This is a genomic window from Aeromonas sp. JL9 (genome assembly GCF_024436075.1).
Taxonomy (GTDB): domain Bacteria; phylum Pseudomonadota; class Gammaproteobacteria; order Enterobacterales; family Aeromonadaceae; genus Aeromonas; species Aeromonas veronii.
Genome location: NZ_JANFNV010000034.1, coordinates 1 through 46,645, shown reverse-complemented (window position 1 = coordinate 46,645; position 46,645 = coordinate 1). Strand labels below are relative to the sequence as shown.

Below are 46,645 nucleotides of genomic sequence, written 5' to 3'. Positions count from 1 at the left end.
CCGTCAGCGTCCTTGGCCACATAGTCAAAGCTGATGTCGCCGTTGAAGTTCTCGCTCGGCTTGAAGGTCATGCTGCCATCGGCGGCAATCTCCACGCTGCCGTTGGTCACGGCAATGCTCTGCGCACCGCCCGTCAGGACCACGCCATTGATGGAGACGAGCGCCAGCCCGCCATCCGGCGCCTTGTCGTTGGCCAGCAGGGTCAGGCTCACCGAGCCATCTTCGTTGACCTGGTACTCGTCATTGACCGCATCGACCGAGTCATCAATCTCCACACTGCCATCATCGGTCGCAGTGCCGGTGTTGCCGACCGGATCGGTGACGCTGGCCGTTACTTGATAGCTGCCTTCCGCCAACGGGGTGGTGACATCCACGCTGTAACCCCCCCCCGGTTGCACGGTGGCGGTCAGGGTCTGCGGGTTGCCGTTGGCATCGGTCACGACCAGGGTAACGCTACTGCCCGCCGGGGCATCCGTCGTACCGGTAATGGTTGGGGTGGTGTCGTTGGTGTTGTCCGGCGCATCAACAGTGATCACTGGAGCCGTTACATCGACACTACCATTGTCGGCCGCACTGCCGGTGTTGCCCGCTGGATCGGTGACGCTGGCCGTCACCTGATAGCTGCCTTCCGCCAGCGGGGTAGTCACATCCACGCTGTAACCACCACCCGGTTGCACGGTGGCGGTCAGGGTTTGCTGAGTGCCATTGGCATCGGTCACCACCAGAGTGACCGTGCTGCCTGGAACCGCATTGGTAGTACCAGTGATGGTCGGGGTGGTGTCATTGGTATTGTCAGGCGCATCAACGGTGATCGCTGGAGCTGTTACATCCACACTCCCTGAATCAGTCGCACTGCCGGTATTACCCGCAGGATCGGTCACTGTGGCTGTGACGGTATAAGAGCCTTCAGCCAAAGGGGTCACCACATCCACGGTGAAGGTACCGCTGGGTGTGACAATCGCGGTCAGGGTTTGTTGATTACCGTTTGCATCGGTGACCAGCAAGGTCACAGTGCTGCCAGCAGGAGCATCCGTGGTTCCGATCAGGGTCGGAGTGGTGTCATTGGTGTTATCTGGCGCAACGACGGAAATGGTGGGCGGAGTCAGGTCAAATGCTTCATCCTCGCCAGCAGCACCCAACGGTGGCTCACCGTTGGCGTTATAGGTGGTATCGAAGGTGGCTTCAGCAATGGTTGCGGAACCGGTACGATCGATGGTGACAAAACCGCCGTTGCCACTGGCACCGGCGACGCCCCCAATACCGCCACCACCGGCGGCAGGAGCACCACCTGCTGCAGAAGCTTCAAAGGCCTGGGTCGGGTCAGCGCCACCCAAAATGGCCTGTTGCAGGGCATTGATATCATCAGGAGTGCCAGCGGCACCATTTTGCGCCAGCTGGGGAGCATCCCCCTCTTCGGCAGGTTCACTCTGCTCGCTGGCTGGTTGCACATTGAACGACTGTCCGCCGCCCATGAAACTGGCGCCATCCGGCGACATGATCACCGCCCCTTTCGGCAGCACATCCCCTTCCGCCAACAGCTTCCGGCTGCCATCTGCGGCAACCAGATAAATTTGTCCTTTGAGTTGGGTTACGGTTACGCCCTGTTCCAAGGTAACGGCATTGGTGATCATGTTCTCTCCTGAATCCTGATTTGAATGCAATAAGCCACAGCCTACTTTGCAGACTGAGGGGAAAAATAACCAGCTCGAAAATTCGAAAGGATAGACCGATTTGAGGCTGAACTGTTCAGCCAGACAGAAGTGTGTAAAACGAGGTTGCGAGAATGGTAAAAACCAAAATTATCAATAAATTACAGAGTAATGACAGGAGCATGACAAAACATGCTCCCGTCAAGATTAACCCTATACACCCGCCCAGAGGATGATAGCCAACAGCTGTGGCGAGATGATCCGCAGGAACATCACCAGCGGGTAGACAGTGGCGTATGAGAGCGCACTGGCGCCACTGGTCGGGTGCATGGCGTTGGCAAAGGCCAGCGCGGGAGGGTCTGTCATGGAGCCGGCCAGCAAGCCGCACAGGGTGAGGTAGTTCATCTTGCCGTAGAGCCGCGCCAGCACACCGACCACCAGCAGCGGGATCAGGGTAATCGCCATACCGTAGAGCATCCAGGCCGGGCCATCACCGTTGATCAGGGTATCGACGAAACCGGCACCGGACTTGAAGCCGACCACCGCCAGAAACAGCACAATCCCGATCTCCCGCAGCGCCAGGTTGGCACTGGGGGGCATGAACCAGTAAAGCTTGCCGATGCTGCCGATCCGCGACAGGATCAGCGCCACCACCAACGGCCCGCCCGCCAGACCCAGCTTGAGGGCGGCCGGGAAACCGGGCAGGTAGAAGGGGATGGAACCGAGCAATACGCCAAGGCCAATCCCGATAAATACCGGCAACATCTGCACCTGCTGCAGTTTTTGCTGCACGTTGCCGACCACATTGGTCACCGCTTCGATGGCATCGAGGCGCCCCACCAGGTTGAGGATGTCACCAAACTGCAGGCTGGTCTGACTGGTCGGCACCAGTTCGATACCAGCCCGGTTGAGACGGGAGATCACCACGTCATAGCGCTGTTTGATGTCAAGATCGCGGATCTTCTTGCCAAGAACCTGCTCGTTGGTCACCACCACCCGCTCGACGCGCAGGTCGGTACCCCGGGTCGAGAGCGAGGTCTCCACCTCCTCCCCCAACACCAGCAGCACCTTGTGCAGCGCATGGCGCTCACCCACCAGATGCAGCAAGTCACCCAGTTCGATACGGGATTCCGGCCGTGGCACCATCAGCTCGTCGCCCCGCTTGAGCCGTGAACAGATCACATCGGACTCGTCGAGACTCGGGATCTCGCTCAGCATCAGGCCGTGCATGTTGGGGTTGCGTACCGCGATGTTGATGGTCTGCAAGCTCTCCTTGGTTTTACCGGTTTGCAGCTCGAACTGGGCGGCTTCATCGTCGATCTTGATGCGAAAGAAGACCCGAACCAGCCACATGGTGAGCAAAATACCACAGATGCCGAACGGATAAGCAACCGCATAGCCCATCCCCATCAGGCCAGTCGAACCGGGCGCGGCGCCCAGCTCGGCCAGGATCTGCTGGCCCGCACCGAGGGATGGCGTATTGGTGACGGCTCCGGAGAAGACCCCCAGAATGACCGGCAACGGCACATCGAAAAATTGATGCAAGCCAGCGGCCACTACACAACCAAGGATGACCAGCAGAGCGGCAAAGGCGTTGAGTTTGAGACCCGAACTGCGCAATGACGAGAAGAAACCGGGCCCAACCTGAATACCGATGGTATAGACAAACAGGATCAGGCCAAATTCTTGAATAAAATGGAGTGTTTGCTCATCAAGCGCCAGATTTGACACTCCGGCAAAGTGACCCACTATGATGCCGCCGAACAGCACCCCACCGATCCCTAACCCAACGCCATAGACTCGCCAGTTTCCCAGCCAGAGCCCTAGCACTGCCACCAGCGACAACATGCTGATGGAAAGCGCGATTTCACTCATTTCGTGCATCCTTTGCGAATTGAACTGGCCCTAGCTTGTCAGCAAACGCTGATGTCAACTGTGTGATACCGCACGAATTTATCCTTTTACGCGCTAAAAATACCAATTAAGGGCTAGTTGCAAGACGTTAGGCGACGTAGCCGTAAATGGCCATAAAGTGACAAACGCTGCCACCCAGCACAAAGAGATGCCAGATGGCGTGGTTATAGGGGATCTGCTTGGCCACATAGAAGATGACCCCGAGGCTGTAGATAAGGCCGCCGAGACCGAGCAGCAGCAGCCCCTCACCGGCCAGATGGATGTTGAGCTGATAGATGACCACCAGCGACAGCCAACCCAGCATCAGGTAGGTAAAGAGCGACAACTTCTTGAAGCGGTTGATAAATACCAGCTTGAACACCACGCCAGCCAGCGCCAGGGCCCAGATCACCACCATCAACCCCTTCGCCAGCGGCGTGTCGAGTGCAACCAGCAGGAACGGAGTATAAGTACCGGCGATCAGCAGATAGATGGCACAGTGATCAAACACCTTGCACCAGCGTCTGGCCCGCCCTTCAGCCATGCTGTGGTAGAGGGTCGAGGCGAGATAGAGCAGCACCAGACTGCCTCCATAAAGGCTGTAGCTCACCAGCACCTGCGTACCCTGCCCCCATCCCTTGATGAGCAACAGCACCAGCCCGACAATCCCCAGCAACAATCCCGCACCGTGACTCAGCCGGTTTGCCAGCTCCTCCCGGGGGGAGTAATCCATCACACCACTCATAATATCGACTCCACAATAACTGTGGCTCACTCTACCCAGCACCATTTCGGAGTACAAGTGTTCGCTTAAAAAATGGAGTGGCTGTCACCTGCCAACCTTTGGTGTATGCTCTGCCGCCGATGCCCGAGACAAGCGGCATAGACACCTACCCCGGTGACCTGGTCTGGAGAACCTGATGAAGTTGACTGAGTTGTTTGCACAAGCGGATCCCGCCTTTGGCGAGGCGATGAACACCTTGCTGGAGAGCTTCCACCACTCCGACGACAGTCAGGCCCCCTATCAGCGCGACCTGTTCACCCACCAGCTCGATCAATCCCGCATGCCTGCAGTCGGCCAATCTATCGAGGAGTATCTGGCGCGGCTGGCTACTCTGGTGCCCGGTGCCTCGCACCTCACCTCGCCACGCTACATGGGCCATATGACCGCGCCACTGCCGGCCTATACCGCCGAGCTGTCGCGCCTGCTGGTGATGCTGAACCAGAATCCGATGAAGATGGAGTCCTCCCGCCTGCTCAGCTTTCTGGAGCGGGAGGTGCTGGGCAAGCTGCACCGCCTCATCTATGGCAGGGACGATGCCTTCTACGGCGAGCAGATGCATGCCAAGGATGCCGCCCTCGGCGTCATGACCAGCGGCGGCACCATCGCCAACGTCACGGCACTGTGGCTGGCCCGCAACCGCGCCTGTGGCGACAACCTGTTCGCCCTCTATGAGCAGGGCTATCGGGGCGCCGTCATTCTGGGCTCCCGCCTGATGCACTACTCCTTCGACAAGGGGATGGATCTGCTGGGGCTGGGCGCCCGCAGCGTCTGGCGCCTCGAGACCGACGAGCAGAACCGGCTCAGTCTGGCTGCGTTGGAGCGGGCGCTGCTCCAGTGCAAGGAACAGAAATTGAAAGTGCTGGCATTGGTCGGCGTGGCAGGCAGTACCGACTTTGGCTCCATCGACCCCCTGCCGGAGCTGGCCGCCATCGCCGAGCGCGAGCAGATCCACTTCCACGTGGATGCCGCCTGGGGAGGCCCGACCCTCTTCTCCCCCCGCTATCAAGGTCTGCTGGCCGGAATAGAGCAGGCCGACACCGTCACCCTCGATGGCCACAAGCAACTGCTGGTGCCGCTTGGTACCGGCATGCTGCTCTGCCGCCAGCCCGACCTGATGATGGCGGTCAAGCGAGAGGCGCCCTACGCCATTCGTGCCACCTCGTTCGATCAGGGCCGCTTTACGCTGGAGGGCACCCGCCCGGCCAATGCCCTCTATCTGGATGCCGCTTTCCAACTCTTCGGCCAGCAAGGCTACGCCGAGCTTATCGAAGCCAACTACGACCGCGCCCGGCTGATGGCAGATCTCATCGAAAGTGACTCCGCCTTCGAGCTGATGTCGGCACCGGTGATGAACCTGCTCTCCTACCGCTGCATTCCACCCCACCTGCAGGGCAAGGTGCTGGATGAAGCGGCCAACGAGCAGGTCAACACCTTCAACGTGGCGCTGCAAAAAGCCCAGCGCGCCGAGGGGCACAGCTTTGTCTCCCGTACCCAGCGCGCCGTGGTGCGCTACGGCGCGCAGCCTCTCACCCTGCTACGCGCCGTACTGCTCAATCCCCTGATTGAAGAGCGCCATATCCGCGACCTGCTGGCCGATCAGCAACGACTGGGGCTCACCATTGCTCGCCAACTGTTTGGCGACAGCGTGAAACCGGCGTGAAAATGAGCGGTCTTATTCATTTGCCGTTGTCTGCTGTACAGGTAGACTGGGCGAAATTTGCAGGCCATTTTTGAGGACTAGGCGCCAACAATGAAGCAATTTATTGAATTTATTCCACTTATCGTTTTCTTCGCGGTCTACAAGTTCTACGACATCTACATGGCTACCGGCGCACTGGTGGTGGTCACCGGTCTGCAGCTCGCCTATAGCTGGATCCGCTATCGCAAAGTCGAGAAGATGCAGCTCTTTACCTTCCTGCTGGTCGGCTTCTTCGGCGGCCTCACTGTCTTCTTCCACGATGACACCTTCATCAAGTGGAAAGTGACTGTCATCAACGTGCTGTTCGCACTGGGTCTGCTCATCAGCCGCTACGGCTTTGGCAAGAATCTGATCAAACAGATGCTGGCCAAGGAGCTGCAAGCACCCGATAAGGTCTGGGACACAGTCAATCTCGGCTGGGTCGGCTTCTTTACCGTCTGTGGCCTGCTCAACCTCTATGTGGCCTTCAACCTGCCGCAGGAGATGTGGGTCAACTTCAAGGTGTTCGGCCTGCTGGGGATGACGCTGGTCTTTACCCTGCTGAGCGGCGTCTATCTCTACCGCCACATCCCTGCCGAGCAGTTGTCCCAGCAAAAAGACGAACCCAAAAAGTAACCCTCATCAGAAAAGGATTGTCTCATGTGGTATCTCATCTACTCCGAAGATGTCCCCGATAGCCTGCCACTGCGCAAGCAAGTTCGCCCTGCCCATCTGGCTCGCCTGCAAGCCCTGCAGGATGAGGGTCGCCTGCTGACCGCCGGCCCCAACCCGGCTATCGATGCCGAGGATCCGGCTGATGCAGGCTTTACCGGCAGCACCGTCATAGCAGAGTTTGCCTCGCTGGCTGACGCCAAAGCCTGGGCCGATGCCGATCCTTATGTGACCGCCGGTGTTTACGCCAAGGTCACCATCAAGCCGTTCAAGAAAGTCTTTTAAAACTGCGTCAGATGCAAAGAGGCCGGAACGGGTGTACAACCCGATCCGGCCTCTTTTTATTGCGCGTTGCTCAGCGCACCAACAAGGTCACGCTCTGGCGACAAACCAGGGATTGAGGATATCGGGCTTGTTGTAGGCAAGGGGTGAGCCATCGAGCTGGGTGACGCTGCCACCCGCCCCCTCCAGCACCGCCTGCGCAGCGCCGGTATCCCACTCGCAGGTGGGGGCGAGGCGTGGATAGAGCTCGGCGCCCCCCTCGGCAATGATGCAGAACTTGAGCGAACTGCCCATGGAAACCAGCTCGATCTCGCCAAAAGGAGCCAAGAAATCGAGGGTCTCCTGCGACAGGTGGTTGCGACTGCCCACCACTCGCCACGCCTCACCTTCGCGATGAGGCCGGGTCTGAATGGACTCGCGCTTGCCATCGGCGATGCGCCAGGCCCCCGCGCCCTTGCCGCCATACCAGAGCTTGTCCAGCACCGGCGCATAGACCAGCCCCCAGCGCGGCGCCCGCTCTTCAATCAGCGCGATATTGACGGTGAACTCGCCGTTGCGGGAGACAAACTCCTTAGTGCCGTCGAGGGGATCCACCAGCCAGTAACGTGACCAGCCGTGACGCGCCGCCATTACCTCGGGCCCCGACTCCTCGGACAATACAGGGATGTCGGGAGTCAGCCGCGCCAACCCCTGAACGATCACCTCATGAGCCCCCTTGTCGGCCGCGGTCAGCGGACTCTCGTCGCTCTTGTACTCCACCGCGAAGGGCTGGCTGTAGATGGCCATGATGGCCGCTCCCGCCTCACGAGCGACAGGTTCAAGGTCGGTGATATCGGGGTGGTACAAGGGATGATCCATAACAATCTCGTCCAGCTTACAGGGTCAACCAGTGTAACCCTTTTGACATCAACTGCTTATAGCCGATTGTGCTGGGTTATTACTGCGCGGGTGCCGCCAACTCATTAGCCCCGCATTAATAGACCTAAAAACAACAAAGGACGCCGTGGCGTCCCTTGTTATTTCTAGCGGCCGGTCTCAGGCCGCTGACCTATCCAGCGGATCAGATCCCCTGACGGGCTTCCTGCATCAGCAGGCGCATATCGCTCACGGCTTTGGCCAGACCATCGAAGGCGGCACGGCCGATGATGGCGTGGCCTATATTGAGTTCATAGAGCTCGGGAATAGCAGCGATAGCCTTGACGTTGTGGTAGTGCAGACCGTGGCCGGCATTGACCTTGAGCCCCTTGCCAGCGGCATAGGAGGCGCCGGCGGCGATACGCTTGAACTCGGCGTTGCGCTCGGCATCTGTGGTGGCATCGGCATAGCGACCGGTGTGGATCTCGATAAAAGGGGCGCCACTCTCGGCAGCCGCATCAATCTGGATGGGATCGGCATCGATAAAGAGAGAAACCTGGGCCCCCACCGCGGAGAGACGGGCAACTGCGTCAGTCACCTTGTCCAGCTGACCGGCCACGTCCAGACCACCTTCGGTGGTCACTTCGGTGCGCTTCTCCGGCACCAGACAGACGAAGTGGGGCTTGATGCGGCAGGCGATGCCGATCATCTCTTCGGTCACTGCCATCTCCAGGTTCATTCTGGTCTGGATAGTCTGGCGCAGGATCTCCACATCGCGGTCGGTGATGTGGCGGCGATCTTCACGCAGATGCACGGTAATGCCATCGGCCCCGGCCTGCTCGGCCACGAAGGCGGCCTGTACCGGATCAGGATACTGGGTGCCACGAGCGTTGCGCAGGGTGGCGATATGGTCGATGTTCACACCCAGATAGATTTCACTCATTGAGAACTCCTTGAAACTCTTCATCTGTTGACTGCGCGGTCAGCGAATCACACCGCGCCAATATCCGTATGTCTGTAATCTGTGTCAGCCTTGCATACTGGCTTTGCGTTTTAAAAACAGCTCCCGGCTCTTTAGCTGGCGCTTGCCCAGATAGGGTTGCAGTGCCAGTCGGCTGAAACGTTTGGCCGCCTGCAGTAAGGGAGGGGTATCGAAACGTCCCTCGGCAAAGGCGAGCAGGTGGGCACCGAGAAACAGGGTACGGGGATCCGGCGCCCGCTCGCAAGCAACAAAGCCCAATTCACGCTCGAAGTCATAGAGCAGGGTCGGCTCGATGGGCGACTCGTCATCCGCCGTGTATTCGAAATCCACCGCATAGCCGAGCGCCTGCAACAGCAGGAACTCGAAGCGGCGCAGCGGCAGCTCCGGCGTCTCGCCGTCGGCCAGCGCCATGATGGCACGGGCATAGGCATCGAACACTTCGGGGAACGGGGTGTGCGCTTCCAGCAGGTAGTAGACCAGCTCGTTGAGATAGAGGCCGTAGAAGAGGCGATCACCGCCGAGACGCAGGGAGTGATCCGGGCATTCGACCTGGGTGAGATTCTTGAGATCCCCCTTGCCGCGCCAGGCGATGGTGAGCAGGGTAAAGGGTTGCAGCAGCCCCTTGAGAGGGGAGCGTGGCCCGCGAGAACCGCGAGCCACCAGAGTAAATCGGCCACTATCCTGGGTGAAGACCTCGACCAGCTGGCTGGTCTCCCGATAGGGCCGACTGTGGATGACGAAAGCCGGGGTCAGCAATCAGTCGTCGCCATACCCGAGGCTGCGCAGGGCGCGCTCGTCATCAGCCCAACCCGACTTGACCTTGACCCACAGCTCCAGGTGCACCTTGTTCTGGAACAGACGTTCCATATCGAGGCGCGCTTCGGTGCCGATGGTCTTGATCTTCTCGCCCTTGTTGCCAATGACCATCTTCTTCTGGCCATCGCGCTCGACCAGGATCAGGCCGTGGATGTGGTAGAGGCCGTTCTCTTCCACCTTAAAGCGCTCGATCTCCACCGTCACCGAGTAGGGCAGCTCCTCACCGGTGAAGCGCATCAGCTTCTCGCGGATGATTTCGGAGGCCATAAAGCGGGAGGAGCGGTCGGTCACGTAATCTTCCGGGAAGAAATGGACGTTTTCCGGCAGCAGATCCTTGGCCCACTCGCGGATCTTCTCCACGTTGGTACCCTTTTCGGCACTGATGGGCAGAATATGGGCGAAGTTCATCTGTTGGCCCAGCCACTCGAGGTGGGGCAGCAGATCTTCTTTCTCTTTGACGTTGTCGATCTTGTTGACCGCCAGCACCACCGGGCACTTGAGATTGCGCAGCTTGCCCAGCACCATCTCGTCGTCTTTGGTCCAGTGGGTACCGTCGACCATGAACACCACCATGGCCACATCACCCAGCGAACTGGTGGCGGCACGGTTCATCAGACGGTTGATAGCCCGTTTCTCTTCAATGTGCAGACCCGGGGTGTCGACATAGATGGTCTGGTAGTTATCCTCGGTATCGATCCCCAAAATCCGGTGACGGGTGGTCTGGGGCTTCTTCGAGGTGATGCTGACCTTCTGGCCAAGCAGCTTGTTGAGCAGGGTGGACTTGCCCACATTCGGGCGGCCCACGATGGCAACAAAGCCGCAGTAGGTGGTATCTGTCATGACAGTTTTTCCAATGCTTGCTGCGCCGCGGCCTGTTCGGCCTTGCGACGGCTGGTGCCGACCCCGACGAGGGGACCATCCAGACCTTCCACGTCACACTGGACGGTGAACTCCTGGTTGTGGGCCTCGCCCTTGACGTTGGTCACAGTGTAGGTCGGCAGGGATTTGCGGCTTCCCTGCAAAATTTCTTGCAGACGGGTCTTGGGATCTTTCTGCTCGATGCCCGGCTTGATCTCTTCCAGGCGGCTGGCATACCAGCTCAGCAGCAGTGTCCGCACCGTCTCAAGATTGGTATCCAGATAGACGGCACCGATCACCGCCTCGACCGTGTCGGCCAGAATGGATTCGCGGCGAAAACCGCCGCTCTTGAGTTCGCCGGGACCGAGGATCAGGTGATCCCCGAGGTCAAACTCCCGGCCCAGTTCGGCCAGGGTCTTCTCGCGCACCAGGGTGGCGCGCATCCGGCTGAGATCCCCTTCCGCCGCTTGCGGGAAGCGGTGGAACAGATCGTCGGCAATCACTAGACTCAAAATCGAGTCGCCCAGAAATTCCAGTCGTTCATTGTGACGGGAACCGGCGCTACGGTGAGTCAGCGCCCGGGTCAGCAGTTCCAGATCCGCAAAGACATGCCCGAGACGGGACTGCAGTCTGTTCATCTTGATATTCATTTACTTGATTCCGCCAATGCGGTTGAAGCGCACACCTGTCGGTACCCAACTTGGCAGCAGGGAGCCTTCTTCGCGCTCGAATTCAAAACTTATCCAGATAGCGACCGCCTTGCCGACCAGATTCTGCTCGGGCACAAAGCCCCAGAAGCGGCTGTCGGTGCTGTTGTCGCGGTTGTCACCCATCACGAAATACTGGCCTTCCGGTACCACCCACTCGTCGGGGTAGGTGCCGGGCTGGCGATAGTAACGGCCAACCATGTCGGGCATCAGCGGATTACGCAGGGTCTCGTGGGAGACATCACCCAACTGCTCGGTATAGCGGTCAAGGGGGATCCCCATCTGGGTAAATTCGCCTCTTTGTTCAAACTTGACGTCGAGCTTCTTGAAGCCCGGGCACGTTTTCCCTTCCTGCTCCTCGCACTTGGGCCGGATCATCAGCTCCTTGTTGCGATAGATAACCCGATCACCCGGCATGCCGACCACCCGCTTGATGTAGTCAACACGCGGTTCAAGGGGATACTTGAACACCACCACGTCGCCACGCTTGGGCTCGCCAGTCTCGAGGAACTTGGTGTTGGTCACCGGATCCCGCAGACCATAGGCAAATTTTTCCACCAGGATGAAGTCGCCCACCAGCAGGGTGGGCATCATGGAACCTGACGGGATCTGGAACGGTTCAAAAATGAACGAACGCAGGATCAGCACAAAGGTGATGACCGGGAAGACCCCGGCGGTCTGCTCAATCCAGACCGGCACGGGGGCGACCTTGGCCAGGGTCTTCTCATCCAGGTGGGCACCGCCATGGGCACGAGCCACGGCAATCTTGGCGGCGCGCTGCTTGGACCAAATCATCTTGTCCAGACACCAGATAACACCGGTGATCGCGCAGACCACCACCAGGATCAGGGAAAACGTGCTTGCCATCTATTAATCCTTTCCGACGTGGAGAATCGCGAGGAAGGCTTCCTGCGGCACGTCGACACGGCCGAGGGACTTCATCCGCTTCTTACCTTCTTTCTGCTTGTTCAGCAGTTTCTTCTTACGACTCACGTCACCACCATAGCACTTGGCGGTTACGTCTTTACGCAGAGCCTTGACGGTGCTGCGAGCGATGATCTGGTTGCCGATGGCCGCCTGAATGGCGATATCGAACATCTGGCGCGGGATCAGCTCGCGCATCTTCTCCACCACCTGACGACCGCGATACTGGGCGTTGTCCTTGTGGGTGATGATGGCCAGGGCATCGACGCGCTCACCATTGATCATGATGTCCAGACGGACCATGTCGGAAGTTTCAAAACGCTTGAAGCCGTAATCCAGCGAGGCGTAACCGCGACTGGTGGATTTCAGACGGTCGAAGAAGTCGAGCACCACTTCCGCCATCGGGATTTCATAGGTCAGCGCCACCTGCTTGCCGTGGTAGACCATGTTGGTCTGCACGCCACGCTTCTCGATACAGAGGGTGATGACGTTGCCCATGTACTCCTGCGGCAGCAGGATATGACACTCGGCAATCGGCTCGCGCATCTCCTTGATGCTGGTGATGGCGGGCATCTGGGCCGGGCTGTCGATATGGATGGTGGAGCCGTCGGTCAGCTCGATCTCGTACACTACGGTCGGCGCCGTGGTGATCAGATCCAGATCGTATTCACGCTCCAGACGCTCCTGAATGATCTCCATGTGCAGCATGCCGAGGAAGCCGCAACGGAAGCCGAAGCCCAGCGCAGTGGAGCTCTCCGGTTCGAAGAACAGGGAGGCATCGTTCAGGGAGAGCTTGTCGAGGGCGTCACGGAACGACTCGTAGTCATCGCTGGAGATGGGGAACAGACCCGCATAAACCTGCGGCTTCACCTTCTTGAAGCCAGCCAGCGCCTTGTCGGCACCGTTCTTGGCCTGAGTCAGGGTATCGCCCACCGGCGCGCCGTGGATGTCCTTGATACCGCAGACAACCCAACCTACCTCGCCGCAACCCAGACCCTGGGTATCCACCTGCTTTGGCGTGAAGATACCGATACGATCGACACCCCACACCTGACCGGTGCTCATCACCTTGATTTTGTCGTTCTTCTTCAGGGAACCGTTCTTGATCCGCACCAAAGAGACAACGCCCAGATAGGAGTCGAACCAGGAGTCGATGATCAGCGCCTGCAGCGGGGCATCTGGGTCACCTTCCGGTGCCGGGATCTTGGCGACGATCTCTTCCAGCACCAGATCAACACCCAGGCCGGTCTTGGCGGAGCAGCGCACCGCATCGACCGCATCGATACCGACGATGTCTTCGATCTCCTCGGCAACCCGCTCGGGTTCTGCGGCCGGCAGGTCAATCTTGTTCAGCACCGGCACCACTTCCAAATCCATTTCCATGGCGGTATAGCAGTTTGCCAGAGTCTGTGCCTCAACCCCCTGGCCGGCATCCACCACCAGCAGCGCCCCTTCACAGGCCGCCAAAGAGCGGGAGACCTCGTAGGAGAAATCCACGTGGCCCGGGGTGTCGATAAAGTTCAGCTGGTAGGTGTTACCGTCTTGTGCCTGGTAGTTCAGGGTCACACTCTGTGCTTTGATGGTAATGCCGCGCTCGCGCTCCAGATCCATGGAGTCAAGCACCTGAGCCTGCATCTCGCGGTCGGACAAGCCACCGCAAGTCTGGATCAGACGGTCCGACAGGGTCGATTTACCGTGGTCGATGTGCGCAATAATCGAAAAGTTACGAATGTGTTTCATCGAGCAAGAGTCACTCAAAATTGGTTTAAGGTCGGTTATGGAGGCGCGATTTTACTGGATAACCCGGCTGACGGCCATTCTTTAGTCGCCAGCGCCAGTGAAATAGCGCCTGTTCGGTCAGGGGAGGATGCGGACAGGGACGACAACGCCGAGCATCTGCGGGCCGTAGCGCCCCTGATCCAGGCGGTTGGAAAAGTAACGAACCAGTAAAAAGCCCAGCACGCCCCCCAGCAGGCAGCAGAGAATGGTAATCCCCTCCCCGCCCGAGAGCAGCGGCGCCAGCCAGAGCTGCCCCAGCAAGGCGCCGGCCAACAGACAGAAAAGCGGCAGCACATAGACCAGCGCCGCCCCGCGCAGCAGACTCTCCTGCGGGATACCGAGCCTCACTTGCTGGCCAACCCGCACCTCGGCGGTCAGCCTGACCCGCAAGCGGGGAGCTTTCAGGGGAAATGCCTTGGCCACGGTGCCTGTGCCGCAGTTGGATTGCTGCTGACAACCACTGCAGGCGGAGCGACGCTCGCACTCCACCCAGGCATGGTCACCCTCAATGGCCACCACGGTCGCCAGCTCTTCACTCATCTCATTCACGGCAACACCTCGGGTTCACACAATCAGGGGATCTGACCACGACTCGCCACGCTCGGCAAGCGGGGAACAACCCCACAGCCCCCGTTACTGCACCGCTTCGTTGCGGGCCAGCGGCTGGACCGACTCGGCGATGCGCTTGGCGGTTTCGGCAGGCACCTCACCGACCACTGTGATCTCGACCCCCACCTCGTTGACATAGCTCACCAGCGAGGTCGCCCCCTGGCGGATCAGCTGCTGGCGCACCGCCTGCTTGGGATCGACCCGGGAGACGTAGACCGAGAGATCCACCAGCCCGTCGGAGAGCATCATGTAATCCACCGGCATACTGGTGGTCACCAGCTGGTGCCGGTCTTGCGACAGCACCTTGAAGCCATCGGGCAACCAGGTGATCTGCCAGTTCAACTGCTGTTGCGGCGCCGGATAGGCATCCTCCAGCGCTAGCGCCGGAGGCTGCTTGCTGTTGGCCAGCTTCACCAGCCAGGGGGCCGGTTTGCTCTGCAGATCCAGTTCGACACCAAGTACCTGCTCCACCAGATTGCCTTCCCGCTCGACCATGTCGATCCGCAGCAGCAAGTGGCTCTGCTCGTCAATCCAGAGCACGAAACCATATTTGTCGGCCTCTTTAGGCACCAGCCTTACCACCTGCGCCACCACACCGGCAACCCGGCTGCGGCCGGCCAGCACAGGATCATAGCTCTCCAGCACCTGTGCCAGCGGCATCTTCACCAGGGTCGACCAGATGCCGGGGAAGCGGGCATCCTTCAGGGTGTAGGGATCGTGGCTGTTTTCAAAGAAGGTATATTCGTTCTGGCGCTGGAGATACTCGATCGCCTTGCCATCGAGGTAACTGAGGTGGGCCACTTCCTTGCCGTTGATCACGGCATGGCTGATCCGGATCGGTTCAAGACGCCCCTGACGGGCCTTGACCATGGACAACTCGAAATTCTGTTGCTGCACGGCACTCTGCATCTGCTGCAACAAGGCCTCGGCCGACTTATCGTCGGCCGAGGCCTTGGCACTAATCAGCAGGAGAGAGGCCAGCAAAATACGGCTGGACTGGCGCACGTTTGTATCCCTGACAATTCGTTATTGTTGGATCTGTCTGTCTTGCAACAGGCGCTGCTGCAACTGGTGGTCACGCAAGAAGGCGTTAATCCGCTCCCGCTGCTCCTGCATCTGCTGTTCGGTCAGCCCTTGCTGACGGGCACGGGCGCCATCCTGTTGCGGATAGTGAACACTCACCGGCGCCGCACTGCCACCGATTGGAATGGTATTGAGCACCGGATTGGCCGGAACGCCATCCTGCCCCTGATACTGCTGCACCCCGAAGATAACGGCAGCGGCCACGGATGCCGCAATGGCATATTGACCCAGTTGCTGACCAACACGGCGGAACAACGGAACCACATTAGAATCTGTCTTGACCGGTGCAACGGCAGGTTGCAGCACGGGAGCCGTCTCGACCGGCTTGGGTGCCAGTATGGTGGGCTCATCCTCCAGCGCAGCCATGATGCTGTCACTGAGATCCAGTTGCAGATTGACCGGCAGGTCACCCCGCATGGCATCGCCGATCAGGTGGTAACGACCCCAGGTATCTTGCAAGTCGGAGTCCATCTCCAGCTCGTTCAGTACCTCTGCGTCACTCAGGTCACCATCCATCAGGGCAGAGATTTGCTCTTTATTTGCCATAAGTTAACCCGTCTTTCCCCAGTTAATTCTCGATCAGAGGTTGCAGCTTTTTATCGATTGCTTCCCTCGCCCGGAAGATACGGGATCTGACCGTACCCACTGGGCAATCCATGATTTCGGCAATCTCTTCGTAGCTCAGCCCTTCCAGTTCGCGAAGGGTGATAGCTGTCCTCAGGTCTTCCGGCAATGCCTCTATGGCTGAAAACACGGTGCGTTTGATCTCGTCAGTCAGCGCCAGGTTTTCAGGGGTTGAGACCTCTTGCAAGGCTTCACCACCACCATAAGACTCCGCTTCGTCAGCCTCCACATCACTGCTGGGCGGCCTGCGCCCCTGGGAGGTGAGATAATTCTTCGCCGTGTTCACGGCAATTCGGTACAACCAGGTGTAAAAAGCACTTTCGCCACGGAATGTCGGCAATGCACGGTAGGCTTTTATAAAGGCCTCTTGCGCCACATCGGGCACATCACCGGGATTGTTGACATACCTGGCAACCAGGTTGACCACCTTATGCTGGTATTTTTTTACCAACAGGTTGAAAGCTGCTTTATCGCCGCGCTGGACCCGTTCAACCAGCTGTTCGTCCAGTAGATTCTGGTCGCTCATCAGAGCCGTAAAACCCCCATCAGGTTATCGTTTTTCTTTTCCGGCCCTTCCTAAGCGCACAAGTTCAGACAGGGAGAATCAGAGAAAGTTCGCTTCAATTGAAAAAAATGTGATGCAGGCTGCATCCTCGCCCTCGCTTGGGCTACCATGGTGCCAGTTCTTAATCCAGGCCAATGATACTTATGAAAGCAAGTGTTGAATACCTTTGCGATGTACTGATCATTGGCAGCGGTGCCGCTGGTTTGTCCCTCGCGTTGCGATTGGCAGACCACGCCAAAGTCCTGGTTCTGAGCAAGGGGCCCATCAGTGAAGGGGCCACTTTCTATGCGCAAGGAGGCATCGCTGCCGTTTTCGACGAAACCGACAGCATCGAATCCCACGTGAGCGACACGCTCAACGCGGGCGCCGGGTTGTGTGACCCGGCAGTGGTGGAGTTCACCGCTCGCCACGCCCGCGAGTCCATCCAGTGGCTCATTCAGCAAGGGGTCCCCTTCGATCAGGAGGAGAACGCCGACGGTGAATCCCAGTACCACCTCACCCGGGAAGGGGGACACAGCCATCGCCGCATCTTCCACGCGGCGGATGCCACCGGCAAAGCGGTGCAGCTCACCCTGATCGATCAGGTGCGCGCTCACCCCAATATCCAGCTGATGGAGCGCTTCAACGCGGTCGACCTCATCACAACTCGCAAGCTTAACCTGCCGGGCAACAAGGTACTGGGCGCCTACGTCTGGAACCGCAACGCCGAGCAGGTCGAGGTGATTCGCGCTCGTTTCGTGGCGCTGGCGACCGGTGGTGCCTCCAAGGTCTACCAGTACACCTCCAACCCGGATGTGAGCTCTGGCGATGGCATCGCGATGGCATGGCGGGCCGGTTGCCGGGTGGCAAACCTGGAGTTCAACCAGTTCCACCCCACCAGCCTGTTCCACCCGGACGACCCCAACTTCCTGCTGACTGAAGCGCTGCGTGGCGAGGGGGCCTATCTGCGCCGCCCGGACGGCAGCCGCTTTATGCCGGAGTTTGACGAGCGGGCCGAGCTGGCGCCGCGCGATATCGTCGCCCGCGCCATCGACCACGAGATGAAGCGGCTCGGGGCGGATTGCATGTATCTGGATATCAGCCACAAACCGGCCGACTTCATCATCAAGCACTTCCCGACCATTTATGAGCGCTGCCTCGCGGTCGGCATCGACATCACCAAGGAGCCGATGCCCATAGTGCCAGCCGCCCACTACACCTGTGGTGGCGTGATGATCGACAACAACGGCCAGACCGATATCCCCGGCCTCTACGCCATCGGCGAAGTGACCTACACCGGTCTGCACGGCGCCAACCGCATGGCCTCCAACTCCCTGCTGGAATGCGTGGTCTATGCCCATCAGGCGGGTGCCGACATTCTGGCCAAGCTGCCGATGAGTGTGGAGCCGCCGCGCCTGCCGGTGTGGGACGAGAGCAAGGTGGAAGATTCCGACGAACTGGTGGTGATCCAGCACAACTGGCACGAGCTGCGGTTGATGATGTGGGACTACGTGGGGATAGTGCGTACCAACAAACGCCTCGCCCGCGCCAAACGCCGCATCGACCTGCTCAAGCAGGAGGTGCAGGAGTACTACGCCAACTTCCGCGTCTCCAACAACCTGCTGGAGCTGCGCAACCTGCTGCAGGTGGCCGAACTTATCGTCAACTGCGCCCTGCAGCGCAAGGAGTCTCGCGGCCTGCACTACAACCTGGATCATCCGGATATGCTGCCGGACTCCAAGCCAACCGTGCTGACCCCGGAGCGGGATTAATCCCCCTTCCTGCCAAGCGTTGCAGCAATCAGTGACCCCGCCCCGGCGGGGTCACTTGTTTTCAACCGCTTTTCAGCCACAAAAAGAGTGTCGCCAGCCACATGGCAGCAGCTTATCGCGATAAATCAGCGCATGGTCATCACGAAAAGCAGGCATCAACGCCGGGACGGCAGAAAGTGGATGGCTCGCGCCAGCAGGCGGTAATGTTCGGGGGGAAGGGCGTCGGAGAAGATCCACAGTTGCCGTGGCGACACAGCTCCACTCTCTTCCGGCTCGGGGCAAAGCGCCAGCCTGAGCACGCCGGGCAAAATGCGGCTTTTCTTGCCGAGCTGATAGCGGCAACCTTGCCACTGTAGCCACTGACCATCCCAGACGAGCTCGAACGGGGGCGCGGCGAGGGAGCGCCAGCTCAGCCAGAGCGCCGCCAGCCAGGCGGGCAGCAACAGCGCCCACTGCCAACCGGCAATCAGGCCAGCCACCGGCCAGAGCAGCAACAGAAAGAGGGCCACCAGCAAACATTGCTGATGGCGGGAGGGGTGAACCGTCATGATCACCCGCTCCACGGTATTACCCCTGGCGGTCGTGGCGCGCCTGATTGCGCTCCAGGATCATCGGGATCATGGCGGCAAATGCGGGATCGGCAGGGACACCATGCCCCATGCACCATTTGAACAGATCCGGATCGTCGCTCGCCAGCAGGCGGATAAAAGTCTGCTGATCGGCTTCGCTCAGGGAGTCGAACTCGTGTTCGAAAAAGGGCATAAAGATCACATCCAGCTCGAGCATACCGCGACGGCAGGCCCACTTCAGGCGGGATTTTTCAACTGGGCTCAACATGGCACTCTCCTTACAAAGACCGGGGGATGGTACCAGCTGGATTTTCCGGCTGACAAACATTAGTTACGTCTTTACCATGCAGCTCACATACTTTCTCTCTGGAATACCATCGTGAGCCTGCAACCACCTGTTTTTCCTGCCGAGCCGACCCGCTTCTCCCTGACCAAGCTGGCCATCACCCGTATCAGCGGCCAGGATCGCGTCAAATATCTGCAAGGTCAGGTCACCTGTGATGTCAATGCCCTGCAACCGGGACAACAGACCCCGGGTGGCCACTGTGATCCCAAGGGCAAGCTGTGGAGCAATTTCCGCCTGCTCTGTCTCGACGACAGCCTGCTGCTGCTGACCAGCCCTTCAGTGCTGGAACGTCAGTTGCCGGAGCTGAAGAAATTTGCCGTCTTCTCCAAGGTCGAGATCGCCGCCGATGAGCGACACGCCACAGGGATCGCCGGTACGGGCAGCGATGAGTGGATCGCCGCGCAGTTTGGCCTTGAGCAGAGCGGTCTTATCGACGGCGGCATGGCGGTGAAGATTGAGCAGGATCGCTGGCTGCTGGTGAGCAATCAGCAAGCCGACGCCCTTCCGCAAGGTGACGAGTCACTCTGGTGGGGGCTCGAGATCAAGGCGGGCCTGCCACACATGGAAGCTGTGCATCAGGGGGAGTTCATCCCGCAGATGCTCAACCTGCAGGCACTGGACGGTATCAGCTTCAACAAGGGCTGCTACATGGGGCAAGAGACGGTGGCCCGCGCCAAGTATCGCGGCGCCAACAACCGCGCCCTGTTCCTGCTGGCGGGCACCGCTGGCGAGCCGGTCGCCAGCGGCGATACCCTGGAACTGCAACTGGGTGACAACTGGCGCCGCAGCGGCATGGTGCTCAACGCATGGCAACAGGCCGGGCAGGTGTGGCTCACCGCCGTACTGCCGAAAGATACCGAGGCTGACGCCCTATTCCGCCTCAAGCAGGACGAAGGCTCCCGCCTCACCCTGCAACCCCTGCCTTACGCCCTGACCGAGTAAGGTCGGCTAGCGAGGCACCCGCGCCAGCAGTGCCTCCTTCAGCCAGCGCCCCGCCTGCCCAAGCGGGCGGGCGCGATGCCACTGCAGCTCCAGCGCCAGCGCGTGGCTGGCGATAAAGTCCGGCTCCAGCACCACCACCTCGCCCCGCTTCAGTGGTTGATGCAGCAGAAATTCCGGAATAGCGGACCAGCCAAGACCCCGTTTGACCAGCTCCAGCACCCCGAGATCCCCCTCGACCCACCACACCTGAGCCGAGATGCGAAAACGCTGGCGCTCGCTCCCTTCCCGTCGGCCGGTCACCATCAGCTGGCGTGCCCCCTGCAGATCGACCTCCCGCAGCGGCTGCTTGCGAGCCAGCGGATGATCCGGTGACACCACCAGCGGCATGGTCACTTCCCCCAGCGAACGAGCGACTATCTCCCGCTGGGGATGCACCTTCTGATAGCTGATGCCGAGCTGGGCCCGACCGGTCACCAGCATCTCGGTCACATCTTCCATCAGCGGGAAGAGCAGCTCCAGCTCCACGGTCGGGTAACGAGTGGCGAACTCCTCCAGCAGGGTGCCGAGCCAGGGGAGGTGGGAGTCATCATCGATGGCCAGAGTGAGGCGCGTCTCCACCCCGGCCGCCAGCTCCCCGGCAATGGACTGCAACCGTTCACTCTGCGCCAGCAGGATCCCCGCCTCCTGCACCATGCGGGCCCCCGCCTCCGTCAGCTGCGGATAGCGGCCGCTGCGGTCAAACAGGGTGAGCGCCAGATCGATCTCCAGATTGGCGATGGCGCTGCTCACCACCGACTGCGCCTTGCCCAGCTTGCGGGCTGCAGCGGAAAACGAGCCGGTTTCGGCGGCCGCCAGCAAGATCCTCAGTTGTTCCAGTGATGGCGTCATCTTATGGCCCTCCGGCAAGCTCTCTAATCCATCTATTTTAGCGATGGATACCAACATGAATCTATCGCTAAAGATCTATAGATTAACCAGCAATCCGTGAATAAATCTGATTGAGAGAGTGACTTATGCGTACCCGTAACGATCGCCTGCGCCATGCCATTGGCTTTGAATTCATTGGCCTGCTGATTGCCGCCCCGCTGGCCAGCTGGGTTACCGGGGTCGGGCTCAACCATATGGGCCCGCTGGCACTGTTCTTCTCGGTGCTGGCCACCGTCTGGAACTACATCTACAACATCGGGGTCGACAAGCTGCTGCTCAAATATCAGGGCCATACCCACAAAACCCTGTGGCAACGGGTGCTGCATACCTTCGGCTTTGAGGGCGGTCTGCTGATCGTCGCGCTGCCGGTCATGTCCTGGTGGCTGAGCGTCAGCATGCTGGAGGCGCTGGTGCTGGATCTGGGCTTCGTCGTCTTCTATCTGATCTATGCCTTCGTCTACAACTGGGGCTATGACAAGGTGTTCCCCATCCCCCGCGAAGTGCCGCACGGCATGCCCCAAGAGGCGCGCTAAGGCACGAATCAGTTGGATTGAAACCGAGAAGTGAAGGTCAACGAGGGAAGGCAACTGAAGAAACGATACGGCCTCACCATGGCAAACATGATGGGGCCGCAAGAGGGATCAGCGCTGGCAGGCCGGCTGATTCAGAGGTAAGGATTCAGGCCTGCCCGTCGCTCAAGCCTGGGCCTTGAGCTCTTCGCCGCTATCGTCGGCAGCGGCAGCCTCTTCAGGCTGAGCCTGAGCGGCCTGCAGCGCTTCCAGCTCGCTCTGATAATCGCTCAGGATCTGCTGGGCAACCGCCATATCTCCCTTGTGTTTGCGCTCGAACAGATGGTGCTGCACCACGCCGTTGAGATACTCCACCGTGATGGGCTGCTCCAGGGTGACCATCAGCTCCTCTTTCTCCAGCTCGGCATTGATTTCATCGGCGGTCGTGCGCAGCAGCCCGGCCAATTGAACCAACATGCGGCGCTCACCTTCGCGCAGCAGGCTCAACATGCGGTTTCTCTGCTGCTCATTCTGTTGGGTCATACATTTCCTTACGTCAATTGGGAACAAGCCCGCTCATTCTGCCCTGTCCCCATGACAGCGTCTATCTCATGCCCCCCACAAATTTTTGGCGCTGGCTCACAAATGGCTACAGATGCTATTTGAAGCGCCTCTGGGGTATAGTAGCCGCTGATTTTCAGGCGCTTTTTTCACCTTCATCCGCAGACAGGGATGAGACGGCAAGGGCGCCTGCCCGGTTTACCCCAACGAGGTGAAGATCCGCTTTATGACCGACGCCATTGTGGTGCTCTGCACCTGCCCAGATCAAACCAGTGCTGACCTTCTCTGCGAACAGCTGCTGAACCAGCGGCTGGCCGCCTGCATCAATCAACTGCCGGGCATTACCTCCGTCTATCGCTGGCAAGGCAAGGTGGAGCGCGCCACCGAGATCCAGCTCATCATCAAATCCCGCCAGCCACTCTTTGCCGAGTTGCAGGCATGTATTCAAGCCAATCACCCCTATGAGGTGCCCGAGCTGCTGGCCCTGCCGGTGAGTGCCGGACTACCTGCCTATCTCGACTGGCTCAATGGGGAGACCTCATGACGTTCACCCGCTTGCTCTCTCCCCTGCTGCTGCTCTGTGCACTGCTGATGACAACGGCAGGCAGCCCCTCGGCCCACGCCAGCGGCGCCGACCTGCTCAGCTCGCTGGGCATTGAGGCCAACGCCAAACCCAAATTTTTACAGGTCGATGAGGCGTTTCACCTCGAGAGCGAACAGCGTGCCGATCAGCTGCTGCTGACCCTCCATATCGCCGACGATTACTACCTCTATCGCCACAGCCTACGCTTCAAGGGGAACAACCTCACCTTCAGCGAGCCGACCCTGCCGGAAGGCACCGAGCACGAGGATGACTTCTTCGGCAAGACCCGGGTCTACTACCAGCAGGTGAGCATCGCGGTGCCGCTCAAAGAAGTGGGCGACGGCGCCACCCTGCGGGTGCGCTATCAGGGCTGCACCGACGGCCTCTGCTACCCGCCGACCGACAAACTGATCGATGTGGCCCCGCTGGTCACGGCAACCACAGCGTCCACTGCTGAAACGGCACAAAGCGTCGCACCGGTTAGCCAGCAGGATCAGCTGGCCGCCGCCCTCGGCCATCAGGGGTTCTGGCTCAGCATCGTCGCCTTCTTCGCACTGGGGCTGGGGCTCGCCTTCACCCCCTGCGTCTTCCCCATGTATCCCATTCTGACCGGCATCATCGCCGGTGCCGGCCATCGCCTCTCTACCGGTCGCGCCTTCCTGCTCTCCATGGTCTATGTGCAGGGGATGGCGGTCACCTACACCTTGCTTGGGCTGGTAGTGGCCTCGGCAGGTCTGAAATTCCAAGCGGCGCTGCAACACCCCTACGTGCTGATCGGCCTCTCGGTGATGTTCGTGCTGCTGGCCCTCTCCATGTTCGGACTCTATACCCTGCAACTGCCGAGCAGTTTGCAAACCCGGCTCTCCGGCCTCTCCAACCGCCAGCAGGGCGGCTCGGTAGTCGGGGTTGCCATCATGGGGATGATCTCCGGGCTGGTCTGCTCCCCCTGCACCACGGCGCCGCTCTCGGGGGCGCTGATCTACGTGGCCCAGAGCGGCGATCTCTGGCTCGGCGGCGCGGCGCTCTATGCACTGTCACTGGGGATGGGGCTGCCGCTGCTGCTGCTCGGCACCTCGGGTGGCAAGCTGCTGCCCAAAGCGGGCGCCTGGATGGATGTGATCAAGCAGCTGTTTGGTTTTGCCCTGCTGGCAGTGCCGATCCTGCTGCTGTCACGGCTCTGGAGCGATCAAGTTACTACCCTCGCCTGGCTTGGCTGGGGGCTGCTGCTGTGCGGCTATCTCTATCACCACAACCAGCACCAGCCCCACTCGGTGGCCAAAAGCGTGCGCGGCTTCGTGCTGTTGCTGGCGATGATCAGCGCCGTGGTGGTGGGCAAGGATCTGCTGCAACCGGCCCCCCCTGCTGCCATCACGGCGGATGCCAGTCAAACGGCGCCGCAGTTTATCCGCATCAAGACGCTGGATGATCTCAAGGTGCAGCTGGCCGCCGCTCGCAGCAAGCCGGTGCTGCTCGACCTCTACGCCGACTGGTGCGTCGCCTGCAAGGAGTTCGAGCACAAGACCTTCAGCGATCCAGCTGTGCGGGAGCGCTTCGGCCAGATGGTGCTGCTGCAGGCGGATGTTACCGCCAACGACGATGCCGATATCGAGCTGCTCAACGGCCTCAATGTGCTGGGGCTGCCGACCCTCATCTTCTTCGACCGCGAGGGCAAGGAGCTGACAGGCCAGCGGGTCACCGGTTTTATGGGGCCTATCCCCTTTGCCAAACATCTCGAGATGGTAAGTGATGCGCACTGAGTTGCGTCGGCTGCAGACAAGCGATGCACCTGCCTTGCAGCGGCTGTTCGAGCAGGCCCCCTCCTATCAGGCGGCGGTGAGCAATGACCCTCTCTCTGCACAGGCAGGAGAAGAGGAACTTGTCGCCTGCCCACCCGGCCTGCCTCTCTCCGACAAACATCTCATCGGCCGCTGGGAGCAGGGAGAACTCACCGCTGTCATTGATCTGCTGCGCGGCTACCCCAATCCAGACACCGCCTATCTGGGTCTGTTACTGGTGGGGGAACCCTGGCAAGGGAGTGGCCGTGGTCAGTCGCTCTATCTTCACGCCTGCACGCTGGCAAGCTCATGGGGGGCTACCCGGCTTCGCTTGTCAGTGATTGCCAGCAATGAGAGTGCTCTATCCTTCTGGCTGCGCAGAGGGTTCACCGAGTGCTATCGCCGCGAGCTGGCTGGTTATCGGGCCGAGGCCATCGTGCTGGAACGTTCACTGGAACCGTGAGCCGAGGTTTGCCGCCGCGCATTCGCGTGGCACAATCGCCCCTCTCGTTTTGCACTTGTCCGGAGTTTTGATGAAAAAGTGGTTCATCCCCCTGCTAGCCCTCTGGCTTTATGGCTGCAGTGCAGGGCCCGGTGAAGAGGATATCCGCCAGCAGGTCACCGCCAAGCTACTGGCCGAGACAGACGCCAACCTGTTCGATATCAGCGACTTCACCATCCTCGGCAAGGAGGAACGGATGGAGGGGGTCTATCTGGTCAAGGTGAGTTACCAGCTCCACTTCAAGCAGGGGCTCGATCAGTTGCAGGTGTTGCACGACGAGGACCTGGTCTACGACCGGGTTGGCCCCTTCCAGCAGGAGATGGGGCTGATGGAGCTCGAGCGCAAATATGGCGAGTTCGAGGCGGGCCAGGTGCTGCCGCAAGAGGCAGAGGTGTGGATGATGAAGGACGAACAGGGCTGGCGGCTGGCGGAACCGGCCCAATAAAGCGCTTTCCGCCCCTTATGCTCTGCAACGACTCTCCTGCCGTTGCCAACCAGCTCAAACCTGGGTATCGACCCGATACCCTTTTCGCTCGGCAGGTTCGTTCGGCAGCTTGCTGACCAACCCTGACAGCACCTCCTTGAGGGTGACCCCGCTCTCTGCCGCACCACTGCTCTCCAGCAGCTTGGTCAGCTGGCTCTGCAAGGGGTTGACCGCTTCACGCTCGGCTCCTTGCTCGCTCTCTTTTTCCTGTCCGCCCTGCTGATCCAGCGTCTCCAGCAGGCGCTCCAGATCCCGCTTGAGCGGGTTCTCGCTGCTGTCGGCGATGGCGAGTTTGCGCTGTTCCTGCTCTTGCCGCTGTTGTTGCTGCAATGCCAACTGTTGCTCCTGCTGCTGTTGCAGGGAGCCCATCATGGTGTTGATGAACGCTTCCAGCGAATCTCTGATTGAAACAGTACCACCGCCGCTGCTCTCCCCTTGCGGTGACAGCCCCAGCTCATCCAGCACAGCGCCAAGGTCGCGCACCAGGCTGTCACTGCCCGTTGATGGTGAAGTCGCAGCCCGCTCCTGTGCCTGCACGGCGGGAGAACCCTGCCGTTGCGCCAGCGGGGTGAGCCCGCCTGACGCGACCACATTTATCTCCATCTTGGCCCTCCTCTCCCCATCCTCGGCCCTTTCTTGGCAAATATTCCGGCAATCTGACAACCCCTTGCCCCTTGGCAGATAACCGCTCTCACACCTAAAAGATAGCGCCAATCGAACGAGATTGGCGCGAATGCATCTTTTGGTCTATAGGGCGGAACGATAGTGCTAACCCGCTATAAACAAGGGCTGGCAAGGGGGCTTAGTTCAGCCATCACTGCACAGGCTGACAATCAGAGTCAGAAGATATCCTTCATCCGGTGCCACAGCATACCCAGTGCCAGCAGCGGGGAGCGCAACGCCGGGCCGCCGGGGAAGGTGATATGGGGCACGCTGGCAAAGAGATCGAAACCCCGACTTTCGCCGCGGATCGCCTCGGCCACCAGCTTGCCCGCCATATGGGTGGCGTTGAGGCCGTGACCCGAGTAGGCCTGGGCGTAGAACACGTTGGGGTGTTCCTTGAGACGGCCAATCTGCGGCAGCCGGTTGGCGCCGATCCCGATCATGCCGCCCCACTGAAACTCGATGGCAGTGCCAGCGAGCTCGGGGAATACCCGCAACAACTTGGGTAGCATGAAGGCCTTGATATCGCGGGGATCCCGGCCGGAGTAGTTGCAGGCGCCGCCAAACAGCAGGCGGCCGTCGGCGGAGAGGCGGTAGTAGTCGAGGGCCACGTTCTGATCGCATACCGCCATGTTTTGCGGCAGCAAGCGCTGGCGCAAGCGGCGATCGAGCTCCTCGGTGGCGAGGATATAGGAACCGGCCGGCAGCACCCGCCCTCCCAGCTCCGGATTTAGGTCGTTGAGATAGGCGTTGCAACCGATCACCAGATAATCGGCGGTAACCCGGCCATGAGCCGTGGTCACCTCGACCTGCTTGCCGTAGTCGATATGGGTCACTCTGGAGTGTTCAAACAGGGAGACTCCTAGGCTGGCGGCGGCGCGCGCCTCGCCCAGCGCCAGATTGAGGGGATGCAGATGGCCCGAGCCCATGTCGATGAGGCCGCCGATATAGCGATCCGACCCCACCACGCTATGGATATCTTCCCGCGGCACCAGCTTGAGTTCATGCTCATAGCCGAGGCTCGCCAGATGGTCTAGATCCTCTTCAAAGCCGGCCAGATGGCGCTGACGGGTGGCCAGGTCGCAGTAGCCCCAGGTGAGATCGCAGTCGATATTGAAGCGCTCGACCCGCTCGCGTACCAGTTGCACCGCCTCCAGCCCCATCAAATCGAGCTCGCGCACTCCTTGCTTGCCAATCCAGCGGGCGAACTGGCTGGTATCGTGGCCGATACCGCGAATAAGCTGACCGCCGTTGCGCCCGGAGGCGCCCCAGCCGATACGGTTGGCCTCCAGCAAGGCGACCTTGTAACCGGCATCAGCCAGATTGATAGCGGTATTGAGACCGGTAAAACCGCCGCCGATGATGCAGACGTCAGCCTTGTGCTCCCCCTCCAGCTCGGGCCACTGTTGCGAGTCGTTGCGGGTGGCCGCGTAGTAGGAGGCGACGTGCTCCTGATATCCGTTGTGCTTTCCTGCCTGCATACTCAGCATCCTGCCTTGGTTGCAAATTGTTTAATAAAATAAGCAAAGTTGTTTCGATAATACCCAGTTCCCCCTCCACTCACCAACCGGTGCGGATCACAGAAATGCAAAAGGCGCCCCGAAGGGCGCCTTTTCATGCAATCAAGGTGCTGTAACGAATTACAGTACGTCGATGGCGTTCAGGTCGGAGAATGCTTTCTCCAGACGAGCGATCATGGAAGTCTGACCTTCACGCAGCCATACGCGCGGATCGTAGTACTTCTTGTTCGGCTTGTCGGCGCCTTCCGGGTTGCCCAGCTGGCCTTGCAGGTAAGCTTCGTTCTTCTTGTAGAAGTTCAGCAGACCTTCCCAGGTTGCCCACTGGGTGTCGGTGTCGATGTTCATCTTCACTACGCCGTAGGAGATGGACTCGCGGATCTCTTCCAGAGTGGAACCTGAACCACCGTGGAATACGAAGTCCAGAGACTTGGCAGGGATGCCGAACTTCTCGGAAACGTACTTCTGGGAAGCGTCCAGGATGGACGGGGTCAGCTTGACGTTACCCGGCTTGTATACACCGTGTACGTTGCCGAAGGAGGCAGCGATGGTGAAACGCGGGCTGATCTTGGACAGACGCTCGTAAGCGTAAGCAACATCTTCCGGCTGGGTGTACAGAGCGGACTGATCCATGTGGCTGTTGTCGACGCCGTCTTCTTCGCCACCGGTGCAACCCAGTTCCAGCTCCAGAGTCATGTTCATCTTGGCCATGCGGGTCAGGTACTCGCAGCAGATGTCGATGTTCTCTTCCAGAGACTCTTCGGACAGATCCAGCATGTGGGAGGAGAACAGCGGCTTGCCGGTTTCAGCAAAGTGCTTCTCGCCCGCTTCCAGCAGACCGTCGATCCACGGCAGCAGCTTCTTGGCAGCGTGGTCGGTGTGCAGGATTACCGGCACGCCGTAAGCTTCGGCAACAGCGTGAACGTGCTTGGCACCAGAGATGGCACCCAGGATGGCAGCTTTCTGACCTTCCAGCTTCAGACCCTTACCGGCGGTGAACACGGCACCACCGTTGGAGAACTGAACGATAACCGGCGCTTTAACCTTGGCGGCAGCTTCCAGTACGGCGTTAACGGAGTCGGTACCAACGCAGTTTACGGCCGGCAGAGCAAAGCCGTTCTCTTTAGCGATGGCGAACACTTTCTGAACGTCATCACCAGTGATCACGCCGGGTTTTACGAAGTCGAAAATTTTCTTAGACATGTTTAATCGTCCTGTCTCGTATGCCGTTAATAAAAAATGGGGGGTTCATCATGAACCGGCACAGCGGGCACATGATAAACGAAACGGGAGGCTTTTGCCCCCCGTTCCGGGTCAATTAGGCTTTGGCGCGCTGTTCCAGAATCGCAACAGCCGGCAGTACCTTGCCTTCTACGAACTCCAGGAAGGCGCCGCCGCCAGTGGAGATGTAGGAGACTTTGTCAGCGATGCCGAACTTGTCGATAGCAGCCAGGGTGTCACCACCGCCAGCGATGGAGAAGGCCGGAGAAGCAGCGATGGCTTCAGCGATAACCTTGGTGCCTTCAGCGAACTGGTCGAACTCGAACACGCCAACCGGACCGTTCCACAGGATGGTCTTGGCGTTCATGATGATGTCAGCCAGAGCCTTGGCAGAATCCGGGCCGATGTCGAAGATCATGTCGCCGTCGGTCACGTCAGAGACGGACTTGATGGTCGCCGGAGTGGACTCGGAGAACTCGGCACCTACAACCACGTCGGTGGTCACAGGAATGTTGGTCTCGGCAGCCAGTTTCTTGGCGGTGTCGATCAGATCGTGCTCGCACAGGGACTTGCCGACGTTGTGACCGGCAGCAGCGATGAAGGTGTTGGCGATGCCACCACCGACAACCAGCTGGTCAGCGATTTTGGAGAGGGATTCCAGAACGGTCAGCTTGGTGGAGACCTTGGAGCCGCCAACGATGGCAACCATCGGGCGCTCGGGCTTCAGCATGGCTTTGCCCAGCGCTTCCAGTTCACCAGCCAGCAGCGGGCCGGCACAAGCGACCGGAGCGAACTGTGCAACACCGTAGGTGGAACCTTCGGCGCGGTGAGCAGTACCGAACGCATCCATTACAAAGACGTCACACAGGGCGGCGTATTTTTTGGCCAGCTCTTCGGTGTTCTTCTTCTCGCCTTTGTTGAAGCGGCAGTTTTCCAGCACAACCAGCTCACCGGCAGCGACTTCTACGCCATCCAGGTAATCCTTGGCCAGGCGAACCGGGCAGGACAGAGCGTCTTTCAGATAGTTGACAACCGGAGCCAGGGAGAATTCTTCGTTGTATTCACCCTCGGTCGGACGACCCAGGTGGGAGGTGATCATCAGCTTGGCGCCCTTTTCCAGAGCCAGCTTGATGGTCGGCAGAGTCGCAACGATACGTGCATCGGAGGTGACCTTGCCGTCTTTTACCGGTACGTTCAGGTCAGCACGGATCAGAACGCGTTTACCCGCCAGATCCAGGTCAGTCATCTTGATAACAGACATATTCAGTCCTCTATATTTTCCAGGTAATGTTAAAAACAGTAACCTTTCGCCCGGGGCAGGCTCAGCCTGCGGCCATCATGGCCCGGGTGGTATCCAGCATCCGGTTTGCGAAGCCCCATTCGTTATCGCACCACATCAACATCTTGACGAGGTTGGCATCGCTCACCCGGGTCTGGGTACCATCAATGATGCAGGAGTGTGCATCATGATTGAAGTCTACGGAGACCAGAGGTTCTTCCGTGTAATCCAGAATACCGTGTAATGTACCTCTGGATGCCCGTTGCAGGGCTTGATTTACGTCACTAACTGTCACTTTTTTACGAACAGTAATACTCAGATCCATCGCTGTTACATTGATGGTCGGCACCCGCACCGCGATCGCCTCGAACTTGCCGGCAAAGTGGGGCAGGATGCGCTCCAGCCCCTTTGCCAGCTTGGTATCCACCGGAATGATGGACTGACTGGCAGCGCGGGTTCGGCGCAAGTCACTATGGTAGGCATCGATGACTTGCTGATCATGCATGGCCGAATGAATTGTCGTAATAGTACCACAATTTATCTCGAATTCTCGATGCAATGTTTCAATCACCGGCACCACGCAGTTGGTGGTACAGGAGGCGTTGGAGACGATCCGCTCCGCTCCGGTGAGGGTATGATGGTTGACCCCGTAGACCACGGTGGCATCCACATCGGCATCCGCCGGGTGGGAGAAGAGCACCTTGCCCGCCCCCGCCGCCAGATGCAGCTCGGCATCGGCCCGCGAGCCAAACACCCCGGTGCAATCGAGCACCACATCCACCCCCAGCGCCCGCCACGGCAAGTTCGATGGATCCCGCTCGGCAAACAGGGAGATGAGATCCTCCCCCACCAGCATGCTGTTGCCCGCCAGTTGCACCGGATGGTGGAAGCGACCGTGACTGGTATCGTAACGGGTCAGGTGCACCATGGCCTCAGGAGCCGCCAGCTCGTTGATGGCGACGATCTTGATGGTCTTGTCGCGCCCGCTTTCATAGAGGGCTCGCAACACGTTGCGACCGATCCGCCCATAACCATTGATGGCAATCTTGATCATCGAGAATCCGTTTCCTTGAACCAGCAACAGGGCGGCGCACCGGCCCCCCGGGAGACCCGGCTACGACAGCAGGGCCTCCTTGAATTCACCGCGGGCCAGCAGTGCGGCCCCGAATACCCCGGCACTGTCGCCAAGGGCTGGAGCAATAATGGGGGCACTGAAACGGGGATTAAAGAGGAAGGGCAAAATTGTCTGCCGCCCGGCGCTGTAAAGGCTCTGCACATTGCCCACCCCACCACCGATGACGATCACATCCGGGTCGAGAATGTTGACCACATTGGCCAGCGCCTGACCAAACAGCAGGTGCAGCCGGTCGATGGTGAGCTTGGCCACATGATCGTGGGCGGTGGCCGCCGCGATTTGGGCGAGCGAGAGGCGGCGCTTGGCCTTGGCCTCGTACCAGGCCTCCAGCGCCGGGCCGCTGATCAGGGTCTCGACGCAGCCACGCTTGCCGCAGTAGCACTCGGGGCCATCGGGGGAGAGCACATTGTGGCCCCACTCACCGGCGATGCCGTGGTGGCCATTGAGGATCTGGCCGTTGATGACGATGCCGGAGCCGACCCCGGTGCCCATGATGATGCCGAACACCACTTTCGCATCGGGATGGTGCTGGCGCACCGCCCCCAGATGGGTTTCTGCCAGCGCGAAGCAGTTGGCATCGTTGGCGATCAGCACCGGCACGCCCAGCTTGCGCTCCAGATCCTCCTTGAACGGCTTGCCATTGAGCTCGGTGGTATTGCAGTTCTTCATCAGGCCGGTCTGCGGATCTCGCGCCCCCGGCGTGCCCATGCCGATGACGGTCGGGCGTTGACCAATCTTCTCGGCGCACTGCGCTACCAGCTTGGCGATCTGGCCAATCATATGGTCATAACCGCCCGCCCGCTCGGTGGGGATGCGATGGCGCAGCAGCACCTCGTCGCCATCCAGCACCACGCATTCACACTTGGTACCGCCAAGATCGATACCCCAATCCAGTGACTTGCTGCTCATCTTGCCTCCTGCACGGCCGCCACGCGCTCGTCGTCGCGACGCTTTTTAAAATGTAAAACGGGGCCTGACGGCCCCGAATTTCAATCACACTATTCTTCTCTCGCCCCGGCCTTAGCGGCCGTGGTACTGGGCGGAGAGCTCGTGTACCGCGTTGACGAACACGCCAGCGTGTTCCGGGTTCACATCCTGATGGATGCCGTGGCCGAGGTTGAAGACGTGCCCATTGCCGTGACCGAAACCGGCCAGAATGGAGGCGACCTCTTCACGGATGCGAGCCGGAGTGGCATAGAGCATGGAGGGATCCATATTGCCCTGCAGCGCCACCTTGTCACCGACCCGACGCTTGGCGTCGGCAATGTCGGTGGTCCAGTCCAGACCCAGCGCATCGCAACCGGTGGCGGCGATCTGCTCCAGCCACTGACCGCCGTTCTTGGTAAACAGGGTGACCGGCACGCGGCGACCGTCGTGCTCGCGGATCAGACCATCGACAATCTTGTGCATGTACTGCAGGGAGAAATCGCGGTAATCGCGCGGGGTGAGCACGCCGCCCCAGGTGTCGAACACCATGACCGCCTGGGCACCCGCCTTGATCTGGGCGTTGAGGTAGGCAATCACGCTGTCGGCCAGCTTGTCGAGCAGCAGGTGCAGGGTTTGCGGCTCTGCGTACATCATCTGCTTGATCTTGGTGAACGCCTTGGAGCTGCCCCCTTCCACCATGTAGGTGGCCAGGGTCCATGGGCTGCCGGAGAAGCCGATGAGCGGCACTTCGCCCTTCAGCTCGCGGCGGATGGTGCGCACCGCGTTCATCACGTAGCCCAGCTCATCTTCCGGATCCGGAATGGGCAGCGCCTGCACGTCGGCCATGGAGGTGATCGGGCGCTCGAAGCGCGGGCCTTCACCCTGCTCGAAGTAGAGACCGAGCCCCATGGCATCGGGCACGGTCAGGATGTCGGAGAAGAGGATGGCGGCATCGAGCGGGTAGCGGCGCAGCGGCTGCAGGGTGACTTCACAGGCCAGCTCGGCATTGCGGCACAGGGACATGAAATCCCCCGCCTGGGCGCGAGTCGCCTTGTATTCCGGCAGATAGCGCCCTGCCTGGCGCATCATCCATACCGGCGTCATGTCTACATCCTGACGCAGCAAAGCGCGCAGGTATCGATCGTTCTTCAGCTCTTTCATCCCAGTTCCTGAATTCATATCACGCATAAAATGGCGGTCATAATACCACTTTGCCCAGTCAAGCGGACTGCCCAAAACGTGGCAAATGGGTGATCGGTTGCAAAGATGTGAAGGGGCGCAAACCAGAGCGCCCCGTTTTTAAAAAGAAGTGCAAAAAGGTTGGCGAAAAGATAAGCGCCGTTACCCCTCGCCAGCCAGTGACAACTCGATCAGCCGCCGGGCAATGGTGCCGTGGGGCGGCAAACGCGGCAGCCGGTCGGCAGCAAAGAAAGCGGCGGCGACCAGTTCGTCATCCTGCACCTTGATCTCGCCGCTCTCGTAGTCGGCGGTAAAGCCCATCATCAGGCTGTGAGGGAAGGGCCAGGGCTGGCTCGCCACATAACGCACATTGCGCACCCGGATGCCGCTCTCCTCGAACACCTCCCGCGCCACGCACTGCTCGAGGTTCTCTCCTGCCTCCACAAAGCCAGCCAGCACGGTATACATGGGATCGTCCGCCTGATAGTGACGACGATGGGCCGCCAGCAGGATCTCCGGCCCCTTGCGCACCGCCACTATGATGCAGGGGGAGATGCGCGGATAGACGCTGTGCCCCTGCTGGCACACCTGCGCCCACTCCCCCGCCTTCGGGGTCATGGGGGCGCCGCACTCGCCGCAGAAACGGTGGGTACGGCGGAAGGTGACCAGCTGCCAGGCTCGGCCCGCGAGACGAAAGCCCTCCTCGTCCCCCGCCACCATCAGCTGGCGTAGCGGACTCATGGCGCTCGTGTCGGCCTCATCACCCAGATCCAGCAGATAGCAGGGCAACCCCTGCCACTCATCAAAACGCTCGAAACGGGCACCGGCCAGCGCTGCGGGCAGGCACGCCTTCACGCCGCTCGGCACCTGACCCGCCTCATCGAGCAGGATTTGATGGTCACCCGCCACGACAAACCAGCGGGCTTGTTCAGTTAATGACATCGGATAAACACTCTCGTTAAGTCAGATTAAACAACGCCACGGTCACAGCAGGCTGCAGCAGGGGCAAAATAGCGCGAATGGCCCCCATCTTACGACTGGCAAGCGCCACTGACGACCCCGCCGCCCCAACAAAATCGCCTCCGATCTTCGTCCCGCCGGGGCCAAAACGGCGAGCAAGAGGAGCACATCAACAAAGAGGCCGCCCGAAGGCGGCCTGCTGTCAATCGTTCTCTCGCTGCGCCGATCAGGCATCGCCCATCGCCAGCAAGGAGGCGTTGCCGCCCACAGCCGTGGTGTTGATGGTGCGGGTCTTCTCGGTAACAAACCGCCCGAGATAGTGAGGGCCACCCGCCTTGGGGCCGGTGCCGGAGAGCCCCTGCCCGCCGAACGGTTGCACCCCGACCATGGCGCCGATCTGGTTGCGGTTGATGTAGACGTTGCCGACGTTGATGCGGCTCGCCAGCTCTTCAGCGTGGGATTCGTTGCGGCTGTGGATCCCGAGCGTCAGGCCGTAGCCGGTGCCATTGATGTCGCTGATCACCTTGTCCAGATCCCGGGTGGCGTAGCGCACCACGTGCAGGATGGGGCCGAACTGCTCCTTGGCCAGCTCGCGGATGGAGCCGATCTCCAGCGCGGTCGGCTGAACGAAGTGTCCCTCCATGGTCGCGGCGGGCATCGGCGCCTGGGCAATCAGGCGAGCTCGCGGGATCATCCGGGCCAAATGGGCATCCAGCCCCGCCTTGGCATCGGCATCGATCACCGGGCCGACGTCGGTGTTGTACTCGGCCGGGTTGCCCACTTTCAGCTCCTGCATGGCGCCGGTGAGGATCTCCAGCACCCGCTCTGCGATCTCCTCCTGCAGGTAGAGCACCCGCAGGGCCGAGCAGCGCTGACCGGCGCTCTGGAAGGCGGCGCTCACCACGTCCCGCACCACCTGCTCCGGCAGGGCGGTGGAGTCGACGATCATGGCGTTCTGGCCGCCGGTCTCGGCGATAAGCGGCAGGATGGCGCCATCGCGCTGGGCCAGGGTCATGTTGATGAGCTTGGCAGTCTCGGTGGAGCCGGTGAAGCAGACGCCGCCAATGCGCGGATCCGCCGTCAGCTTGGCACCCACGGTGGCACCGTCACCGGGCAGCAGTTGCAGCACGTCGCCCGGAATACCGGCCTGATGGGCCAGAGTCACTGCCAGATGGGCGATAAGGCCGGTCTGCTCCGCCGGTTTGGCGATGACGGTGTTGCCGGTGGCCAGCGCCGCGGCGATTTGGCCGAGGAAGATCGCCAGCGGGAAGTTCCACGGGCTGATGCAGACAAACACCCCACGCCCCTGCAGGAACAGCTCGTTCTGCTCGCCGGTGTAGCCGGGCAGCAGGGTCGCCTGCCCCATCAGGCTGCGGGCCTGCACCGCGTAGTAGCGGCAGAAATCGACCGCTTCACGCACCTCGTCGATGCCATCTTGCAGCAGCTTGCCCGCCTCGCGGGTACAGAGGGAGACAAACTGCTCGCGGTTCGCTTCCAGCAGATCCGCCAGCTTCTCTAGCGCGGCGGCACGCTCGCTCACCGGGGTTTCGCGCCAGCGCGGGAAGGCGGCGTGGGCAGATGCCAAGGCCTGCTCCACCGCCTGCTCATCGGCCCAGTGGATCTTGCCGACGGTGAGGCTCACATCCTGCGGGCTCAGCACGGTTCGTGCCTCGCTGCGCTTGAGGGTCTCGCCATCGACGATGGGCCCTGCCAGCCACTGCTTGCTCTCCAGCTCTTTCAAGCGGGCGAAGAAGGGGCGCTGGATGGAGAGGATGTTCATGTTGACGCCGCTGGAGTTCTTGCGGTCGGTGAAGAGGTTCACCGGCTGCGGAATCCGGTCGTTGGCAAAGCCGGAGTAGCGCTTGAGGGTGCGCAGCGGGTGCTCGGCCAGCGAGTCCACCGGGGTGTTGGGATCCACCAGCTTGTGAACGAAGGAGGTGTTGGCCCCGTTCTCCAGCAGGCGGCGCACCAGATAGGGCAACAAGTCCTTGTGGGCGCCGACCGGCGCGTAGATGCGGCAGTGCAGGCCGGGATTGTCGTTCAGCACCGCGTTGTGCAGCTCCTCCCCCATGCCGTGCAGGCGCTGGAATTCAAACTGGCGATCGCCGGCCATCTCCAGAATGCTGACCACGGTATTGGCGTTGTGGGTGGCGAACTGGGGAGCGATAAAGCCGCGAGTCGGCTCGCTCAGCAGGTAACGGGCGCAGGCGAGGTAGGAGATATCAGTGCCCGCCTTGCGGGTAAAGAGCGGATAGCCGGGCAGGCCCGCCTGCTGGGCATATTTCAGTTCGCTGTCCCAGTAGGCGCCTTTTACCAAGCGCACCGGAATGAGGTCACCCTGCTCGCGGGCCAGCGCGGTGAGCCAGCAGAGTACCGGCAGGGCGCGCTTGGAGTAGGCCTGCACCACCATGCCGAGCTTGCCCCAGCCACGGTTGGCATCGGAGCGGTAGAGCTGTTCGAACAGATCCAGCGACAGCTCGAGTCGGTCCATCTCCTCGGCATCGATGCTGATGGCCACATCCTTGTCGCGGGCCAAACGCACCAGCCCCACCAGCCGCTCGCACATTTCGCCGAGCACCCGTTCGCGGTTCGCCACGTCATAGCGCGGATGGAGCGCCGAGAGCTTGATGGAGATGGAAGGGGCCGGGCCGCCGTCGCTGATCCGCTCGTTGCCCACCGCCTCGATGGCGTTGCGGTAATCGGCCAGATACTTGTCGGCATCCTGCATGGTCAGCGCAGATTCACCCAGCATGTCGTAGGTGTGGGTGTAGCCCAGCTCGCGGGATTTGCGGCTCGCCTTGAGCGCCTCCTTCATGTCGCGCCCCAGCACGAACTGCTTGCCCATGATCTTCATGGCGGCGTACATGGCGGAGCGCACCACCGGCTCCCCCAGCTTGTTGACCATACGCCCCAGCAGGTTGGCCGGGTTGCCGTCAAGCTTCTTGTCGAGCTTGATGATCTTGCCGGTCAGCATCAGCCCCCAGGTGGAGGCGTTGACCAGAGTAGAGTCGCTCTTGCGGAAATGGGAGGACCAGTTGGCGCCGGAGAGCTTGTCCTTGATCAGGGCATCGGCGGTCTCGGCATCGGGAATGCGCAGCAGCGCCTCGGCCAGACACATCAGGATGATCCCCTCCTGGGTATCCAGACTGTACTCCTGCAGGAAGGCGTCGATACCGTCACCGGAGCCGCTCTCCTTGCGCACCTTGGTCACCAGAGTACGGGCACGCTGGGTCACCTGCTCCAGCGAGGCGCCATCCCCCGGCAACATGGCCGACAGTTCGGCCAGATAGGCATTTTCATCCACCACATAGTTCTGGGTGATGGCTTCGCGCAGGGCGGCCAGATCAGAGGGGATATAGTCAGCGGCAAGCACTTGAGTAGCTTTGAACATATGGGGTCTTCCTGTACGCCCTAGGGCTGATATCGACAAAGGCGGACGCGCCGCCGAAACGCCGATAATGTATACAATGTTGCACCCTATATGAAATGAATTTGTTGCCACTCTTTAACAAAGATCGCTCATTCCCCCCATGAATTCCCTTTTGAAGCCAATACACCAGCAAGCGTGAGGGTCATCTGACTTCATTTTGTATACGATCCGCCACCGCTCTATCGCAAAGCAGCCACCCATCCCCCCAATACGCCCCAAAAAAAGAAGGGCCGCCACGGCGACCCTTCTCATCAATTCATTCAGCCAGATGCTGTCAGTTCATCCAGCGATCGCCACGACTGCGACGACGGGGCAGCATGGGCAGCAGGATACCAAGCAGGATACCGGCACCCACCATGGCACCACCACGGATAAACCAGTCCATCTGCATGTCGTGCTCCTGGTTGTCGTAGCTTTGGGTCAGGGCATCATTCTGCTCTTTGAGATTGCTCATCTCCTCACCCTGACTGACCAGCTGAGCCTTAAGGGCGGCGATCTCCTTGCTCTGGGCAGCAATCTGACCATCCTTCTCGGTGAAGCGTTTCTCGTTGTCACCGTTAAGGTTCTGCAGGCGATCTTTAAGCTCATCGCGCTCTTTTTCCACCTGGGGCAGACGCTCGCGCAGGCTGATCTGGCTCTGCAGTTCGCTGTTCTTGATCCACCCCTCGCGGCCACGACCGTCCACCACCTGGGTGAAACCGGCCTCGCTGTTCACCGCCTTTACCTCCAGCGGTTCACCAGCCTTGACGCTGCCAAGGATCCGGTACTGGGTACCCGGACCATTGTGGATATAGGTAAAGATGTTGTCTGAAACATAACGGGTATCGGCCAGTGCCTGTTGGGCACACAAGCAGATAAAAATCCCGAGAAGGGCGCGCATGGTCGATCGATTCTCTTTTTCAGGTTTGGACAAGAGGTTGAATGTTAAGCCGCCAGCAGGTTAAAGGACAAGCAAAGAAAAAGCACCTCCCCCGGATTAAAGAGCGCAGAGTTGCAAGTCACCTCGCAACTTGCCCGTCCGCGGCCTCACTTGTTTTTCAGCTCCTGCACCTCGCTGCGCAGGGCGCGGATCTCCCGCAGCAGCTCCTCTTGCTGGTTGTTGTAGTGATGACGCCACTTGTCGGTCTCGCCATCCCCCTTGTTGGGCTGCAAAAACAGGCTGGCCATAAAACCGCTGATGGCACCGAACAGACCGACCCCGAACAGGATCAGCAGGCTGGCGACAAACCGCCCCTCCTCTGTCTTGGGCACCAGATCCCCGTAACCCACTGTCGAGAGGGTCACCAGCGTCCACCAGAACGCGTCGTAAGGTGTCTCAATCTGGCTGCCGGGCTGGCCTGACTCAATCCAGTACATGACGCCGGAGCCCACCCCCAGCAGCAGGAAGAACAGAAACAGGATACCGGAGAGGGTGGTCTCGTTGCGCTCGCGACGGAACATGGCCCAGAGATCCGGGTGCTCCTTGAACAGCTGATAGACCCGCCACAGCTGGATCAACCGCGCCCAGCGCAGCTGCTCCGCCATCGGCAGGCTACCCGGCAGATAGATCCAGTTGGCCTTGAAATAGGCCTTTCGATCGGAGGCCCGGATCCAGCCATAAGCAAAGTGCGCGAGGAAGAAGTAGCAGATCAGGCTGTCGAGGTCATAGAAGAGCTGCAGGGTCTGTGGTGTCAGGCTCTCATGGCCCCACCAGCGAGCCGTCACCAGCACAACCGAGATAATCGACAGAAATGCCATCAGCAGATCCATCGCCCGCAGATGAGTTAAGTGATGTCGCATACATTTTCCAACTTTAAGCACAGTGCAAATTAATAAAAGAGAAGATAATGCCGATAGTCCTGAGGGCAAAGGAAAAAACGGCTTTTAAAAGGAGAATGACAATGCAGCTGAACCTGCTGGAGAAAAGAATGAGCAACATCCGGTTGGTACCCAAAGTGGTGCTGCTGATGGTGTTCAGTACCCTCCTGCTACTGACAAAACTCTGGTTTGACGCCAACAATCTGGAAGCGACCCTGCTCAGCGAAGGGCTCGATCCCGCCAAGGCGGATGCGATCTCCAATCGCCTGCTCTGGACCGGTCTGATGGAGACCGCCATCATGGGGCTGCTGTTCGTGATCCTGCTGCTCACCGGCTCCCGCCTGATGGTCAAGCAGGTGCACTATCTGGTGGGCCTGCTGGAACGCTTCGCCAAGCGGGACCTCAGCCACAAGGTACTGCTCAAGTCTCGTGACGAATTCGGCGACATCGCCAAGGCGGTCTCCCACTCGCAGGAGAACCTCAAAGAGGTGTTTGGCAACCAGCGCGCCGCCTGCAAGGAGCTCAACGACATCGCCTCCCAGGTGACCCTTTGCATGGAAGAGGCCAACGAAGCGATCAACGAAGAGTTCACCCAGATCGAACAGCTGGCCAGCGCCATGAGCCAGATGGTCGGCGCCATTCGCGAAGTGGCCGCCCATGCGGATCAGGCCTCTCACGCCACCGCCGAAACCAGCCAGCTGGCGGAAGAGGGGAGCCGCTGCGTCGCCGACACCGTCAGCACCATCGACACCCTCTCCGGCAACATCCAGCGCTCCGCCACCGTGGTCAACGAGGTGGAGCAGGGAGTCGAGCGCATTGGCTCTGTGGTCGACACCATTCGCGGCATCTCGGAACAGACCAACCTGCTGGCACTGAACGCGGCCATCGAAGCGGCTCGCGCCGGTGAAGCGGGTCGTGGCTTTGCCGTGGTGGCCTCCGAAGTGCGCGAGCTGGCCAACCGGGCTCAGGCCGCCACCGTCGAGATCCAGAAGATGATCGAACAGCTGCAGGGCAATGCCCATCAGGCTGGCGAGCTGATGGCCCAGAGCGTGCAGCAGGCCGACAAGGGGGTTGCCCAGGTGACCCAGGCGGGCGATCAGCTCGCTACCATAGTGGAGCGGGTACAGGGCGTGGCCGACATGAACCGCCACATCGCCGCCGCTTCCGATCAGCAGAGCTCGGTAGCCGAGGAGATGCGCGGCAATCTGGAGCAGGTCAAGCAGATCGCCGAAGGCTCCGTCGTGGTGCTGCGCGAGCTGCAAGAGGCCTCCGAGCTGGTCGAGCAGCACAGCAAGGAGCTCGACAGCCAGATCCAGTCTTTCAAGCTCGCGTGACCGCTTTCCTCGGTCGGGCATGACCGCCATTATGCCTAGCCGCCTCTCTGACCATAAAAAAATCCGAAACCTGTGGTTTCGGATTTTTGCTATTCAGCATGTGGCAGAGCGGGGTTATCCCCTCGCCTGCCACATCGGCAGAACTTACTCGGCAGCCATACGGGCTTCGATGTACGCCAGCGCACGGCCAATACGCGCCAGTACGCGCTCCTTGCCCACCAGTGCCATTACGGCGTCGATGGCAGGGGATTGGCCCAGACCGGTGACGGCTACGCGCAGCGGCATACCAACCTTGCCCATGCCCTGACCCAGCTCGGCGGCGGTCGCTTCAATCAGCTCGTGCAGCGCTTCGGTGGTCCAGCTATCCAGTGCAGCCAGCTTAGTTTTGGCCAAGGTGAGCGGCTCGGCAGCAACACCGCGCAGGTGCTTCTTGGCAGCCGCTTCGTCGATCGCCTCGTACTCTTCGAACAGGTAGCGGCTCTGGGCAGCCATCTCGACCAGGGTGTTGCAGCGCTCGGCCAGCAGGGTGACCACGTCGGCCAGCGCCGGGCCATTGCTGGTGTCGATCTTCTGGTTTTCCATGTGCCATGCCAGATGCTTGGCAACATAAGTCGGATCCAGGCTGCGCATGTAGTGGTTGTTCAGCCACAGCAGCTTGTCGGTGTTGAAGGCAGAGGCAGACTTGGAGATGGCATCCAGGCTGAACAGCTTGATCATCTCTTCCAGGCTGAAGATCTCCTGATCGCCGTGGGACCAGCCCAGACGCACCAGATAGTTCAGCAGCGCTTCCGGCAGGTAACCGTCATCGCGATACTGCATCACGGAGACAGCACCGTGGCGCTTGGAGAGCTTGGCGCCGTCGTCACCCAGGATCATGGATACGTGGGCAAACTCCGGCACCGGCGCGTTCAGCGCCTTGTAGATGTTGATCTGGCGCGGGGTGTTGTTGATGTGGTCTTCGCCACGCACCACGTGGGTGATCTCCATATCCCAGTCATCGACCACTACGCAGAAGTTGTAGGTCGGCGCGCCGTCGGTACGGCGGATAATCAGATCGTCCAGCTCGGTGTTGGCAAACTCGATGCGGCCACGGACGTGGTCATCGAACACCACAGAACCTTCGGTCGGGTTACGGAAGCGGATGACGTGCGGCGCATCGGCCGGGTGATCGTGGGCGTGGTCACGGCACTTGCCGTCATAACGGGGCTTCTCGCCGTTGGCCATCTGGCCTTCACGCAGCGCTTCCAGACGCTCTTTGGAGCAGTAGCACTTGTAGGCGCGGCCATCGGCCAGCATCTCGTCGATCAGCGCGTTGTAGCGATCGAAGCGCTTGGTCTGGTAGTAGGGGCCCTCATCCCAGTTCAGCTCCAGCCATTCCATGCCCTCAATGATGGCGTCAATCGCCTCCTGAGTGGAACGTTCCAGGTCGGTATCCTCAATACGCAGCACGAACTCACCGCCCTGGTTCTTTGCAAACAACCAGGAATAGAGTGCGGTACGGGCACCGCCGACATGCAAAAAGCCGGTCGGGCTGGGAGCAAAACGGGTTTTGACTTTCATCTTTAAGCCTTGTGTAGAGGGCCTTGGGCCAATTCGTTAGAAAAAACCGTCGCATTTTAGCACCGACAATCACGGATGGGAAAACCATGACGCCATTGCGGGCTAAAGTAGGGGATTAAATCTGTCGCCATTTGTATCTGTAGCCCGATATTTGAAGAGGATCGCAAAACAGAAGCCCCGTTTCCGATTTGCTATGCACAATGCTGGAGAGCTGCCTCCTCCGGTCGATACCCAAACAACGCTCACCACACTTCTCACGAACAAGGAAGAGACGATGCAGTTCCGTTCTATCCAGAATCGCATTCTAGTTATGGCCGGGATCGCCATGACCGCAGCCCTGGTCATCCTGATCCTGCTCAACCAATACTCCGGCAAACAAACCCAACAACTCACCATCAGCTCCAGCCGTGAAGCGCTGCAGCAGGAGGCATGGCAGAAGGTCAGCGCCAATGCCCGCGCCGAGGCGGCCACCATCACCCAGCTGCTGCAAAAAGGGCTCTCCTACACCCAGCAGATGGCCAACGCCCTCGCCCTGCAACAACAGGGCAAACTGCCGCTGGATCGCCAGCAGGCCACCGACCTGCTCAAGGCACAACTGGCGTTGGAGCCCCAGCTCTATGGCGCCTTTGCCGGCTTCGAGCCCAACGGTTTCGACGGTCAGGATGCCAGCTTTGCTGGCCAGAGTGCGCTGGGCAGTGACGACAAGGGGCGCTTCGTGCCCTACTTCTATCGCTACAAGGATCAAATCGGCACCGATCTGCTGCTCTCCATCGAAAAAACCGACCCGGACGAATTCGGCAATCCCGCCAACGACTACTACGCCTGCCCGAAACGGGAAGGGCGCTCTTGTCTGATCGATCCCTTCAAGGTGGATATCAACGGTCAGCAGGTGCTGGTGAGCACCATCACCACCCCCATCATGGTGAATGGCCAATTCCGCGGCATCGCAGCCCTCGATCTGGCGGTGGACTCCATCAGCCGTCAGGCCAAGAGCCTCAACAGCAATATCTATGATGGCCAGGGGGAGACCCTGATCGTCAGCGCCGCCGGTGTCATCACCGGCACCAGCGGTGATGCCAGCCAGCTCGGCAGCAGCGCAAGTAAGGTGCTGGGCAACCAGTGGCAGCAGTACCTGAAACCGGAAGTGCAGCGTCAGGAGCTGGACGAGTCATTCCGTATTTCCGTCCCCATCATGGTGCCGGGAATGAGCCGCAACTGGGCCATCATCGTCACCCTGCCCTACAAGGTGGTACTGGCGGGGGCCGATCAACTGGAAAGCCAGCTGAGCGACATGAACCAGGCAGCCATGACCCAGCAATTGGTGGGTGCCGTTATCGTACTGGTGCTGGCGCTGGCCACCATGCTGGTGATTGCCCGCAGCATCACCGGCCCTATCCGTCAGATGGTCAGCCTGGTGGATGACATCGCCGATGGTGAAGGGGACCTCACCAAACGCCTCACGACCCGATCTGTCGATGAGCTGGGGGATCTCGCCAAGGGGATCAACCGCTTTATCGACAAGCTGCAAGGGCTGCTCGGGGATGTGCTCAAGACTGCCAGCGAGGTGAACCGTTATGCCGGTGATACCGACCGCATCGCCGGTCAGACCGACAACAACCTGCAGCACCATCAAGCGGAGATGGAGCAGATGCTGACCGCGGTACAGGAGATGTCCTACGTCAGTCAGGAGGTCGCCACCCACGCCAACAATACCGCCGACTCGGCCAAACAGGCGCAAAGCGCTGCCGATCAGGGCAAGGAGCGCTTCCAGCAGGTGATCCAGTCGATGCACAAGGTCGCGGCAGAAGCCGGTAAAGGGGCCGAAGTGGTGGAAGGGCTGGCTCACGACAGCGCCCAGATCACCAGCATCCTCACCGTCATTCAGGGTATTGCAGATCAAACCAACTTGCTGGCCCTCAACGCCGCCATCGAGGCAGCCCGGGCTGGCGAACAGGGCCGCGGCTTTGCGGTAGTGGCCGACGAGGTGCGCAAACTGGCTGGCAATACCCAGCAGGCGGTACAGAACACCCAGGAGTTGATCGAGAAGATCCGCCTGAGCTCCACCAATGCGGTCAATGCCATCACCCAGAGCCAGCAGCTGACCCATCAGGCAGTGAGCGAAGCGGATCTGGCGGAAGAGGCACTCGGCAGCATCTACCAGGCCATCTCCACCATCAACGACATGACCTATCAGATCGCCTCCGCCGCCGAAGAGCAGAGCTCGGTCTCAGAAACCGTCTCCGGCAACCTGTCAAAAACCAACGCACTGGCCAACGACATTGCTCAGGATGCGACCGAAACGGCCAAAGCCAGTCAGGCTTTGCGTCAGGCTGCCGACAAATTGCAGCAATTATTGGGTCAATTTCGTCTCAGCTGATAATTTTCCGCCTCAGGACTCTCCCCCTCGGGGGCGAGTCCGTTTACCATAGGCGACGAATTTGCCTGATGGCAGGCAATGTAGTGAGAGGTAAATGCCGTGCCCACCCCGGACCGTCGCCCACGAGGCCATAACAGACGAGCCCAGCAGCGTCGCCAAGACGAATCTCAAGGATCCCTGCTCCATCGCATCAATGCCGCGACCCTGTCCCTGCGCCAACGTTTTGGCCAAGGGATGAGCAACCTCGGCCAACGCCGCCAGGATGCCAAAGCAGGCAAATTCAAGCTGTCCAGCCCGCTGCCCCGCAAAAACACCATAGGTCTGCTGATCCTGATCCCGCTCTGGTTGCTGGTACTGGCCTGGGAGCCGGCACCATCCGCTCCCAAAGCCGCCCCTTCCGGCTCGCTGGAAGTGCCGCTGGCCGTACCTGCTCAAGCTCTAACTGTCGGTAATGGCGCGGCAGGCAGTGCCCCCGCGGCAGCTAAACCAGTCGAAGAGAAGGTCAACGGTACCTGGCTGCAACACGATGTGCAGGCGGGTGAGACCCTCTACTCCATCTGGCGTAAATTCGAGTTGCCGGGTGCCGAGCTGAGCCGCCTGATCGCCATCGAGGGGCCGGATCGTCCCCTGACCCGCCTGCAATCGGGCCGCTCTATCTTCATCCTGGTGGACGACACCCGCCGCATCCAGCGGGTGGAGATCCGCTCCTACGGTCAGGCGGTTTACCGCTACGACCGGCAGGGCGAAGGGTTTGCCCTCAAGGAATAACAAAAACGGGAGGCGCTGGCCTCCCGTTTTTTTCAGTCAAATATCTTCAAATAAGCTACTGACTTCACAATATTTTTAGCTTGTTCAAAAAACGAAAGGGGGTCAAATTGACAAGGATCGGCGCTAACGTACAATCGTTTGTGCTTTAGACAGGGATTGTTCTACGTGCTACTGGGACAAAGAGACGTGGTCAGTCATGAGCCAACCCCTGCTTGCAAGGCAAATGCAGCCCAGCACGGGCTTAGTTTCATTTTGTTATTGATAGGATTTAGCACATGTCTGACATTCGCACCGGCCAGGTAAAATGGTTCAACGAAACCAAGGGTTTTGGCTTTATTGAACAATCCCAGGGTCCGGACGTATTCGTTCACTTCTCCTCCATCCAGAGCACCGGTTTCAAAACCCTGGCTGAAGGTCAAAAAGTCCAGTTCACTGTGACCCAGGGCAAAAAAGGCCCTCAGGCTGAGAACGTTACTCTGGTCTAAGCCCGCGCCAGTGAATCATGCAGGAGGAGCCAAGGCCCCTCCTCTTTTTTGCCCGCCATTTTCGCCTCCCACCACCTGTTACAACCGCTTGCCTCGATCAGCCCACAGAGTAAGCCCCCCTGTTTGCAGGAGGTGGTAGATACGCGCGGAGTAAACGCCAGATACGACGAAGCATCGCAGCGCGATGTGAAGGGCAATTCAAAGAGATTATGAAAACGTCGAAGAGAGATTGGAGCGGGAAACGAGACTCGAACTCGCGACCCCGACCTTGGCAAGGTCGTGCTCTACCAACTGAGCTATTCCC

44 protein-coding genes are annotated in these 46,645 nt (G+C 60.0%); 14 read left to right on the top strand and 30 right to left on the bottom strand.

The window, feature by feature from the left end; translation table 11 throughout:
- The 3 genes from NOM06_RS18260 to NOM06_RS18250 form a co-directional block, all read right to left on the bottom strand.
- The coding region (locus tag NOM06_RS18260; RefSeq protein WP_255912652.1) for a retention module-containing protein at positions 1–1,631 on the bottom strand (1,631 nt) is incomplete at its 3' end.
- A gap of 231 nt (positions 1,632–1,862) precedes the next feature.
- Entirely contained in the window at positions 1,863–3,524 is a 1,662-nt protein-coding gene (locus tag NOM06_RS18255) for a putative transporter (RefSeq protein WP_206901229.1), read from the bottom strand.
- Between the two features lie 127 nt (positions 3,525–3,651).
- Entirely contained in the window at positions 3,652–4,287 is a 636-nt protein-coding gene (locus NOM06_RS18250; RefSeq protein ID WP_255912651.1) for a hemolysin III family protein, read from the bottom strand.
- 175 nt (positions 4,288–4,462) lie between these two features.
- Between NOM06_RS18250 and NOM06_RS18245 the strand changes: the two genes are divergently transcribed.
- The 3 genes from NOM06_RS18245 (at position 4,463) to NOM06_RS18235 (ending at position 6,961) form a co-directional block, all read left to right on the top strand.
- Positions 4,463–5,986 carry a pyridoxal-dependent decarboxylase gene (locus tag NOM06_RS18245; protein ID WP_255912650.1) on the top strand — a complete coding sequence of 508 codons (1,524 nt, stop codon included), beginning with the start codon at positions 4,463–4,465 and terminating at the stop codon, positions 5,984–5,986.
- Between the two features lie 90 nt (positions 5,987–6,076).
- Positions 6,077–6,640, top strand: a complete 564-nt coding sequence (locus tag NOM06_RS18240) for a septation protein A (RefSeq protein ID WP_064335576.1) — start codon at positions 6,077–6,079, stop codon at positions 6,638–6,640.
- 24 nt (positions 6,641–6,664) lie between these two features.
- A complete protein-coding gene (locus tag NOM06_RS18235; protein ID WP_064341351.1) occupies positions 6,665–6,961 on the top strand; it encodes a YciI family protein in 297 nt (98 codons plus the stop codon).
- An 87-nt stretch (positions 6,962–7,048) separates the two neighbouring features.
- Here the strand turns inward: NOM06_RS18235 and cysQ are convergent, their stop codons facing one another.
- The 11 genes from cysQ to rpoE all read right to left on the bottom strand — a co-directional run bounded on the left by cysQ (position 7,049) and on the right by rpoE (position 16,721).
- A complete protein-coding gene (gene cysQ, locus NOM06_RS18230; RefSeq protein ID WP_370688935.1) occupies positions 7,049–7,816 on the bottom strand; it encodes a 3'(2'),5'-bisphosphate nucleotidase CysQ in 768 nt (255 codons plus the stop codon).
- Positions 7,817–8,018: 202 nt separating this feature from the next.
- Positions 8,019–8,756: a pyridoxine 5'-phosphate synthase gene (pdxJ, locus tag NOM06_RS18225; protein WP_005335389.1), complete on the bottom strand. Its 738-nt coding sequence runs from the start codon at positions 8,754–8,756 to the stop codon at positions 8,019–8,021.
- An 84-nt stretch (positions 8,757–8,840) separates the two neighbouring features.
- Positions 8,841–9,551: a DNA repair protein RecO gene (gene recO, locus NOM06_RS18220; protein WP_255912648.1), complete on the bottom strand. Its 711-nt coding sequence runs from the start codon at positions 9,549–9,551 to the stop codon at positions 8,841–8,843.
- On the bottom strand, positions 9,552–10,451 hold the full coding sequence (gene era / locus NOM06_RS18215; protein ID WP_005335393.1) for a GTPase Era: 900 nt from the start codon (positions 10,449–10,451) through the stop codon (positions 9,552–9,554). It abuts the gene before it with no gap.
- A complete protein-coding gene (rnc, locus tag NOM06_RS18210) occupies positions 10,448–11,119 on the bottom strand; it encodes a ribonuclease III (protein ID WP_005335394.1) in 672 nt (223 codons plus the stop codon). Before rnc ends, era begins: the two co-directional genes overlap by 4 nt.
- The gene (gene lepB / locus NOM06_RS18205) at positions 11,120–12,043 is read right to left on the bottom strand and encodes a signal peptidase I (RefSeq protein WP_005335395.1); all 924 of its coding nucleotides are present in this window, start codon (positions 12,041–12,043) and stop codon (positions 11,120–11,122) included.
- Positions 12,044–12,046: 3 nt separating this feature from the next.
- Positions 12,047–13,840, bottom strand: coding sequence for a translation elongation factor 4 (lepA, locus tag NOM06_RS18200; RefSeq protein ID WP_005335396.1), 1,794 nt, complete (start codon positions 13,838–13,840; stop codon positions 12,047–12,049).
- Between the two features lie 117 nt (positions 13,841–13,957).
- Positions 13,958–14,419: a SoxR reducing system RseC family protein gene (locus tag NOM06_RS18195; protein WP_040068038.1), complete on the bottom strand. Its 462-nt coding sequence runs from the start codon at positions 14,417–14,419 to the stop codon at positions 13,958–13,960.
- 93 nt (positions 14,420–14,512) lie between these two features.
- Positions 14,513–15,493 carry a MucB/RseB C-terminal domain-containing protein gene (locus NOM06_RS18190; protein WP_005335407.1) on the bottom strand — a complete coding sequence of 327 codons (981 nt, stop codon included), beginning with the start codon at positions 15,491–15,493 and terminating at the stop codon, positions 14,513–14,515.
- 21 nt (positions 15,494–15,514) lie between these two features.
- A complete protein-coding gene (locus NOM06_RS18185) occupies positions 15,515–16,117 on the bottom strand; it encodes an RseA family anti-sigma factor (protein ID WP_005335409.1) in 603 nt (200 codons plus the stop codon).
- 22 nt (positions 16,118–16,139) lie between these two features.
- Positions 16,140–16,721: an RNA polymerase sigma factor RpoE gene (gene rpoE / locus NOM06_RS18180; protein WP_005335411.1), complete on the bottom strand. Its 582-nt coding sequence runs from the start codon at positions 16,719–16,721 to the stop codon at positions 16,140–16,142.
- A 182-nt stretch (positions 16,722–16,903) separates the two neighbouring features.
- Here rpoE and nadB point away from each other — a divergent pair, with 182 nt between their 5' ends.
- Positions 16,904–18,511: an L-aspartate oxidase gene (gene nadB, locus NOM06_RS18175; RefSeq protein ID WP_005335413.1), complete on the top strand. Its 1,608-nt coding sequence runs from the start codon at positions 16,904–16,906 to the stop codon at positions 18,509–18,511.
- 155 nt (positions 18,512–18,666) lie between these two features.
- On the opposite strand, the gene NOM06_RS18170 is transcribed toward nadB, so the two are convergent.
- Complete coding sequence (locus NOM06_RS18170) at positions 18,667–19,059, bottom strand: protein YgfX (protein WP_255912646.1); 393 nt, start codon at positions 19,057–19,059, stop codon at positions 18,667–18,669.
- Between the two features lie 19 nt (positions 19,060–19,078).
- Positions 19,079–19,348: a succinate dehydrogenase assembly factor 2 gene (locus NOM06_RS18165; protein ID WP_005335417.1), complete on the bottom strand. Its 270-nt coding sequence runs from the start codon at positions 19,346–19,348 to the stop codon at positions 19,079–19,081.
- 111 nt (positions 19,349–19,459) lie between these two features.
- Here NOM06_RS18165 and ygfZ point away from each other — a divergent pair, with 111 nt between their 5' ends.
- A complete protein-coding gene (gene ygfZ, locus NOM06_RS18160) occupies positions 19,460–20,368 on the top strand; it encodes a tRNA-modifying protein YgfZ (RefSeq protein ID WP_255912645.1) in 909 nt (302 codons plus the stop codon).
- A gap of 6 nt (positions 20,369–20,374) precedes the next feature.
- On the opposite strand, the gene NOM06_RS18155 is transcribed toward ygfZ, so the two are convergent.
- Positions 20,375–21,256: a LysR family transcriptional regulator gene (locus tag NOM06_RS18155; RefSeq protein ID WP_042080104.1), complete on the bottom strand. Its 882-nt coding sequence runs from the start codon at positions 21,254–21,256 to the stop codon at positions 20,375–20,377.
- 125 nt (positions 21,257–21,381) lie between these two features.
- On the opposite strand from NOM06_RS18155, the gene NOM06_RS18150 reads away from it, so the two are divergent.
- On the top strand, positions 21,382–21,828 hold the full coding sequence (locus NOM06_RS18150) for a PACE efflux transporter (RefSeq protein WP_005335423.1): 447 nt from the start codon (positions 21,382–21,384) through the stop codon (positions 21,826–21,828).
- A 162-nt stretch (positions 21,829–21,990) separates the two neighbouring features.
- Here NOM06_RS18150 and NOM06_RS18145 read toward each other — a convergent pair whose 3' ends face one another.
- The gene (locus NOM06_RS18145) at positions 21,991–22,347 is read right to left on the bottom strand and encodes a hypothetical protein (protein ID WP_255912644.1); all 357 of its coding nucleotides are present in this window, start codon (positions 22,345–22,347) and stop codon (positions 21,991–21,993) included.
- Positions 22,348–22,591: 244 nt separating this feature from the next.
- Here NOM06_RS18145 and cutA point away from each other — a divergent pair, with 244 nt between their 5' ends.
- The 4 genes from cutA to NOM06_RS18125 all read left to right on the top strand — a co-directional run bounded on the left by cutA (position 22,592) and on the right by NOM06_RS18125 (position 25,670).
- Positions 22,592–22,909 (top strand): divalent-cation tolerance protein CutA, encoded by a 318-nt coding sequence (gene cutA / locus NOM06_RS18140; protein WP_005335428.1) that lies wholly within the window; start codon positions 22,592–22,594, stop codon positions 22,907–22,909.
- Entirely contained in the window at positions 22,906–24,705 is a 1,800-nt protein-coding gene (locus NOM06_RS18135; protein WP_255912643.1) for a protein-disulfide reductase DsbD, read from the top strand. Before cutA ends, NOM06_RS18135 begins: the two co-directional genes overlap by 4 nt.
- Positions 24,695–25,186, top strand: a complete 492-nt coding sequence (locus tag NOM06_RS18130) for a GNAT family N-acetyltransferase (protein ID WP_255912642.1) — start codon at positions 24,695–24,697, stop codon at positions 25,184–25,186. The genes NOM06_RS18135 and NOM06_RS18130 overlap by 11 nt, the downstream gene beginning before the upstream one ends.
- A 70-nt stretch (positions 25,187–25,256) precedes the next feature.
- On the top strand, positions 25,257–25,670 hold the full coding sequence (locus NOM06_RS18125; RefSeq protein WP_042080037.1) for a hypothetical protein: 414 nt from the start codon (positions 25,257–25,259) through the stop codon (positions 25,668–25,670).
- 54 nt (positions 25,671–25,724) lie between these two features.
- On the opposite strand, the gene NOM06_RS18120 is transcribed toward NOM06_RS18125, so the two are convergent.
- The 11 genes from NOM06_RS18120 to NOM06_RS18070 form a co-directional block, all read right to left on the bottom strand.
- Positions 25,725–26,312: a hypothetical protein gene (locus NOM06_RS18120; protein ID WP_255912641.1), complete on the bottom strand. Its 588-nt coding sequence runs from the start codon at positions 26,310–26,312 to the stop codon at positions 25,725–25,727.
- A 236-nt stretch (positions 26,313–26,548) separates the two neighbouring features.
- Positions 26,549–27,853: an FAD-binding oxidoreductase gene (locus NOM06_RS18115; protein ID WP_255912640.1), complete on the bottom strand. Its 1,305-nt coding sequence runs from the start codon at positions 27,851–27,853 to the stop codon at positions 26,549–26,551.
- A 159-nt stretch (positions 27,854–28,012) separates the two neighbouring features.
- Positions 28,013–29,092 (bottom strand): class II fructose-bisphosphate aldolase, encoded by a 1,080-nt coding sequence (gene fbaA / locus NOM06_RS18110; RefSeq protein WP_005335434.1) that lies wholly within the window; start codon positions 29,090–29,092, stop codon positions 28,013–28,015.
- A 115-nt stretch (positions 29,093–29,207) separates the two neighbouring features.
- On the bottom strand, positions 29,208–30,371 hold the full coding sequence (locus NOM06_RS18105) for a phosphoglycerate kinase (RefSeq protein ID WP_005335436.1): 1,164 nt from the start codon (positions 30,369–30,371) through the stop codon (positions 29,208–29,210).
- 61 nt (positions 30,372–30,432) lie between these two features.
- A complete protein-coding gene (gene epd / locus NOM06_RS18100; protein WP_255912639.1) occupies positions 30,433–31,443 on the bottom strand; it encodes an erythrose-4-phosphate dehydrogenase in 1,011 nt (336 codons plus the stop codon).
- Between the two features lie 60 nt (positions 31,444–31,503).
- Positions 31,504–32,433 (bottom strand): ROK family protein, encoded by a 930-nt coding sequence (locus NOM06_RS18095; RefSeq protein WP_236327310.1) that lies wholly within the window; start codon positions 32,431–32,433, stop codon positions 31,504–31,506.
- A 111-nt stretch (positions 32,434–32,544) separates the two neighbouring features.
- Entirely contained in the window at positions 32,545–33,612 is a 1,068-nt protein-coding gene (gene hemE, locus NOM06_RS18090; protein WP_005335440.1) for a uroporphyrinogen decarboxylase, read from the bottom strand.
- Positions 33,613–33,792: 180 nt separating this feature from the next.
- Positions 33,793–34,572 carry an NAD(+) diphosphatase gene (gene nudC, locus NOM06_RS18085; protein ID WP_255912637.1) on the bottom strand — a complete coding sequence of 260 codons (780 nt, stop codon included), beginning with the start codon at positions 34,570–34,572 and terminating at the stop codon, positions 33,793–33,795.
- 244 nt (positions 34,573–34,816) lie between these two features.
- The gene (putA, locus tag NOM06_RS18080) at positions 34,817–37,981 is read right to left on the bottom strand and encodes a bifunctional proline dehydrogenase/L-glutamate gamma-semialdehyde dehydrogenase PutA (protein WP_255912635.1); all 3,165 of its coding nucleotides are present in this window, start codon (positions 37,979–37,981) and stop codon (positions 34,817–34,819) included.
- A gap of 313 nt (positions 37,982–38,294) precedes the next feature.
- The gene (locus NOM06_RS18075) at positions 38,295–38,900 is read right to left on the bottom strand and encodes a TIGR04211 family SH3 domain-containing protein (protein ID WP_255912634.1); all 606 of its coding nucleotides are present in this window, start codon (positions 38,898–38,900) and stop codon (positions 38,295–38,297) included.
- A 146-nt stretch (positions 38,901–39,046) separates the two neighbouring features.
- Positions 39,047–39,799, bottom strand: coding sequence for a potassium channel family protein (locus NOM06_RS18070; protein WP_005354446.1), 753 nt, complete (start codon positions 39,797–39,799; stop codon positions 39,047–39,049).
- A gap of 101 nt (positions 39,800–39,900) precedes the next feature.
- On the opposite strand from NOM06_RS18070, the gene NOM06_RS18065 reads away from it, so the two are divergent.
- On the top strand, positions 39,901–41,151 hold the full coding sequence (locus NOM06_RS18065) for a methyl-accepting chemotaxis protein (protein WP_255912633.1): 1,251 nt from the start codon (positions 39,901–39,903) through the stop codon (positions 41,149–41,151).
- A gap of 144 nt (positions 41,152–41,295) precedes the next feature.
- Here the strand turns inward: NOM06_RS18065 and gltX are convergent, their stop codons facing one another.
- Positions 41,296–42,711 (bottom strand): glutamate--tRNA ligase, encoded by a 1,416-nt coding sequence (gene gltX, locus NOM06_RS18060; protein WP_255912632.1) that lies wholly within the window; start codon positions 42,709–42,711, stop codon positions 41,296–41,298.
- Between the two features lie 274 nt (positions 42,712–42,985).
- Here gltX and NOM06_RS18055 point away from each other — a divergent pair, with 274 nt between their 5' ends.
- The 3 genes from NOM06_RS18055 (at position 42,986) to NOM06_RS18045 (ending at position 46,341) form a co-directional block, all read left to right on the top strand.
- Positions 42,986–45,088, top strand: a complete 2,103-nt coding sequence (locus tag NOM06_RS18055; protein ID WP_255912631.1) for a methyl-accepting chemotaxis protein — start codon at positions 42,986–42,988, stop codon at positions 45,086–45,088.
- Between the two features lie 99 nt (positions 45,089–45,187).
- A complete protein-coding gene (locus tag NOM06_RS18050; RefSeq protein WP_103250429.1) occupies positions 45,188–45,856 on the top strand; it encodes a LysM-like peptidoglycan-binding domain-containing protein in 669 nt (222 codons plus the stop codon).
- Between the two features lie 275 nt (positions 45,857–46,131).
- Entirely contained in the window at positions 46,132–46,341 is a 210-nt protein-coding gene (locus tag NOM06_RS18045) for a cold-shock protein (protein WP_005338972.1), read from the top strand.
- Positions 46,342–46,645: the final 304 nt, after the last annotated feature.

Bases quoted from the DNA above. Each gene is read 5' to 3' on its own strand.
- NOM06_RS18125 (WP_042080037.1), top strand. From the start codon at position 25,257: ATGAAAAAGTGGTTCATCCCCCTGCTAGCCCTCTGGCTTTATGGCTGC.
- NOM06_RS18155 (WP_042080104.1), bottom strand. From the start codon at position 21,256: ATGACGCCATCACTGGAACAACTGAGGATCTTGCTGGCGGCCGCCGAA.
- NOM06_RS18255 (WP_206901229.1), bottom strand. From the start codon at position 3,524: ATGAGTGAAATCGCGCTTTCCATCAGCATGTTGTCGCTGGTGGCAGTG.
- hemE (WP_005335440.1), bottom strand. From the start codon at position 33,612: ATGAAAGAGCTGAAGAACGATCGATACCTGCGCGCTTTGCTGCGTCAG.
- NOM06_RS18095 (WP_236327310.1), bottom strand. From the start codon at position 32,433: ATGAGCAGCAAGTCACTGGATTGGGGTATCGATCTTGGCGGTACCAAG.
- NOM06_RS18130 (WP_255912642.1), top strand. From the start codon at position 24,695: ATGCGCACTGAGTTGCGTCGGCTGCAGACAAGCGATGCACCTGCCTTG.
- putA (WP_255912635.1), bottom strand. From the start codon at position 37,981: ATGTTCAAAGCTACTCAAGTGCTTGCCGCTGACTATATCCCCTCTGAT.
- epd (WP_255912639.1), bottom strand. From the start codon at position 31,443: ATGATCAAGATTGCCATCAATGGTTATGGGCGGATCGGTCGCAACGTG.
- NOM06_RS18065 (WP_255912633.1), top strand. From the start codon at position 39,901: ATGCAGCTGAACCTGCTGGAGAAAAGAATGAGCAACATCCGGTTGGTA.
- NOM06_RS18070 (WP_005354446.1), bottom strand. From the start codon at position 39,799: ATGCGACATCACTTAACTCATCTGCGGGCGATGGATCTGCTGATGGCA.
- cysQ (WP_370688935.1), bottom strand. From the start codon at position 7,816: ATGGATCATCCCTTGTACCACCCCGATATCACCGACCTTGAACCTGTC.
- rpoE (WP_005335411.1), bottom strand. From the start codon at position 16,721: ATGAGCGACCAGAATCTACTGGACGAACAGCTGGTTGAACGGGTCCAG.
- cutA (WP_005335428.1), top strand. From the start codon at position 22,592: ATGACCGACGCCATTGTGGTGCTCTGCACCTGCCCAGATCAAACCAGT.
- NOM06_RS18185 (WP_005335409.1), bottom strand. From the start codon at position 16,117: ATGGCAAATAAAGAGCAAATCTCTGCCCTGATGGATGGTGACCTGAGT.
- lepA (WP_005335396.1), bottom strand. From the start codon at position 13,840: ATGAAACACATTCGTAACTTTTCGATTATTGCGCACATCGACCACGGT.
- nadB (WP_005335413.1), top strand. From the start codon at position 16,904: ATGAAAGCAAGTGTTGAATACCTTTGCGATGTACTGATCATTGGCAGC.
- nudC (WP_255912637.1), bottom strand. From the start codon at position 34,572: ATGTCATTAACTGAACAAGCCCGCTGGTTTGTCGTGGCGGGTGACCAT.
- NOM06_RS18240 (WP_064335576.1), top strand. From the start codon at position 6,077: ATGAAGCAATTTATTGAATTTATTCCACTTATCGTTTTCTTCGCGGTC.
- lepB (WP_005335395.1), bottom strand. From the start codon at position 12,043: ATGGCAAGCACGTTTTCCCTGATCCTGGTGGTGGTCTGCGCGATCACC.
- NOM06_RS18170 (WP_255912646.1), bottom strand. From the start codon at position 19,059: ATGACGGTTCACCCCTCCCGCCATCAGCAATGTTTGCTGGTGGCCCTC.
- NOM06_RS18235 (WP_064341351.1), top strand. From the start codon at position 6,665: ATGTGGTATCTCATCTACTCCGAAGATGTCCCCGATAGCCTGCCACTG.
- NOM06_RS18150 (WP_005335423.1), top strand. From the start codon at position 21,382: ATGCGTACCCGTAACGATCGCCTGCGCCATGCCATTGGCTTTGAATTC.
- gltX (WP_255912632.1), bottom strand. From the start codon at position 42,711: ATGAAAGTCAAAACCCGTTTTGCTCCCAGCCCGACCGGCTTTTTGCAT.
- NOM06_RS18250 (WP_255912651.1), bottom strand. From the start codon at position 4,287: ATGAGTGGTGTGATGGATTACTCCCCCCGGGAGGAGCTGGCAAACCGG.
- NOM06_RS18105 (WP_005335436.1), bottom strand. From the start codon at position 30,371: ATGTCTGTTATCAAGATGACTGACCTGGATCTGGCGGGTAAACGCGTT.
- NOM06_RS18120 (WP_255912641.1), bottom strand. From the start codon at position 26,312: ATGGAGATAAATGTGGTCGCGTCAGGCGGGCTCACCCCGCTGGCGCAA.
- NOM06_RS18145 (WP_255912644.1), bottom strand. From the start codon at position 22,347: ATGACCCAACAGAATGAGCAGCAGAGAAACCGCATGTTGAGCCTGCTG.
- NOM06_RS18195 (WP_040068038.1), bottom strand. From the start codon at position 14,419: ATGAGTGAAGAGCTGGCGACCGTGGTGGCCATTGAGGGTGACCATGCC.
- NOM06_RS18045 (WP_005338972.1), top strand. From the start codon at position 46,132: ATGTCTGACATTCGCACCGGCCAGGTAAAATGGTTCAACGAAACCAAG.
- NOM06_RS18165 (WP_005335417.1), bottom strand. From the start codon at position 19,348: ATGTTGAGCCCAGTTGAAAAATCCCGCCTGAAGTGGGCCTGCCGTCGC.
- NOM06_RS18135 (WP_255912643.1), top strand. From the start codon at position 22,906: ATGACGTTCACCCGCTTGCTCTCTCCCCTGCTGCTGCTCTGTGCACTG.
- NOM06_RS18245 (WP_255912650.1), top strand. From the start codon at position 4,463: ATGAAGTTGACTGAGTTGTTTGCACAAGCGGATCCCGCCTTTGGCGAG.
- era (WP_005335393.1), bottom strand. From the start codon at position 10,451: ATGACAGATACCACCTACTGCGGCTTTGTTGCCATCGTGGGCCGCCCG.
- NOM06_RS18115 (WP_255912640.1), bottom strand. From the start codon at position 27,853: ATGCAGGCAGGAAAGCACAACGGATATCAGGAGCACGTCGCCTCCTAC.
- rnc (WP_005335394.1), bottom strand. From the start codon at position 11,119: ATGAATATCAAGATGAACAGACTGCAGTCCCGTCTCGGGCATGTCTTT.
- pdxJ (WP_005335389.1), bottom strand. From the start codon at position 8,756: ATGAGTGAAATCTATCTGGGTGTGAACATCGACCATATCGCCACCCTG.
- NOM06_RS18055 (WP_255912631.1), top strand. From the start codon at position 42,986: ATGCAGTTCCGTTCTATCCAGAATCGCATTCTAGTTATGGCCGGGATC.
- fbaA (WP_005335434.1), bottom strand. From the start codon at position 29,092: ATGTCTAAGAAAATTTTCGACTTCGTAAAACCCGGCGTGATCACTGGT.
- NOM06_RS18075 (WP_255912634.1), bottom strand. From the start codon at position 38,900: ATGCGCGCCCTTCTCGGGATTTTTATCTGCTTGTGTGCCCAACAGGCA.